The organism is Paenibacillus sp. P32E (genome assembly GCF_001909085.1).
Taxonomy (GTDB): Bacteria; Bacillota; Bacilli; order Paenibacillales; family Paenibacillaceae; genus Paenibacillus_AQ; species Paenibacillus_AQ helianthi.
On record NZ_LVYY01000009.1, the window covers coordinates 1 to 54,738 of the forward strand.

The 54,738-nt window shown below is 45.0% G+C and carries 78 protein-coding genes (1 of these 78 only partly in view); 66 read left to right on the forward strand and 12 right to left on the reverse strand.

Annotation, left to right across the window (positions count from 1 at the left end; translation table 11 throughout):
- On the reverse strand, positions 1-206 hold a 206-nt coding region (locus tag A3848_RS32650; protein ID WP_218618995.1), incomplete at its 3' end, for a hypothetical protein.
- 102 nt (positions 207-308) lie between these two features.
- Between A3848_RS32650 and A3848_RS09610 the strand changes: the two genes are divergently transcribed.
- From A3848_RS09610 to A3848_RS09630, 5 genes are all read left to right on the forward strand, one after another.
- Positions 309-794 carry a hypothetical protein gene (locus A3848_RS09610; protein ID WP_074084744.1) on the forward strand — a complete coding sequence of 162 codons (486 nt, stop codon included), beginning with the start codon at positions 309-311 and terminating at the stop codon, positions 792-794.
- 47 nt (positions 795-841) lie between these two features.
- Positions 842-1,372, forward strand: coding sequence for a hypothetical protein (locus tag A3848_RS09615; RefSeq protein ID WP_074084745.1), 531 nt, complete (start codon positions 842-844; stop codon positions 1,370-1,372).
- Positions 1,373-1,377: 5 nt separating this feature from the next.
- A complete protein-coding gene (locus A3848_RS09620; RefSeq protein ID WP_074084746.1) occupies positions 1,378-1,770 on the forward strand; it encodes a nucleoside triphosphate pyrophosphohydrolase family protein in 393 nt (130 codons plus the stop codon).
- A complete protein-coding gene (locus A3848_RS09625; RefSeq protein ID WP_074084747.1) occupies positions 1,767-2,249 on the forward strand; it encodes a hypothetical protein in 483 nt (160 codons plus the stop codon). Before A3848_RS09620 ends, A3848_RS09625 begins: the two co-directional genes overlap by 4 nt.
- Before the next feature lie 175 nt (positions 2,250-2,424).
- Positions 2,425-2,799 carry a hypothetical protein gene (locus A3848_RS09630; protein WP_074084748.1) on the forward strand — a complete coding sequence of 125 codons (375 nt, stop codon included), beginning with the start codon at positions 2,425-2,427 and terminating at the stop codon, positions 2,797-2,799.
- A gap of 62 nt (positions 2,800-2,861) precedes the next feature.
- On the opposite strand, the gene A3848_RS09635 is transcribed toward A3848_RS09630, so the two are convergent.
- Entirely contained in the window at positions 2,862-3,110 is a 249-nt protein-coding gene (locus A3848_RS09635) for a DUF3951 domain-containing protein (RefSeq protein WP_074084749.1), read from the reverse strand.
- Between the two features lie 173 nt (positions 3,111-3,283).
- Positions 3,284-3,640: a hypothetical protein gene (locus A3848_RS09640; protein WP_074084750.1), complete on the reverse strand. Its 357-nt coding sequence runs from the start codon at positions 3,638-3,640 to the stop codon at positions 3,284-3,286.
- A gap of 179 nt (positions 3,641-3,819) precedes the next feature.
- Between A3848_RS09640 and A3848_RS09645 the strand changes: the two genes are divergently transcribed.
- From A3848_RS09645 to A3848_RS09655, 4 genes are read left to right on the forward strand one after another with little or no spacing between them, the layout of a single operon-like run.
- Positions 3,820-4,005, forward strand: coding sequence for a hypothetical protein (locus tag A3848_RS09645; RefSeq protein ID WP_074084751.1), 186 nt, complete (start codon positions 3,820-3,822; stop codon positions 4,003-4,005).
- Positions 4,002-4,259 carry a hypothetical protein gene (locus tag A3848_RS09650; protein ID WP_074084752.1) on the forward strand — a complete coding sequence of 86 codons (258 nt, stop codon included), beginning with the start codon at positions 4,002-4,004 and terminating at the stop codon, positions 4,257-4,259. Before A3848_RS09645 ends, A3848_RS09650 begins: the two co-directional genes overlap by 4 nt.
- Entirely contained in the window at positions 4,256-4,396 is a 141-nt protein-coding gene (locus A3848_RS32225) for a hypothetical protein (RefSeq protein ID WP_167374770.1), read from the forward strand. Before A3848_RS09650 ends, A3848_RS32225 begins: the two co-directional genes overlap by 4 nt.
- Before the next feature lie 19 nt (positions 4,397-4,415).
- Entirely contained in the window at positions 4,416-4,742 is a 327-nt protein-coding gene (locus tag A3848_RS09655) for a hypothetical protein (RefSeq protein ID WP_074084753.1), read from the forward strand.
- 60 nt (positions 4,743-4,802) lie between these two features.
- Here the strand turns inward: A3848_RS09655 and A3848_RS09660 are convergent, their stop codons facing one another.
- Both A3848_RS09660 and A3848_RS09665 read right to left on the reverse strand, forming a co-directional pair.
- Positions 4,803-5,144 (reverse strand): DUF3139 domain-containing protein, encoded by a 342-nt coding sequence (locus A3848_RS09660; RefSeq protein ID WP_074084754.1) that lies wholly within the window; start codon positions 5,142-5,144, stop codon positions 4,803-4,805.
- Positions 5,145-5,203: 59 nt separating this feature from the next.
- Entirely contained in the window at positions 5,204-5,905 is a 702-nt protein-coding gene (locus A3848_RS09665) for a YiiX/YebB-like N1pC/P60 family cysteine hydrolase (RefSeq protein ID WP_083607089.1), read from the reverse strand.
- 357 nt (positions 5,906-6,262) lie between these two features.
- On the opposite strand from A3848_RS09665, the gene A3848_RS32855 reads away from it, so the two are divergent.
- From A3848_RS32855 to A3848_RS09845, 37 genes are all read left to right on the forward strand, one after another.
- Positions 6,263-6,388, forward strand: coding sequence for a hypothetical protein (locus tag A3848_RS32855; RefSeq protein WP_256702264.1), 126 nt, complete (start codon positions 6,263-6,265; stop codon positions 6,386-6,388).
- 92 nt (positions 6,389-6,480) lie between these two features.
- On the forward strand, positions 6,481-6,660 hold the full coding sequence (locus A3848_RS09670; protein ID WP_074084755.1) for a hypothetical protein: 180 nt from the start codon (positions 6,481-6,483) through the stop codon (positions 6,658-6,660).
- Positions 6,657-6,884, forward strand: coding sequence for a hypothetical protein (locus tag A3848_RS09675; protein ID WP_074084756.1), 228 nt, complete (start codon positions 6,657-6,659; stop codon positions 6,882-6,884). Before A3848_RS09670 ends, A3848_RS09675 begins: the two co-directional genes overlap by 4 nt.
- Positions 6,885-6,937: 53 nt before the next feature.
- Positions 6,938-7,456 carry a sigma factor-like helix-turn-helix DNA-binding protein gene (locus tag A3848_RS09680; RefSeq protein ID WP_083612031.1) on the forward strand — a complete coding sequence of 173 codons (519 nt, stop codon included), beginning with the start codon at positions 6,938-6,940 and terminating at the stop codon, positions 7,454-7,456.
- A 59-nt stretch (positions 7,457-7,515) separates the two neighbouring features.
- Positions 7,516-8,118 (forward strand): hypothetical protein, encoded by a 603-nt coding sequence (locus tag A3848_RS09685; RefSeq protein ID WP_074084757.1) that lies wholly within the window; start codon positions 7,516-7,518, stop codon positions 8,116-8,118.
- Positions 8,119-8,685: 567 nt separating this feature from the next.
- Positions 8,686-9,078, forward strand: coding sequence for a hypothetical protein (locus A3848_RS09690; RefSeq protein ID WP_074084758.1), 393 nt, complete (start codon positions 8,686-8,688; stop codon positions 9,076-9,078).
- A gap of 66 nt (positions 9,079-9,144) precedes the next feature.
- Positions 9,145-10,092 (forward strand): terminase small subunit, encoded by a 948-nt coding sequence (locus A3848_RS09695; protein ID WP_074084759.1) that lies wholly within the window; start codon positions 9,145-9,147, stop codon positions 10,090-10,092.
- On the forward strand, positions 10,082-11,533 hold the full coding sequence (locus A3848_RS09700) for a phage terminase large subunit (RefSeq protein WP_074084760.1): 1,452 nt from the start codon (positions 10,082-10,084) through the stop codon (positions 11,531-11,533). Before A3848_RS09695 ends, A3848_RS09700 begins: the two co-directional genes overlap by 11 nt.
- A complete protein-coding gene (locus tag A3848_RS09705) occupies positions 11,526-13,010 on the forward strand; it encodes a phage portal protein (RefSeq protein ID WP_074084761.1) in 1,485 nt (494 codons plus the stop codon). The genes A3848_RS09700 and A3848_RS09705 overlap by 8 nt, the downstream gene beginning before the upstream one ends.
- A 3-nt stretch (positions 13,011-13,013) precedes the next feature.
- Positions 13,014-14,036: a hypothetical protein gene (locus A3848_RS09710; protein WP_074084762.1), complete on the forward strand. Its 1,023-nt coding sequence runs from the start codon at positions 13,014-13,016 to the stop codon at positions 14,034-14,036.
- Between the two features lie 283 nt (positions 14,037-14,319).
- A complete protein-coding gene (locus tag A3848_RS32230; RefSeq protein WP_178381953.1) occupies positions 14,320-14,493 on the forward strand; it encodes a hypothetical protein in 174 nt (57 codons plus the stop codon).
- Positions 14,494-14,508: 15 nt separating this feature from the next.
- On the forward strand, positions 14,509-14,913 hold the full coding sequence (locus tag A3848_RS09715) for a hypothetical protein (RefSeq protein WP_074084763.1): 405 nt from the start codon (positions 14,509-14,511) through the stop codon (positions 14,911-14,913).
- Positions 14,888-16,066 (forward strand): hypothetical protein, encoded by a 1,179-nt coding sequence (locus tag A3848_RS09720; protein WP_074084764.1) that lies wholly within the window; start codon positions 14,888-14,890, stop codon positions 16,064-16,066. Before A3848_RS09715 ends, A3848_RS09720 begins: the two co-directional genes overlap by 26 nt.
- A 17-nt stretch (positions 16,067-16,083) precedes the next feature.
- On the forward strand, positions 16,084-16,479 hold the full coding sequence (locus tag A3848_RS09725; RefSeq protein WP_074084765.1) for a DUF2190 family protein: 396 nt from the start codon (positions 16,084-16,086) through the stop codon (positions 16,477-16,479).
- A 17-nt stretch (positions 16,480-16,496) separates the two neighbouring features.
- Complete coding sequence (locus tag A3848_RS09730; protein WP_074084766.1) at positions 16,497-17,537, forward strand: hypothetical protein; 1,041 nt, start codon at positions 16,497-16,499, stop codon at positions 17,535-17,537.
- 13 nt (positions 17,538-17,550) lie between these two features.
- Positions 17,551-17,910, forward strand: a complete 360-nt coding sequence (locus A3848_RS09735) for a hypothetical protein (RefSeq protein ID WP_074084767.1) — start codon at positions 17,551-17,553, stop codon at positions 17,908-17,910.
- Positions 17,910-18,293 (forward strand): hypothetical protein, encoded by a 384-nt coding sequence (locus tag A3848_RS09740; protein ID WP_074084768.1) that lies wholly within the window; start codon positions 17,910-17,912, stop codon positions 18,291-18,293. Before A3848_RS09735 ends, A3848_RS09740 begins: the two co-directional genes overlap by 1 nt.
- A 2-nt stretch (positions 18,294-18,295) precedes the next feature.
- On the forward strand, positions 18,296-18,715 hold the full coding sequence (locus tag A3848_RS09745; RefSeq protein ID WP_074084769.1) for a hypothetical protein: 420 nt from the start codon (positions 18,296-18,298) through the stop codon (positions 18,713-18,715).
- Positions 18,712-19,539: a hypothetical protein gene (locus A3848_RS09750; RefSeq protein WP_074084770.1), complete on the forward strand. Its 828-nt coding sequence runs from the start codon at positions 18,712-18,714 to the stop codon at positions 19,537-19,539. Before A3848_RS09745 ends, A3848_RS09750 begins: the two co-directional genes overlap by 4 nt.
- Positions 19,540-19,556: 17 nt before the next feature.
- Positions 19,557-19,757 carry a YqzN/YkzM domain-containing protein gene (locus A3848_RS09755; RefSeq protein WP_083612033.1) on the forward strand — a complete coding sequence of 67 codons (201 nt, stop codon included), beginning with the start codon at positions 19,557-19,559 and terminating at the stop codon, positions 19,755-19,757.
- On the forward strand, positions 19,758-21,227 hold the full coding sequence (locus A3848_RS09760; protein WP_074084772.1) for a phage tail sheath family protein: 1,470 nt from the start codon (positions 19,758-19,760) through the stop codon (positions 21,225-21,227).
- A 20-nt stretch (positions 21,228-21,247) separates the two neighbouring features.
- Positions 21,248-21,682 carry a phage tail tube protein gene (locus tag A3848_RS09765; RefSeq protein WP_218618996.1) on the forward strand — a complete coding sequence of 145 codons (435 nt, stop codon included), beginning with the start codon at positions 21,248-21,250 and terminating at the stop codon, positions 21,680-21,682.
- Positions 21,683-21,703: 21 nt separating this feature from the next.
- The gene (locus tag A3848_RS09770; protein WP_074084774.1) at positions 21,704-22,162 is read left to right on the forward strand and encodes a phage tail assembly chaperone; all 459 of its coding nucleotides are present in this window, start codon (positions 21,704-21,706) and stop codon (positions 22,160-22,162) included.
- 198 nt (positions 22,163-22,360) lie between these two features.
- The gene (locus tag A3848_RS09780; protein ID WP_074084776.1) at positions 22,361-25,414 is read left to right on the forward strand and encodes a phage tail tape measure protein; all 3,054 of its coding nucleotides are present in this window, start codon (positions 22,361-22,363) and stop codon (positions 25,412-25,414) included.
- 293 nt (positions 25,415-25,707) lie between these two features.
- Positions 25,708-26,370: a LysM peptidoglycan-binding domain-containing protein gene (locus tag A3848_RS09790; RefSeq protein WP_074084778.1), complete on the forward strand. Its 663-nt coding sequence runs from the start codon at positions 25,708-25,710 to the stop codon at positions 26,368-26,370.
- Positions 26,367-27,377 (forward strand): XkdQ/YqbQ family protein, encoded by a 1,011-nt coding sequence (locus A3848_RS09795; protein ID WP_074084779.1) that lies wholly within the window; start codon positions 26,367-26,369, stop codon positions 27,375-27,377. Before A3848_RS09790 ends, A3848_RS09795 begins: the two co-directional genes overlap by 4 nt.
- Positions 27,370-27,756, forward strand: a complete 387-nt coding sequence (locus A3848_RS09800; RefSeq protein WP_074084780.1) for a hypothetical protein — start codon at positions 27,370-27,372, stop codon at positions 27,754-27,756. The genes A3848_RS09795 and A3848_RS09800 overlap by 8 nt, the downstream gene beginning before the upstream one ends.
- A complete protein-coding gene (locus A3848_RS09805; RefSeq protein ID WP_074084781.1) occupies positions 27,749-28,201 on the forward strand; it encodes a DUF2634 domain-containing protein in 453 nt (150 codons plus the stop codon). Before A3848_RS09800 ends, A3848_RS09805 begins: the two co-directional genes overlap by 8 nt.
- On the forward strand, positions 28,201-29,340 hold the full coding sequence (locus tag A3848_RS09810) for a baseplate J/gp47 family protein (RefSeq protein ID WP_074084782.1): 1,140 nt from the start codon (positions 28,201-28,203) through the stop codon (positions 29,338-29,340). Before A3848_RS09805 ends, A3848_RS09810 begins: the two co-directional genes overlap by 1 nt.
- The gene (locus A3848_RS09815) at positions 29,333-29,902 is read left to right on the forward strand and encodes a YmfQ family protein (protein WP_074084783.1); all 570 of its coding nucleotides are present in this window, start codon (positions 29,333-29,335) and stop codon (positions 29,900-29,902) included. The genes A3848_RS09810 and A3848_RS09815 overlap by 8 nt, the downstream gene beginning before the upstream one ends.
- Positions 29,903-29,996: 94 nt before the next feature.
- Entirely contained in the window at positions 29,997-32,843 is a 2,847-nt protein-coding gene (locus A3848_RS09820) for a hypothetical protein (RefSeq protein ID WP_178381954.1), read from the forward strand.
- A 16-nt stretch (positions 32,844-32,859) separates the two neighbouring features.
- Entirely contained in the window at positions 32,860-33,330 is a 471-nt protein-coding gene (locus A3848_RS32235) for a hypothetical protein (protein WP_074084785.1), read from the forward strand.
- Between the two features lie 3 nt (positions 33,331-33,333).
- Positions 33,334-33,429 carry a CD1375 family protein gene (locus A3848_RS32655; protein WP_218618997.1) on the forward strand — a complete coding sequence of 32 codons (96 nt, stop codon included), beginning with the start codon at positions 33,334-33,336 and terminating at the stop codon, positions 33,427-33,429.
- 89 nt (positions 33,430-33,518) lie between these two features.
- Positions 33,519-33,797 (forward strand): hypothetical protein, encoded by a 279-nt coding sequence (locus A3848_RS09830; protein WP_074084786.1) that lies wholly within the window; start codon positions 33,519-33,521, stop codon positions 33,795-33,797.
- A 91-nt stretch (positions 33,798-33,888) separates the two neighbouring features.
- On the forward strand, positions 33,889-34,398 hold the full coding sequence (locus A3848_RS09835; protein ID WP_083612035.1) for a phage holin family protein: 510 nt from the start codon (positions 33,889-33,891) through the stop codon (positions 34,396-34,398).
- 11 nt (positions 34,399-34,409) lie between these two features.
- Positions 34,410-35,213 (forward strand): M15 family metallopeptidase, encoded by an 804-nt coding sequence (locus A3848_RS09840; protein WP_143192371.1) that lies wholly within the window; start codon positions 34,410-34,412, stop codon positions 35,211-35,213.
- Between the two features lie 2 nt (positions 35,214-35,215).
- A complete protein-coding gene (locus A3848_RS09845; protein ID WP_074084788.1) occupies positions 35,216-35,431 on the forward strand; it encodes a phage holin in 216 nt (71 codons plus the stop codon).
- 60 nt (positions 35,432-35,491) lie between these two features.
- On the opposite strand, the gene A3848_RS09850 is transcribed toward A3848_RS09845, so the two are convergent.
- A complete protein-coding gene (locus A3848_RS09850; protein WP_074084789.1) occupies positions 35,492-35,803 on the reverse strand; it encodes a hypothetical protein in 312 nt (103 codons plus the stop codon).
- 188 nt (positions 35,804-35,991) lie between these two features.
- On the opposite strand from A3848_RS09850, the gene A3848_RS09855 reads away from it, so the two are divergent.
- Both A3848_RS09855 and A3848_RS09860 read left to right on the forward strand, forming a co-directional pair.
- Positions 35,992-36,885, forward strand: a complete 894-nt coding sequence (locus A3848_RS09855) for an HNH endonuclease (RefSeq protein WP_178381955.1) — start codon at positions 35,992-35,994, stop codon at positions 36,883-36,885.
- A gap of 197 nt (positions 36,886-37,082) precedes the next feature.
- Positions 37,083-38,654, forward strand: coding sequence for an SIR2 family protein (locus A3848_RS09860; RefSeq protein WP_074084791.1), 1,572 nt, complete (start codon positions 37,083-37,085; stop codon positions 38,652-38,654).
- A gap of 168 nt (positions 38,655-38,822) precedes the next feature.
- Here A3848_RS09860 and A3848_RS09865 read toward each other — a convergent pair whose 3' ends face one another.
- The gene (locus A3848_RS09865) at positions 38,823-39,050 is read right to left on the reverse strand and encodes a hypothetical protein (RefSeq protein WP_074084792.1); all 228 of its coding nucleotides are present in this window, start codon (positions 39,048-39,050) and stop codon (positions 38,823-38,825) included.
- Between the two features lie 148 nt (positions 39,051-39,198).
- Here A3848_RS09865 and A3848_RS09870 point away from each other — a divergent pair, with 148 nt between their 5' ends.
- The 3 genes from A3848_RS09870 to A3848_RS09885 all read left to right on the forward strand — a co-directional run bounded on the left by A3848_RS09870 (position 39,199) and on the right by A3848_RS09885 (position 41,956).
- Entirely contained in the window at positions 39,199-39,870 is a 672-nt protein-coding gene (locus A3848_RS09870; RefSeq protein ID WP_074084793.1) for a hypothetical protein, read from the forward strand.
- 391 nt (positions 39,871-40,261) lie between these two features.
- The gene (locus tag A3848_RS09880; protein WP_074084795.1) at positions 40,262-41,137 is read left to right on the forward strand and encodes a discoidin domain-containing protein; all 876 of its coding nucleotides are present in this window, start codon (positions 40,262-40,264) and stop codon (positions 41,135-41,137) included.
- 96 nt (positions 41,138-41,233) lie between these two features.
- The gene (locus tag A3848_RS09885) at positions 41,234-41,956 is read left to right on the forward strand and encodes a hypothetical protein (RefSeq protein WP_074084796.1); all 723 of its coding nucleotides are present in this window, start codon (positions 41,234-41,236) and stop codon (positions 41,954-41,956) included.
- A 256-nt stretch (positions 41,957-42,212) separates the two neighbouring features.
- Here the strand turns inward: A3848_RS09885 and A3848_RS09895 are convergent, their stop codons facing one another.
- Together A3848_RS09895 and A3848_RS09900 are read right to left on the reverse strand one after the other, a co-directional pair.
- Complete coding sequence (locus A3848_RS09895) at positions 42,213-42,542, reverse strand: hypothetical protein (protein ID WP_074084798.1); 330 nt, start codon at positions 42,540-42,542, stop codon at positions 42,213-42,215.
- Between the two features lie 3 nt (positions 42,543-42,545).
- Complete coding sequence (locus A3848_RS09900; protein WP_074084799.1) at positions 42,546-44,315, reverse strand: hypothetical protein; 1,770 nt, start codon at positions 44,313-44,315, stop codon at positions 42,546-42,548.
- A 250-nt stretch (positions 44,316-44,565) separates the two neighbouring features.
- Between A3848_RS09900 and A3848_RS09905 the strand changes: the two genes are divergently transcribed.
- The 3 genes from A3848_RS09905 to A3848_RS09915 are packed head-to-tail and all read left to right on the forward strand — an operon-like array spanning position 44,566 to position 45,538.
- On the forward strand, positions 44,566-44,763 hold the full coding sequence (locus tag A3848_RS09905; protein WP_074084800.1) for a hypothetical protein: 198 nt from the start codon (positions 44,566-44,568) through the stop codon (positions 44,761-44,763).
- Positions 44,756-45,055, forward strand: coding sequence for a hypothetical protein (locus tag A3848_RS09910; protein WP_074084801.1), 300 nt, complete (start codon positions 44,756-44,758; stop codon positions 45,053-45,055). Before A3848_RS09905 ends, A3848_RS09910 begins: the two co-directional genes overlap by 8 nt.
- A gap of 12 nt (positions 45,056-45,067) precedes the next feature.
- On the forward strand, positions 45,068-45,538 hold the full coding sequence (locus A3848_RS09915) for a YhjD family protein (RefSeq protein WP_074084802.1): 471 nt from the start codon (positions 45,068-45,070) through the stop codon (positions 45,536-45,538).
- A gap of 53 nt (positions 45,539-45,591) precedes the next feature.
- Here A3848_RS09915 and A3848_RS09920 read toward each other — a convergent pair whose 3' ends face one another.
- The 3 genes from A3848_RS09920 to A3848_RS09930 all read right to left on the reverse strand — a co-directional run bounded on the left by A3848_RS09920 (position 45,592) and on the right by A3848_RS09930 (position 46,616).
- Positions 45,592-46,017, reverse strand: coding sequence for a type II toxin-antitoxin system HicB family antitoxin (locus A3848_RS09920; RefSeq protein WP_256702267.1), 426 nt, complete (start codon positions 46,015-46,017; stop codon positions 45,592-45,594).
- Between the two features lie 51 nt (positions 46,018-46,068).
- Positions 46,069-46,284 (reverse strand): type II toxin-antitoxin system HicA family toxin, encoded by a 216-nt coding sequence (locus A3848_RS09925; protein ID WP_074084803.1) that lies wholly within the window; start codon positions 46,282-46,284, stop codon positions 46,069-46,071.
- 104 nt (positions 46,285-46,388) lie between these two features.
- Positions 46,389-46,616 (reverse strand): helix-turn-helix domain-containing protein, encoded by a 228-nt coding sequence (locus A3848_RS09930; protein ID WP_074084804.1) that lies wholly within the window; start codon positions 46,614-46,616, stop codon positions 46,389-46,391.
- Between the two features lie 441 nt (positions 46,617-47,057).
- Between A3848_RS09930 and A3848_RS09935 the strand changes: the two genes are divergently transcribed.
- The 12 genes from A3848_RS09935 to A3848_RS09995 all read left to right on the forward strand — a co-directional run.
- A complete protein-coding gene (locus A3848_RS09935; RefSeq protein WP_074084805.1) occupies positions 47,058-47,300 on the forward strand; it encodes a DUF7667 family protein in 243 nt (80 codons plus the stop codon).
- Positions 47,297-47,542, forward strand: a complete 246-nt coding sequence (locus A3848_RS09940; RefSeq protein ID WP_074084806.1) for a hypothetical protein — start codon at positions 47,297-47,299, stop codon at positions 47,540-47,542. The genes A3848_RS09935 and A3848_RS09940 overlap by 4 nt, the downstream gene beginning before the upstream one ends.
- A gap of 119 nt (positions 47,543-47,661) precedes the next feature.
- Positions 47,662-48,288, forward strand: coding sequence for a hypothetical protein (locus A3848_RS09945; RefSeq protein WP_083612039.1), 627 nt, complete (start codon positions 47,662-47,664; stop codon positions 48,286-48,288).
- Positions 48,281-48,796, forward strand: coding sequence for an accessory gene regulator ArgB-like protein (locus A3848_RS09950; protein ID WP_074084807.1), 516 nt, complete (start codon positions 48,281-48,283; stop codon positions 48,794-48,796). Before A3848_RS09945 ends, A3848_RS09950 begins: the two co-directional genes overlap by 8 nt.
- Before the next feature lie 9 nt (positions 48,797-48,805).
- The gene (locus A3848_RS09955; protein WP_074084808.1) at positions 48,806-48,925 is read left to right on the forward strand and encodes a cyclic lactone autoinducer peptide; all 120 of its coding nucleotides are present in this window, start codon (positions 48,806-48,808) and stop codon (positions 48,923-48,925) included.
- Between the two features lie 11 nt (positions 48,926-48,936).
- Positions 48,937-49,296, forward strand: coding sequence for a LytTR family DNA-binding domain-containing protein (locus tag A3848_RS09960; RefSeq protein WP_074084809.1), 360 nt, complete (start codon positions 48,937-48,939; stop codon positions 49,294-49,296).
- Positions 49,297-50,009: 713 nt separating this feature from the next.
- Positions 50,010-50,213, forward strand: a complete 204-nt coding sequence (locus A3848_RS09970) for a helix-turn-helix domain-containing protein (protein WP_074084811.1) — start codon at positions 50,010-50,012, stop codon at positions 50,211-50,213.
- A 314-nt stretch (positions 50,214-50,527) separates the two neighbouring features.
- Positions 50,528-51,400 carry a type II secretion system F family protein gene (locus A3848_RS09975; protein ID WP_074084812.1) on the forward strand — a complete coding sequence of 291 codons (873 nt, stop codon included), beginning with the start codon at positions 50,528-50,530 and terminating at the stop codon, positions 51,398-51,400.
- Positions 51,401-51,415: 15 nt separating this feature from the next.
- Entirely contained in the window at positions 51,416-51,604 is a 189-nt protein-coding gene (locus tag A3848_RS09980; RefSeq protein ID WP_074084813.1) for a Flp1 family type IVb pilin, read from the forward strand.
- Positions 51,601-52,263, forward strand: coding sequence for a TadE/TadG family type IV pilus assembly protein (locus tag A3848_RS09985; RefSeq protein ID WP_074084814.1), 663 nt, complete (start codon positions 51,601-51,603; stop codon positions 52,261-52,263). The genes A3848_RS09980 and A3848_RS09985 overlap by 4 nt, the downstream gene beginning before the upstream one ends.
- A gap of 63 nt (positions 52,264-52,326) precedes the next feature.
- A complete protein-coding gene (locus A3848_RS09990) occupies positions 52,327-54,591 on the forward strand; it encodes a hypothetical protein (RefSeq protein WP_178381956.1) in 2,265 nt (754 codons plus the stop codon).
- A gap of 16 nt (positions 54,592-54,607) precedes the next feature.
- Positions 54,608-54,738, forward strand: partial view of a TadE/TadG family type IV pilus assembly protein gene (locus tag A3848_RS09995; RefSeq protein ID WP_074084815.1) — the start only. Its footprint extends 886 nt past the window's final position; 131 of the gene's 1,017 nt are visible here — the first part of the coding sequence; the start codon lies at positions 54,608-54,610; its stop codon lies off the right edge, out of view.

A 54,738-nucleotide genomic window follows, 5' to 3' on the forward strand; every position in this document is an offset into this window, starting at 1 on the left:
CCTGTAAAGGAGCAAGAAACGGCGTCCACCTCCTGAGAGGCCGAACGAAGGAATGTAAGGGCAAAGACCCCGCGTGACATGGGAGGGTAAGCCGTCAGGAGACAGGTGTGGATATCCAAAGTGCGATCACAGAACGTATCCTTGGGTTGGGGATGAATCCCCCGCTCTCTATTCCCGCCACCGGCTTCACCAGAAAATAATGTCATCCTTACATGACTTCTCCAGCTCTCAATCTGTCTATGGCTGAAAATCTTAGAACCAGTGAGTAAACAAGAGTATTTATTAATTTATAGTGGGAGAGATAAACGATGGAAACAGTCCATATTAGCGATTTGCGACCAGGGCAGTACATCAACAACAACGGCCAGGTAATCACACTGGAACAGGCCAAGAAGCTGCTTGAGGGCGGCGCGGCACCAGTACTGCACACCGTATCGGACGAATATATCGGCAGAGTCCTTGACTCACTTCATGATGCACGCGAGGCAGGCCAAGAGCCGGGGGATTTCTGCGAACCAGATCCGCAAGCCAAACTGATCGAGTACAGAGAGCTTCGCGCCGTCGCCATCGGACCGGACCGGGCTGATATCGTCGCCGGTTATGGCACTAATGAGGAGTTGGCGGCCTGGTATCGGTTAGAAGTCACAATACCAGAAGAGGAATGGCAGGATTACAAAGTTGTCGATTTACCGTTGGACAAAAAAATGGATTGGGAAGAAGACGGGGAAATGACGCTGAAGGAGCTTTTAGAGTGGGAGACGGAGTTTCCTCAAATCGTAGGTTCTAGCGAATAACGGGGAGGGCTCAGGCCCTCTCCCCCTATAAAGGAGCTGATAAGCAGATGCAGATTGATCTTTTTGAAATTTTGAATGAAGAGAAGCTGCAGGCTCAGAAATTACTTGAATCGGAGAGTCTCCAGGAGAGAATCACCGAGAGCAGGAAGGCATTAGGCTGGGATGAATACGAGAAACTCAAATCAGAGCGGGCCCTGAAGATCGAGATTAATAATCTGCCTTGGATGCCATCACATCCAAACGTAACAACCTCTGGTTATGAGCACGTTGACGTAATGGTGATAATCCCGCCAGATGTGCTGAGCCCCGTTGAGTACCATCTGAGATTGGGGCATAGCGAGCGGTCCAGTTATCAAAATGACCCATTGAGAGATGCATGCCGGGAAATCTGGTCCTCGTATAACTTTGCGATCTGGGGATATCAGCCTCACCAAGTTGGTTGGTGCGGAGCAACAAAGCTATTAACAAGGCATCGCGATGCTGGCGATCCGATATGGATGCGACTCTCCAAAATTGGAGAGCGACTGATATATGGTGCAATACCTGATTGCATTGTCGAAATTAAAGGGGAGGCATAACCAGTATGAGCAAATCAATCAATGAATTAGTAAATGATGCCCACACCAACGCCGTCAGCAAAGGCTGGTGGGACGAGGACCGCAGTTTCGGAGAGATCATTGCACTAATCCACAGTGAGGCCTCCGAGGCGCTGGAAGACTATCGCGCTGGCAAGCAGCCTACAGAGGTTTGGTACGAGGTTAAGGCTCCGAGTGGCAAGGTGCTTAACCTCTCTACACCACTTGAATGGGCTCCCGAACCACAAAAACCTTGTGGCATCCCCTCTGAACTGGCTGATATCGTGATTCGTGTATTTGACGCCTGCGGGCGGTACGGCATAGACCTGGAGCAAGCAGTCAAGGAAAAGATGGCTTACAACGCCACACGGCCACAGCGTCATGGGGGCAAGGTGCTATGACACCAGAACGGTTTGAAAAGATCAAGAAGGTATTTGGTCAAGTTGGATTACTTACTGGACCTATGGCCGTAGAGTTGATGGCTGCTCTAGAAGAGGCAGAGAAAAGGAAAGTGGAACTTTGGGAATGTGAGGATTGCGGTTTTAGTTTTAATGCCATCCACACAGATTTTGTAGACGGAAAGGATTCAGGTGATCATAGTTGTCCATTATGTGCTGAAACTCGCTTAGAAAAGGAGTTGGCAGAGGCACAGCGGATTATAGACCGGCACGAGCAGGAAAACGAAAGGAAACAGAAATTTATCGTAGAGCAGGCTGAATATAGCAACGAAATCAAGATTGAACTGCGGGAGGCACAGCAGACCATAGCCCGGAAACGGGAAGCGCTGGAGAAAATTAAATCAACAGGCGCACAGGCAGGAAACAACTCATACTATCACATGGCTAAATTTGGCCTTGGGGAAGGAGCTAAGGAATTATGACAAATGTTCCTAAATGCAAAGATTGCTCGCATTTTAGACAAGAACATGTCCGAAAGTACGACTCATGCCATCATCCAGAAAAAAGAATCGGCGGTTTTTTGGGAACATGGATTAAAAGCACAGAACGCCGCGCGACAAGTCCCAAATGGTGCCCATTACGTAAGGAGGCTCAGCCATGACACAGGTACAGATGATCAAAACCTTCGAGTCGCTGATCCCTGCTGAATTCTTTGGGAAAATTCTGATTGAGACACGGGACGCCGAAACTGCCGGTGCAGCTAAGTACAACTATTTTCTCGAATACAGCGATTGTCTACCAGATGTGACCTTTGGGGATTTCGTTCGGAAGGTGAAATGCAGAACTACAGGAAGCCGACAGGTAGCTCCACCGATGCCTCAACCGGACAATATTCTTCCGGAAGGAAAAACCTGCGGATCATGCCTACATTGGAACCGATGCAGCGCCTTGATAGGCTGTCTGACAGGCGATGAAACTATTTGTGATTTCGCACCAATCCGGTACAGAGAAGCGCCGATCGACCCCAGATAGAGGGCAGAGGCTGCTTATATGGTACTAAGCCAAGTAAGGAAGTAGTAGACGCATATTGCGCATTAGGGAAGAGAAATTCGCTTTGATAACGAAATGATGTTTTTGTCCTTATCATCACCATGGTCAGCATTTTCTTCTATATCTTTTTTCTCGTCGTGAAACTCAACAGGAGATTGGGCCGTGATGTAGTCAAACGGAGTGTAATTATTACTTGGTAATTTTCTTGTGATTAATGCCTTGACGAGGATGAAACCTAATAAGATATTGAAAAAACCGAATGCTCCAAACAACAAGTATTGTACTAAGTTCATTGTTAACACCGCCTTTGTTTGATTTTATATTTGAATGTTAATATTTTCAAGTTGCAAGGTTGCTGAGAGCTATTCATTCGACCGAGATTTGAACAGTACGAGAGTACCGGGCCGTTGACGCATACTGCGAAGAAAGCAGGATACGTTTCTCCTATCGCTTTCAAGTTATTAGACTATAGTTCGTTAATTGCTTGAACAACTAGTTCCAACGCTTTAAGTCTTCTTTCTAAAAGCGTTCTTTGTGGACTACCGATCTTTGACTTAGCATAACTGTTCTCAACTGACGGGGTTAAACCAATAAGAACTTTTCGGGCCTCTACTAAATCTTCATGTGTGTATTGATGAGGTTTTTGATTCCAGATGTTTTCTAGAATAGCTAAGCCGATGTAAACAGCATTGAGTCGTTTCTTTACTAGGGTTGTATTTGCGCCATTTTGAGTCATCTGGGACAAGGCGTTCTCGAGTTTTTTGATTGTAGATTGCAAAGATCTTATTGATTCCAATTTCTCTACATTAGATACATCTTCCATGTATATACTGTCCTTTCTTCGCTTCCAAATTATTATATTGAGCACTGTATTCCAATAGGTCCTACTTTTTATCTTATAAAATTATATACCAGGACGATAGGCCACCGATACGACCGAACAACCTAACGAAGTGGGAGCCGATACCCGGCTCTCCCCTATAACAAGGAGGATATAACCGTATGGACCCATTGCGAGAGGTAGGGAAATTACTTAACAGGGCCGGGCTTTGGGAAACAAGATCAAAACGAGCATCTCTCAAGGGAGATTATGATCGGGCAGGAGAATTAAGAAATAAGGCGTTTCAACTTGCAGCTAAGGCTAGAAGAATCGAAGAAAAATACCGAGAGGAGGTAAACCACCAATGACCCAAACACCCCGGGACCGCACCCTTTACCCAGATACCCCAGCACCCACACCAACGGAAGAATATGAAACTAAGACGAACAGTCGCAAGCCGTCTTTCACAGGATATAAACCGCAATTCATTGGGCCACGCAAAGAGACATCCGCCGCAGATAAGTTGCTGCGATTGGATGCAGAACGAATGGTAAAACAACATGAAGATGCAATGAGAAATCCCAAAGGGGCCCCAGCACCCAAGGAAGGAGATAACCAATGACACCAGAATCCGCAGCCAACGCCCTTAAAGAAATGACTAAGCTGTTCAATTGCTCTTATGAAACGGCATGGATGAATTATATGCACCCTACGATCACGGAGAAATTCACTTATGAGGAAGTCAGAAAGCACATTTAGGTATAAGGGGGAGAAGAGGATGAAGGAAGTAAACGCGGATTTGTACCATCTGCTCAATGAAAATGAAACAGGCCTATATACTCAGGAATTTCATAATAACAAAACGGTATACGCCTATGTTCATTTGGATTTTGCTGATCTGGCCGATTTCGTGGAAGCCGTTGGGATATACCCGTTTGAAGAAGGCGGAATGAAAGTAACTATGTTCGAAAGATCAATCTGTGTTGATCTTAACGACATCATAGAAGGCCACGACTATAAGCTGAGTAGTTACAAAAAATGCTTTGATGAGGACGATTGGGAAAGGTATAAAGAGCAGATTGAAGAGATGGAACGTGACTATTAGGCCGGAGGCCATCAATCGACAAAATAATCCCAGCGCAGCGGGGGCCGACACAGGGTTAAATTAATTGTCGTCAAGATGCTTAGGGGTGGTACTAGTATATCCCTGCTGGTGAATTTCCCCATCGTTACAGACACCATATTCATATGGATATCCGATCTCATCTTTAAATGTAACCTCTGCACCATATCGACAAGTACTACTCTTAGAGACAGAACCTTTAATGTTGTATATTTCATCTTCTGTGTAGTTCTTCTTGGTAATAAGATAAGTTTTAATTTGCTTGGCAGCTTGAGTTTTTTTATAAGGCACCCCATTTATAGAAACATAGCCAACAAGAAAAATAATGATTAAAGATACTAGCGCTGCGATGCTGGATAGGACAACTTTTTTGATAATAAACACACCTTTCGCTTAAGTTAATTAAGAGATAGGAAACATCCTATCTCTTAATTGTAGTAAATTTAGAAATTAGATCCAATAATGGCAACTCTAGTTAATGATGATTGATCTGGTAAACTGTATGGTAAAAATAAAATATTACCTGCACCAGGATTTCCGAAGCTAACACTTGCTCCGTAATAGTAGGCATCCCATACTATTTTAGAACAATATGTCTCAGTGTAATAGTCGAATATATTGTTAATCAAGCCATAATGAACCTGATCTTTATAGAGAGATTGATAATTACTTGCCCATGTTGCAGCTTGTTGAGCTTTGGTAGGGGAAGAAGTATATCGCAGTACTTTTGTATTGGCATACTTTGTATACCAATCAGTAATTGGCTGTCTAATCAAAGGTTTGTTATAACCTTCAATAGACACTATTGTTCCGTTATCAATTAAAATACCCGCATGTCCAGTATACCCAAATCCAGAAGAACCAGTACTGTTTGTCACTAGAATGTCTCCTGCTTGAATAGCAACATTTGTACCTTTATAAGTTTCTCCTGGAATAGAGAAGGGAACTAAATCAGTTAAGGAAGGAGATAATGAATCATTTTCTATAACTGTTGTGCTATTAACGTCCGGGATAGGTGCAGTTATAGTACTTGATGCATTGACTTCAGGTACAGGTGTTGCACTATCAGCACTAGCCATTCCTAGTGAAAAAGCAGATAGAATTACTGTAAGTGAGAATGATAGGAGAAATTTACCTTTTTTCAAATAAAACACCCCAGAAGCATATTTCGTCTCACGGCCGGATTCGATAGATTAATACTAGTTTAGAAAAATATGGATGTCAAAGAAAAAGATTCAACAAATATTGCAGCAAATTAGTATAATAGTCGATAATTATCATAAAATAGCATAAATTGTGGAAAAGTAGAAGTAGATATATAAATATAATAGATATAATGTTAACAATTAGGGAATAATGACATAAATAATAATTATATGATTTTATGACGATTTATAAAATAAATACAATTAAGTGGAATTAATCGAGTAAGAACATTTTTATTTTGAATTTTGCTTCTAAAGGAATTATTTTGTGAGAAATATAGGAGAATTCTGAAGGAATTGAGAGCTACGTACGACGAAGACCGGCGCTTGTACATCGAAGGTGAGTTGTACATCCTAAATTACTATATCGAGAACCTGGAATCTCACACCTTATACCCTACTCCGGTAATCAAAGATGAGTAACAGCCTGCTGCTATTTATAGCCGGGCTTGCAACAGGGCAGTTTTCATTCCTGGGAGCACAGATTTTATTCCATCGAGAAGAGGCTGATCTTAATGAGTGACTGGTACGCAGGAATCAAGAACAAAGCAAATGAGGTAGCTGGCGGCGGGCAGGTAACAATTAAGTCTTCGCAGCTAACACCACAAGAGAGGGTTGAGCTGGATCTGAAGTATCCAGCGCCTACAGGTAAAGCAGCTGAGAAACCTTTTGTGATAAGAGGTACAGTCGAATGACTATGAAAGCCTATGAAGCAAGTAAAGCACTTGATGCCGGCCATCGTAAATTTGTTCTGGTCCACTCCCCAGAAGTCGTTGAGGTATTGGATTATGGTCCTACCTGGGTCAGATACACGGCATCATATATCAAACTTTTCATAAGCACGAATATGCGACTGTTTGCGGCGATGGTGGATCATGTACACATAGAAAAAAGACCTGACTCAGCATCAGGGCAATAAGCAGCAACTTTTATCCTCACACACAATTATATCACACACAAAGGGGAATGAGGATGAACGTGGTAGAGAGTAAGTTTGTCGGAAGATATATGGACTTGGGACCGGCCACCGCAGGCAACTATCATAATTCCCGTAACATTGCCGAGCGAGCCTATAGAAAGGCTGATGCAGACGACAAAAAGGTAATATCTGGAATGGTGAGCGATTGTGAATATGTAGAGGAGTGGCTGACTACCGGCAGGCGCCCGGGTAATAAGCGCGGGATCGAGCGGCGGGCTGGATATGAGAGAGAAGTGCTACTGGACCCGGTCCGTATGCAGGCTTTTGCTTCAGACTCCAAAGCCGGCAGCCCGGCAAATCTTACTGATGATCAAAGATTTCAATTACAATATGCCCTGGACCAATTAAGCGAGCGGGAGCGTGAATGTTATGTGTTGGCCCACGGTGAGTGCTTTTCTCACTCAACCATTGCCAGTATGCTCGAGATTGCTCCTGGCAGCGTGAGTGAGTATATACAACGAGCTCACAAGAAAGTCAGTAATGCTGTTGAGAATAGCCTGTTTTTCTTCTAGACTATGTTGTAGACTAAAGGCATCTTGTGAATGATAGCTTGTAATTAGGGAGTGGGAAAATGAGTTTTATATCTGTGGTAGCAACCGAGAAATTTGTGACGATTATGGCAGATGGCAGAGTGGTTAACATGGATTCAGGGGAAATAATTGAAGAAAATTTCATCAAATATTTACAAGTAAATGAGAAAGCTTTTATAGCATTCACGGGCACAAAAGACACTGGAGAAGCAATGGCTGAAACGATTGCTAGAAGGATTATTGAAGGTGAAGATTTCGCAAAGATTCATCAAATTTTGATAGGTACTATTGAATCACTAAAAGAAATTATTACTGATAGCAGACCAGTCTCCATTGCCTTTGGTGGATTTAATAAAGAGGGAGAGGCAGAATTGCGATCTTACGCCTCGAAGTCAAAGCAAACCTTACAATTTAAGCCAAAAGGCCATGAATTTGCAACAACACTTATGACAGGAGCGAATTCTTCATTGGATGAAAAGGATCTTCATGTAGTTTTTGAAGGATTTATGAGGGAAGCAATGCACGGTAATATAGATCCTAGTCCATCACAAATTATACAAGCTCAAAAATTAATGAATAAATATGTCTCGGAACGTGATTATACTGTAAATAATATCACTTCACGATTAGTTCTGAAGAAATAGAATGTTGATATTTGTCTAGGAGATGCCCATTATTTATAGGAGGAACCTATAAACGGTTTGACTCTTATAGTGAATGGTGTGTAAAACTGACCATGACTCTTACGAATAACAAGCATAGCGCTCAAGCATCAGGTAAAGATGAGTTACACGCCAGCCGCATGAGCTCACGGTTAATTGAGCTCAACAATTCCTTATCCTTATCTCAATAAATATAGTAATATATGTATATGAGGAGGCGAGGCCTTGAGGAAACGGGACGCATTTGAATATATATGTTTGCTTGGCTGTACATTGGGGCTATACGTACTTATCTTTACAGCGGTTGTACACGTACCAGCAGTCACACAAGCAATAATGTCATACAGTGCTTTAGCAGTTGCAATTGTAATAGGGATACGCAAATACAGGTTAGCTTCTAAAGGTCGCCAATAGGCGGCTTTTTCTATTTACACATAAACCCATAATCTAAACCTGAAAAGCTGCAGAGGTGACGGCGAAGTAAGGTACATGGGTAAAGAGGGAATTACTTCCTTTACGTCGAAATATGATGTCGAAGGAGGTGAGATGATGGGATATAGCGGTCATGTGAATTCACTTATTGGCGTGGGGAGCTATTTGGATATGATGGTGGATATTAAAAATACCATCGGGAAGAAGATTGAAATTGGATTCGAACCAGACATTCCTAAGGACGAAAAGATATACACTCTTAAAGATGCTCATGTAGGTCATGAATATGCGGGTGCATATATTCACTTTTATTTATTGTCCGACAATGATGAGAATGTAGAATTCATAATTAAGGGGATAAAAAACTTTGAATATGAAGTACATCCTAGTACGAAAAAGTACTGGGTTGGAGTGTCTGATGAGCCCTTAACTCAATATCCGAAAGGTTTTTCCGAGAGTATGTCACACCAACATGGTAACCATAACTACCGATTCTTATTATTCAACTAATTCACAGTAAAGAGAGCACCTCCGGGTGCTTTTTTCATGCCTTAAATACGGGGGTGGTGACATGTAGTGGCAAAGAAAAGAGACCCGAAGAGGGCAGAAGCGGAACAGATGTGGATCGACAGCGGTGGTAAGAGGGATATCGTAGAAATTGCCGCGAGTCTTGATCTACCGGCTGGAACGGTCCGAGGTTGGAAGAGCAAAGACAACTGGGAATCCACCCTGAACGGCGAGAAGGAATCGAAGCTGCCGGATAAATCCAAGAAAAAGAAACGGAACGTTCCAGACATGAATACGGAACGTTCCAATCAAAAACGGAACGTTCCGATTCGGGAGCAGCCGCCACCGCGGATTGATGAAGCGGATACGGGTGAACCAGACGAAGACGGACTGACCCCGAAGCAGCGGATTTTTATTCTCGAATACCTGCGAACCTTCAACGCTACAGGAGCGGCAATAGCTGCTGGGTACTCCAAGAAGTCCGCTTACACCATTGGCTGGGAGAACTTGAGGAAACCAGAAATTCAAGCGGCTATCAAGCAGGCCAAGGAGCAGTACACCGAGGAGCTGGGTTTGGACATCAAGCGGATCATTGCCGAGTGGATGAAAATCGCCTTTGCGGACACCGGTGATTACGTTAATTTTGGCAGCCGGGAATTTCCACTTCACACCAAGAAGGGCGATCCTATTCTAGATGAAGACGGCAAGCAGTTGACTGGAACTCAGAACTTTGTGAACCTTGTGAATTCCGATGTAATAGATACCAGCATCATTTCTGAGGTAAAGGAAGGCAAAGACGGCTTCAGTGTGAAGCTCTATAACAAGATTGAAGCGCTGAAGCAGTTGGAGAAGTATACCGACTACATGGATGAAGAAACCCGCTTGAAAATCCGCAAGGCGCAGCTCGAAGTTGAGAAGCTGGAGGGCAGTGGTAACGGTGAGGTTAATAGCTGGGTGAATGCATTGATGGACGTTGCTGAGAAGCGAAAGGCGAAGGTGATGAGCGATGAGCGCTAAGCCTTACAATGTGATTTCATCAATGGCAGCCCTAATTGACCTATATTGGGATGAGCCGGCTGCATTTGCAGAGGATATGCTTGATTTTGATGCAGACGAATGGCAATTGGCAGTAATGTACGATGTGGCTCACTCGCGATTTGTAACGGTCCGCTCCGGTCAAGGTGTGGGAAAGACCGCTCTGGAGGCCGCATTGGTTATTTGGTTCTTATGTTGCCGGCCCAATTCCCGAGTAGTGTGTACCGCTCCTACCCGCCAGCAGCTCCATGATGTACTGTGGTCCGAGGTGGCTAAGTGGTTGGAACGTTCAAAGGTAAAAAACCTTTTGAAGTGGACCAAGACCAAAATTTATATGATCGGTCAGGAAAAGCGCTGGTTTGCTACAGCTAGAACGGCGACCAAGCCAGAGAACATGCAGGGCTTTCATGAGGACCACATGTTGTTCATCGTAGATGAAGCATCTGGGGTCAAAGATGATATCATGGAGGCCATATTCGGGACTCTTACCGGTGATGATAATAAAATGCTTATGTGTGGCAACCCCACGCGAACAAGCGGATTCTTTTATGACAGTCACCATAAGGATAGGGGGACGTATAAGGCGCATCGAGTATCAAGCCGTGACAGCAAGCGGACCAATAAGAAAAATATCGAGATGCTTGAAAATAAATACGGTAAAGATAGCGATGTGGTCCGTGTCCGGGCAGACGGAGAGTTTCCGAGATCCGAACCGGATACTTTCATTCCTTTGGAACTTGCCGAGACGGCAGCAGCGAGAGAGGTATACGTCCGGATTCTTGATGAAGACACCGGGACATGGGAGTCAAACATTCCAGATACAGCTGAATTGGAAATCGGGGTAGACGTTGCCCGCTTCGGAGATGATGAAACGACAATTGTTCCTCGGATCGGCGCTATGGTCCCTTATATCCGTCATTATTCCAAAAATGATACGATGGTAACTGCTGGATGGGTTTTGATTACTGCCAAGGAATGCATGGAACAATTCGGACGGCCCAGATGCACCGTGAAGATAGACGATGACGGTGTGGGTGGTGGGGTAACAGACCGTATTCGTGAAGTGGTGCGTGAGGAAGGGTTGAACATCACTGTGGTGGATTGCCACAACGGCGGCAAAGCATTTGATCCAGAGCATTACGAGAATTGGGGTACAGAAGCCTGGGCAAATGTTCGTGATCTGCTGCAGGCAGAAGATATTCAAATTCCAAATGACGAGGATCTGATAGGCCAGCTTTCAACCCGGAAATATTCAGTCACTAGTAAAGGGAAAATCATTCTTGAATCGAAGAAGGAAATGAAAAAGCGTGGTCTCCGGTCTCCTGACCGAGCGGATGCGCTTATTTTGGCGTTTGCAAAAACAGGAGCTGTAATGGATCAGGCTGCTGCATCACTGCTGGGAGGAGGTAGGGTATATGGCTAGATGGCGTTTGGTAGATCGAGCGGTTGGCGAAATGTCGAAACTGCGGCAGGGTATGGCAGGCCTATGGGGAGTTATTACCGGCACGCTGGGCGGTACATACAGGCTTGACTCCAGCCGCGTAGACTATGCCAAAGCCCGGGCGCTCTACGATAACACGGAAGAGAATTATAAGCTGGGAGCTGGCTTTGCAAAGAAAGTGGTTAATGCCACTGTCGGATTTATCGGATTGCCTGAGTTCAAGTCAATAGACGAGGATGCCCAGAAAACTGTTAATGATTTTCTGAAGAAGAACGAATCCAAAGCGCAGCGGACCCACTTAAATGCTATCAAAGAAGGTGATTGCTTCGTATGGCTTACTCGGGAGAAAAACGTCTCCAAACTACATCCAGAGAAGGAGTCGCGCTTGGTCTACAACATTATTCCACCAGAACAGGTCAAACGAATTGACAGAGACCCGCTCACTGGAGAGCCGATGCAGTATGTGCTTGAGGCGGAACATACCTGGTATGACGAATCCGGGACTAAAAAACAATGTAAAATCAAGCAGAAGATCAGCGCGGAACAACGCCTCATTGAAGTTGAAGGTGACCGGCCCCCTAATTTGCAAGTGGGGGAACATGATAATCCGTGGGGCTTTATTCCGATTGTTCATTTTAAGAATGATGGCGATGAGACCAATGAATACGGCAAGAGTGATCTTGAGTCTATAGAGCCATTTCTGAAGGTTTATCATGATGTATTCCTTGCAGCGATTCAAGGCTCCAAAATGCACAGCACGCCGCGGTTAAAGCTTAAGCTAAAAGACGTTCCAGGCTTCTTGCTTAATAATTTCGGAGTGAGCGATCCGAAAAAATTTGCTGCTGAAGGCGGGAAGATCAATTTAAACGGTAAGGAACTCCTGATCTTCCAGGGGGAGGAGGACGCTTCTTTTATAGAAGCGAAATCAGCCACCGGAGATGCTACAGCACTGCTTGAATTCGTGTTTTACTGCATCGTGTCCGCTTCGGAGACTCCGGAGTTTATCTTTGGCGTGCATACGCCGTCCAGCTTATCCAGTGTGAAGGAGCAAATGCCTATCTTCATCCAGAAGGTAGAGCGGAAGCGGAAGTCGTTCACGGACTCCTGGCAGCTGTTGGCCCGGATGGTGCTGTCTATGACCTCACAATCGGAGGTGACCACATTCGATACCTACGAAACAACGTTAGTATGGGAAACAGTGGATCAGAGGGATTCGAAGGATGTAGCGGAAGAGTTGAAGATCATCGTTGAAGCACTGGATAAGGCGCTTGCCGGTGGACTCATCAGTGAGCAAGCAGCAGTAGAGTACCTCTCATATTGGGTAGATACCATGCATCCTTATAACGGGACTGATGAAGGTGTTGAGTACGAAAAAGACCGTATTCTGAAGACGAAGGTGCTTTTGAGGCGTTTGGAGGATGGCGAACTTTTTGATGCAGAAGGAAAGGTGGCTGTGTAGATCATGGCCGATTATGCAACAGAGTCCGCAAGAAAGCTGCTGCAGGAGCTCAAGATGACTGCCGGAAAATATGCGATATTTGCGCTGTCTGCCCGGAAAAAGTACACCTCTCTGATGCTGAATCAAGAGCCGGAAGTTCGCAGGATATTCATGAAGGCCGGGGACCAGGTTTCCAAGGAGATCCGCAGCCTGCGGAATCGTGGATATGGGAGTAGATTGAACGACCGTTACCTCGAACCATTAATGAAGACGCTGCGGGAAACAAACATTCCGCAGTCACTCCGCGAGAGGATGAATCAATACATCATCAAAGGAGTAGACGCCGGGACAAGCTATTCCTTTGATATTACAAGGCTCCATATCAGCAGCGCTAAAATCCCGGTGGAGCCGCTGGAGCGGATGATATTCCGAACCAACAAGCAAGCGGTGGATGCCATGTGGGCCCGCAGCGAAAATGGACTGATGTTATCAGATCGAATATGGCAGAAGGGGATAAAAGCCCGGCACAGCATGACTGAGATTATTCAAGATGGCATCAAAAACGGAGAAGACCCGGTAAAAACCGCTCGCTTCATCGAGCAATATGTGCGGCGCGGCAAGAAGACGCTATCCGGGGATTACCCCGAAATGATGGAGAGGATGGGCAACCGGATTCCGAGCGATTTGTCCTATGAAGCTCTGCGGCTGGTCCGTACGGAGACGGCAGCGGCTTTCGGAGAAGGGACTATTGCTGCTGCTCGGGTGAGTCCCAGCTATACCGGAATGAAGTGGGTACTATCTGGCGCACATCCGAAGCCGGATATCTGCGATGAGCTGGCTGGAGCTGATCACGGCATGGGTCGAGGCGTTTGGCCGGTGGGAGAGGAACCACATATGCCAGCACATCCAAATTGCCTGTGTGTTTTGATATCAGTACATGAGGATCTTGATCTATTTATGGGTCGGCTTAACCAGTGGACTAAGAATCCTTCCAGTCAACCGGACCTGGAAGATTGGTACGAAAATGTGTATTCCAAGGTGGCGTAAACAGGCCGATTAGACATTTGGTTAATATATATATTTTGTGAGCATGTCTGTATATTGTGTTGCTTAGTAATTTATTGAACAATATATTGTGTATTATGAATATATATGCAATTCAATTGAATATTCACATGATTTTATGCGGAATATCGGTTAAAGAGCATGAATAGTATGCAGGAATTAAGCTGATTTTTAGGATTTTTGGTCTTATTGAGTCGTTTTCCGAATGGGTTATCAACTTCGGATAAACGGCTATTTTTGTTGCCTCCAGAAAGGGGGGAATTTTATGGAACAGGTAAGATGGACATCTGCAATTGATAATGCCCGCTTCATGTTGGAGGAATATAAGAAAATCCCTGTCGGCATATTCGGCGCAATGAACATTGCAAATGTGATTGCACGGTACGACCGCGGGGAGCGAACGCAGGATTTGCTCGAAGAGCTAGAAGCCATCGAATGAAAGGATGTGACCGACTTGGAAGCAGTTATTTTCACAGAGGAGCAACTGAAAACTAAATGCGTTGAATGGCAAAAGGTGCTGCGACTGCAAGACTGGGATGTTAAGACCAGCATTAAGCGGGCAAGGGATATGAATCTGGATGCAAATGGGGTAATCACCGTTCACCTGGAGCACAGGTTAGCATCTATCCGTATTCTTGATCCTTTGGATTATTCGCCTGAAGAACTCCATCCGCAAGATATGGAAAAAATACTGGTGCATGAATTATTGCACATTCACCTGTTCCCTATGACGAAGGATTATGAGGGACATTTAGCAACGGCTGAAGAACAAGCGATCAATATGATTACATCCAGCCTAATTGAACTTTCACGGAGAGGAGGTGAGACGAAAAATGAAAAAGGTTCTGATTTGCGGTGAAATGGCTGCTGGAGCAGCGACACTATTCCAACTCTTTGCGGGCATCTCTGGTGAAATGCAGGTCGATGATGTGCCGCTGGCCTCCGGCGTCAACGTGGACGAGCTCAAGAAGGGTGACACCGATCCTTTGGAAGTTGTCGTTGAAATCCCCGCTTCCAAATCTAAGCGCGGCTGGAATTATACCGGCGAGTCGCTGCGGAACATCGTTGATGCCGTCATGAGCAAGACTCTGAATGGATTCTTAGGACATCAGAAAGCTGAGGACGTTAGTAACCAGTTCCTCCCGCCAGTGACACATTGGATCGGCGCCAAGATGGTAGGCGAGACGGCTTACTTCCGTGGCTTGGTTGATGCTTCTGCAAGTGATCTGAAACGGTGGATTCGTGGTAAGCGGATTACACAGGTATCAATTTTCGGCATGCCGAAGCTGGAGAAGGCCAACGGTGAAACAAATGTTGTTGGTTATGATCCATTGTCTATTGACTGGACACCGCTTGACCGTGCCGGAATGAACACGCGGATTGTAGCCACGTCCGGGGAAATGTGGGATTTAGAAGGGGGAGGCCCCGAACATTCGAAAGGAGATGATGAGCAAGTGGAATGGGCTCAAGTAATTGCAGAAGTTAAGAAGAAACACGGTCTGAAGGGTGTAACAATTGGGACGCTGGCCGGGGAAATGGGGCTGACTGATCAGCAAGTCGTGCAGGAACTGACACCGGATTTTGCCAAAGAAGTACAGCGGGCACTTGAGATCAGCGGCAAAGCGGCTGAAATCCTCGGCGTGACTGGTGAGATGAATGTAGAGGACCTTTTCAAATCTCTTAAAGCAGCTGCTGAAAAGGATGCTGGAGCTGGCCGGGATCGAATTGTCGGTGAAATGATCACTGAGAAAGTGACATCCGAAGCGGTCCGCAAAGATATTAAGGATCCCGCGACAGCAATCGGTAAGCTTTGGTCATATCATTCCGCTTCCATCTCTGCTACCGCGACAAAAGACCAAATCGCCGGTGAAATGGATGCGTTCCTTACCGATCCGGCCGTAAAGGCCATCGTAAGCAATTATCATACTGATCAAGCTGCAGGAACTGGGAATAGATCCAATAACAATAATAATGCCGGGTCGAGCGTTAAAACTCGCAGCACCAGCATCTAAAACGAGGAGGAATAGATATGTCCTATAATGGTCAACCGGTCCCTACAACGTATGTTCCTGTTGCGCGGGCGAAAGTATCTGATGGAAAGAGTGTCCGAGTTACAGTACCGGCCAGCACAACAATTATTGCTGAAACTTTTGTCTTGCTCTCTGGCTTCTTTGGAGTAGCAAAGCAAAATGTGACTACTGCCGCAGGACAAACAGCAGACGTAATTATTGATATCGAGCAAGCGGAGTACGAGACCAATCAGATTGTAACCACGCAGGCTTTTACGGTTAGTACACTGGTTTACTGGGATGATACGGCGAAAAAGATTACTGAGACAGCTACCGGTAATCGGCTTGTCGGTCGAGTCACTGCCGCAAAAGATGCAAACAACGTTATCTGGCTGCTTCTTGGGCCGCAAATTTAAGGGGGTATTAAGCGAATATGACAAAAATCATCAGTATTGAAAGTTTGCGCGAAGAACGCCAAAAAGGGACATTCCAAGAGAATGTTCCTTTTATCGTTAATGGGGAGCAGTTAGTCGTTGTAAAAAAAATCGTTAATGGAGAAATGGAAACCCTCGAATTCACAAGACCAGTCGGTGAAATGCTTACGAGTGGCAGCTTGGATCAGTTTAAGGATCTGATGCGTAAAACCGTCCTTGATGTAGAAATTGGCCGGGAACAAGTTCCAATCCTGTACAAGCCGATTTATGAGAACATCACAGACCCATCTTTCCCACAGTTGATTGATGCAAAATGGGCTCTGTATGGAACGGTAGTTTTCTCCGACCACATGGAAGGTGAAGAAGTAAAGTTCGGTGCCTTGAACGTGGAATCAGGCCCAGCAGCACGTATCCTTACACAAACTGCAGGATTTGAAATTTCCAAAGAGGTCAAGGAGTTCAACTCCTACTACATTGTTGAAATATACAATAAGGCAATGGGGGAAGCTCACAACGCCAAGTTGAATGATATGCACTTGGGACCGATTATTAACTTTGCTTACCCTAAAGCTGGGAACAAGACTGTATATCAAGGTGAAACAACGGATGCAAAATGGGTCCGCTTCTATTTGACGCTTAACCAAGCATTGGCCGATACGCAGGGTGCCAAACGTGCGGGCTCTATCCTCCTGGCATCCAGCTTGGATAAATCGAACATTGAAATGGCGCTTAAAGGCGGATACACCATCAACGGTACGACTTATCCCGCTGTCGACGGTATCAGCACAGTCATTTATTACGATGGCTGGACCACTACTGTCGGTAAGAAAACGTACACATATCCAGGAGTAGCGCAAGGCGATGCTTATTTGATTCGCCCAAGAAGAGGGTTCAAGGAACTAGTAAAAAAAGACCTGCAGATTGAGTCCACTGTTGGTGACCTTTCCAGACTTGTAGATGCTCAGATCGTTGGTTATTCATTCCGTGGTGTTTATGCCGCCGTCGAAGAAAATGTTCAGAAAATCACCTTGAAACCATAAGGAGTGGATGGGGATGGAAGCAACCGCCCAGCTCCGTATCCGCCTTAGGAAATTACTCAATGAGCGGATTCCCGAAGGCGGAACGGAAGATAATACGAATTTCACCGACTTTGATCTGGATACGCTACTGACCGAATCGGATAGTTTAGATTCGGCAGTGGCGAAGGGGTGGACAGAGAAAGCGGGACTTCTGCAGGCGGACATTGAGAGCTACAGTATCGGGTCAGAAAAATATGATCTTACATCCCTCAAGGATCGTCTGGCCCACGCCTTGGCGATGGCGAAGCAGTATGCAGCCGTTGCAGATACCGAGAAGGCAAAGGTGAATTACGGCAGTTATATCTTCGGCGTTCAGCCTCCTGAGGTGCTGTGATGGACTTTGTAGAGCTGCGGCGTAAGCATATCGCTTGGAACATCAGCCAAAACCCTTCTTCAATCTCCATCCATCGAAAGGGTAAGCGAAGAAAAGGCGGCGGATATGAGGAATTCCAAGAAGATCTGCCGCCTGTTACTGTCCGGATTTTTGTCGGAGGCAACGCCCAATCCCCAAAGATGGATTCAGGTACAATTGGCACGGTAAAGACCGATGAGGCCTACAACCTGCTTGCGGATGAATTTGCCAATCTCCAAGCAGGCACCGAAGTAACGGATACTTTTATCCACATTGGGGATACATTCAAGATCCTACAGGTCATGCCGTATGTAGTAAAGGGGGTTATTGTGGGGTATAGGGCGGATTTGGAAAGGATGAAGTGATTATGCCGAAGTTGGGAGATAAAGCCCGTGCTCACATGAAACGGAAGCGGGCTGGGTCATTCGCCATTATCCAAAACCTTGCCCAAACGGCAGAAGGGGAAATGAAAAGTAAAGCGACCTGGACGGACCGGACCGCAACCGCCCGGCGATCCCTTCACAGTGGAGTTCGCCCGTTAGGCAAGGACAAAATATTGATGTATTTGGCACATGGTGTTAAATATGGCCTATACCTGGAAGATGGTACGAAGCCGCATGTGATCCGGCCCAAGAACAAGAAGGCCCTTTACTGGCGAGGAACAGCGCATCCAGTGAAAAAGGTAAATCATCCCGGTACAAAGGCGCGGCCGATTGTTTTGCCGACCGCCAAGAAATACAAAGGTAAGATCAAGCAAGCGCTGGCGAAATGGTGGGGTATGCAATGAGAAATGCAATTCGCAACCGTTTAATCGAAGCTGTTCCCGCTTTGTCAGATGTGTTTGAACCGCATGCAGCTAATAAAGACAGCGTGAAGCCATACGCTGTTGTCCTCCAGGGAGACGATGACAACGAATCTCCCTGGGCGGGCTTCAGGCGGATCATTGAAGTATGGCCGTATGTCTCAAGGACCAGCTTTGAGGCAGTAGACGAACTGGAACAAGAGATTGCCGCTGCACTGGTGGCCCAGCCCCTCGTAACGGAAGCGGGAGAGGTGTTCACCTGTTCATACCTCGGTTCCTCCCAGGACACCGTAGATGAGGAATGGGACGCTATTACGCGCGGCATGCAGTTTGCTGTTATGGCTCTGCAGCCTATCGGTGCCGGTGTTCCGGTGACTTTAGATCCTTGGCTTAATGCTTTGGCCTCTTGGACGCATACATTATTCGGTAATGAGTGGAGTGTCTATAAGGGAGTTTGGCCTGTTGGATATGTCCGCCCGTCAATCATGTGGCGGATCAGCGGGATGGAAGCGAAGCCGCTCGGCATTGGTTTATTCCAACTCACGAAGCGGTTTACGGCGCATGTACTTGGCCCTGATGGCAATCAAGAGCATTTTAGCGTGCTGAGGCTCATAGAGGCGATTGGTAGTGTTCCTAAAATCCCGCTGGATGTGTTGGACCGAAGATACATGACCGTAACCGACACAAAGGCAAATACCGAAGCGGACGCCATAAAAGAGGGACAGGTTACCATCAGCTTAAGCCGTAAGGTCCAGAAGTTGACGGACGAAGGACCGCTTATGACGGAAGTGAACTATAAACGAATATAAAGGGTGAGGTGGTAAGCGTGGCAGAGAAAGAACAACCTGCAGCTCAACCGGTTAAACCTTCCGTACCTATTCAAGAGCTTTTGGCGAATGCCGGAGCTCTTTTTTCGTGCGGTCCGGAAGTACTGGAGGGCGCTTTGTATGGCAGCAACAAAACAGAATTGACCGTTGATGAGGCTCAGACGCTCATTGATGGATTCTTGAGAAAGAAGGTGCAATAAATGGCTGGAGGAAATTGGAGTCCTACAGATATGCCGGTACTGCCAGGCTTGTATATGAATTTCCAAGCGGCAGCTCTGGCGGCGATTGAACCGGGAGCCCGCGGCACTGTCGTATTGCCAGTTAAAGCTCACTGGGGCCCGGTGAATGAATTTGTGGAAGTTGGTAGTGAAGCAGCGATCACATCTCTATTTACAGATGATGAGACGGGCGGGGCAACGGCGCTTACCACTTTGCGACTGGCCTTACTGGCACAACCTAAAAAAGTGCTTGCTTATCGGATTGTTGACTCATCTGCAGCCATTGCGACTAAAACGCTGCAGGACACAACGGCAACCCCCGTAAATGCCCTGAAGATCGATGCTATGTATAAGGGTGCCCGCGGGAACAACTTCCGCATAACCGTTGCAACAAACTTGGTGGACAGTACCAAGAAGGATATCAAGCTCTATGACGGTACAACCCTGCTGCGAACCTTCACCTTTACAAGCGGAACCATCGCGGCAGCGGCAGCAGCTATCAATGAGGATGCCGGGAATGTGTGGATTACAGCTTCTGTTTTGCTTCCTGGCAATGGGATTCTGGCTGATGTTTCAAACACTCCTCTGACAGGAGGGAATTCCGGGATATCCGGCATCACCAATGCTGATTATATTGCTGCTCTCGGTGCGTTTGAAACTCAGGACTTTCATGTACTCGCCTTGGATGGTATATCCGATGCGGCCCTGAGAACGAGTGTAGTGTCCTGGGTGAAGCGACTTCGGTCAGAGGGGAAAGGTATTGAGGTTGCTATCGGTGGTTCCGCAGCTGAGGATACAGGGGCTACAGCGGTGAGTACTGCTGTTACTCGCAGCGCGACAATTGATTTCGAAGGCATTATTAATGTCGGAGTGGGCGGCGCGCTGAATGGAGTTGCCTACAGCTCTGCACAGGTAGCCGCTTGGGTAGCCGGGTTGGTTGCAGGTACTCCTCTGAGTGGATCAACGACTTATGCCGGTTCACCTTTCGAGGATGTGACCCGCCGTTGGACCCGCTCCGAGCAAGAAGCAGCTGTAAAAGGTGGCGTATTTCTTCTGATTCATGACGGCCGCCGAGTAAAAGTCTTGAAGGGAATCAATAGCTTGGTGTCACTGCGGGCAGGCCAGAATAAAGGCTGGAAGAAGATCCGGAAGATTCGGGTGATGGACCAGATCACCTACGATCTGATGCAAACTGCTGAAGATAACTATATCGGCAAGGTCAACAACACAGAAGAAGGCCGACTTGCTCTGATAGGAGCGGGCAAAGACTACCTCCGTACATTGGCAGCCGAAGGCGTAATTGAATCCTCAGGGTATAACGTCACCCTTGATCCACGATATTACGGTAGCGCCCCGGCAATCAGACCGGAGGATGATCAAGTCTTCCTCACTTGGACGGCAGACGACACAGATGTTATGGAACAAATATTCGGCACGTTTAACGTGCAATAAAGGAGTGATTGATAATGGCAATGGACCCGAGTCGGGCGATATTAGGGACATATGGATCAGTCTATATTGATGGTATTTGGCAAACCAATATTAATCACTTGGAAGCTAAGATCGATGTGGATAAGCGGGAGCTTAATTTGGTCGGTTATAACTGGAAGCAATACAAAATCGGTGCCAAGAACGGTACGGGCACCATCAGCGGGTATAAGGTCAGTTCCGCGATGCTACAACGCGGATTTTCGAAGTTTGAGATCATCACCAAGCTGGACGATCCTGAAGCTTACGGCTTTGAGCGCATTCGCTTGAGTCGCTGCATGCCGGATAGTTTGCAGATTGCCAACTGGACGGCCGGTGAAGAAGTAACGGAGGAGACACCATTCACCTTCGAAGGATATGAACTACTTGATCCAATTACCGACCCTACTGCAACTCCAACGACACCTACTACACCATAATAAAAACGGGGGCTACACACGATGAGTGAACAAACATTGAACGAACAACAAATCCTGGACGAACTATTTGAAACAGCCGCTACAGCACCGGAAGAGTCGGTATTCATCAAGCGACTGGGGCTGCGGGTCACGCTGAATGGCCTGACCTCCAGCCGGGTAGACAGTATCCGGGAGCGTTGCACCGTTAAGAAGAACGTTAAAGGGGTCCAGACTGAGAAGTTGGATAGCGAGCAATTCAACTCCACACTGATTTTGGAAGCCACCTGCGGCATCGCTATTATTAAGAATTACGGGGAGAAGAATGAACAGAAACTCTCTCTTTCCGGATGGGGAGACGAGCGGATCACCAGCCGTTTGAAGCTATCTGGCGGTGATCAAGCCGTCCGCCGCCTCCTGCTGGCCGGAGAACTGGACGCAGTAGGTGATAAGGTGCTGGAGCTCTCCGGCTTCGGCGTCGATATTGAAGAAATAAAAAACTAACCCGCTCCGGGGGAACGACCACGCTTTTGTTCCATTTATGGACAAAGCATGATCTACGCCCCGGGGCGTTTTGGTCTTTGCCCAAAGGTGAGCAGATGCTGCTGCGGGCGTTCACGGAGCGGGAGCTTGATATTATTTCAAAGTCTCCCCCGTTAATGCCTGGGATGCCGAGCGGACGCCGGGGGAGGCGGATAATGAATGGCTAGTGAGTTTTATCAGTTAGACCTTGTGATCGGCACAAGCGGTGTGGAGCGGACAGAACAGCAACTCCGCGCCATTGAACGCATGATGGAACAGGCACAGCGGCGAGCGGCGGCATTAGGACGAAGCCGGATTAATCCGACAGTTCAGCTCAATGACCGCTTAACTTCGCCAGCAGGCCGGATAACCTCGTCCTTAAACCGGTTGGACCGTATAAACGCCAGGCCGGAAGTAAGGCTCGTAGATCGGGCGACAGCAGGGCTAGGGAAAGTATCCTCTATGCTGGGTAGACTCACAAGGAAAGCGTTCCGTGTCACGGTGAACACAGCTTTTACTGGAGCGGCAATGCTTACCGCAGGAGCGGCTTACACCGCAGTTAAGTCAACACAAAAGGCTATGGCTTTCCAACATCAAATGAAGTCCATACAAGCGCTGACGCAAATTGATGATAAGCAATTAGGTCAAATGCAGGCGTTAGCGTTGGCTGAGGGGATGCGGACGAAATATAACGCGCTGCAAGTCGCTGAAGGCATTGAAACCCTGTTCAAAGCAGGCTTATCCATGCAGAAGATTCAGGAAGGTGCATTAGGGGCGGGGCTTAACCTGGCGACTGCCGGCGGCATGCAAATGTCTGAAGCTGCCGAACTCATGTCTACTTCGCTAAATGCATACAAAAAGGATGCTCTCACTGCAGCAGAGGCTTCTAACATATTAGCAGGAACGGCGAATGCCTCTGCAATTGATCTGAATGACCTTAGATATTCCTTATCGATGGTTGGAGCGGTAGCGGATGGGGTAGGTTCATCTTTCCTGGACACTAACCTTGCACTCGGGGTATTTGGTAACAACGGCCTAAAAGGCAGTGATGCAGGTACATCGTTAAAAACATTCTTGATCAATCTGGTACCGGAGACAGCCAAAGCCTATAACGTGTTCAAGCAGTTTGATTTATTGACTGTCGATGTGACCGAGAGCATGAAAAAATTGACTAAAGCAGGCATTAAGCCAGCCTCGACATCCGTGAAAGACATTACTTCAGCGTTAGAAAAGTATGTTACGGCTAATACGGGTATTAAATCAGGGACAGCAAAAGCAGCAAAAATGACTAAGGATTACATGATGTCAAATGCTTTGCTGCATTCCGCATTTTATGACCAAAAAGGGAATATCAAGGATATGGCCTCCATCGCGGATCTGCTCCAGAATAGGCTGAAGAAGCTGACGAATGAGCAGCGTCAGTACTATCTGAAGCAAATGTTTGGTACGGATGCCATACGAGCTGCGAATATTTTGTATAAGGAAGGCGCCAAAGGGATAAAAGCATTCCAACGCGAAATGTCCAATGTTACAGCCTTGAAGGTCGCCCAGGACAAGATGAATTCAGCGACTGGTGCCGTTGAAATGTTCAAAGGGGCTATGGAAACCCTGCAAATCTCTGCGCTGATTCCGACATTGCCCATTATTCAGAAGGTAGCCACGAAGCTGGCCCAGGTTGTTTCCAAATACACACCGGAAATAACCGCGGCTATGGAAGATATGACTTCGAAAGCTGAAGCATATGTAAAAACTCATTTTCTGAATGATCCAAAATTCCAAAAGCTAAGCATTAAGGGTAAGATCGGATTTGTTTTTGACGATCTGCAAGCAGAGTTTGACAAATGGTATGGAAGTACAGGCCGAGGCGTTGTGGTGAATATGGCTGGGAAGATCGGAGCGGGGCTTGGTGGTGCGCTGAAGGGTGTATTCATGGGGGCGTTAGGACTCCTGGATGATGGAGATGATTCTCCTTATCAGACAGCAGGTGAATCAGCGGGAACTGCATTCTTTAAAGCTTTTATTGGTGCGTTCGATGCAGGAGCAATAGCAAAAAAAGCTGCTGATTCCTTTGCAAATTCAACCATGAATTCAATACAAAATCCATCAGCCGGCAATTTACTTGATACTGGTTTGCGAATCGGAGCCGGCGCTTACTTATACAAAAAGTTTTTGAAACCGTTGTTGAATGATGGTAAAGGTGTATTTAAAAAAAGTAAAAATTTCATTAATACCATTACAGGGAAAGGCACAGCTGGAACTGCAGCAACCGAAGGGACAATAATAGCTGGAGAATCCGCTGCAAGAGGTGCTGCAACGGGAGCCGGTTCTATTGCTGAAGGAGCGGCTTCCGCTGCAAGCAGAACTGTTAGAAATCCAACTGGGCCACCAGTTAACCGTCCGATCATCGACCAATTTGATCCGCGTTTTCGACCTGGGAACAAAGTTACCGTTAAAGCACTCGAAATGCCTGGAGTGAAAATTGCTGCCAAAGCGGCTATACCGTTAATGGTCGCTGCTGACACATACTCAATAGCGACTGCAAAACCTGGTAGAGATAGAGCTGAGAAGATTGGTTCTTCTGCCGGGGGGTGGGCTGGTGCATGGGGCGGAGCAACTGCCGGTGCTGCTATAGGTTCGGTATTTCCCGGGCCTGGTACAGCCATCGGTGCGCTTATAGGTGGTATTGGTGGTGGGATAGCCGGTGCCTGGGGAGGCAAAAAAGCTAGTGATAAAATTATGGACGTTACTTATGGAAAGGAGAAAGCAGCGCCTCCTGTTGCGGTTCCTGCAGTGGATGCGTGGATGGGAGACAATTCTCCTGGCGTGGATGCTGTACTCAATCGCAAGCCTATTAGTTTTACGCCCTTAACTCCTGAGTCAACGATTAAAGCTTCTCTTCCGCTTGTTTCTGATGTTATTAGTAAAAGCTTTGATACCTTTGCAGCTAAACTGAATCTCAAGAACTCGTCACAAATCCCAACTGGCGCGCCTTTTGCAGCTAATGCTTCCAATGAAAAGCAGACTGTTTATATATCACCTGAACAAATCAGTACAATGGAAAATGGTATCCGAAATATTAAGGCTGAAACTACCAATCAAATCAATGTCAGCCTTCCTTACGGTGCCATACAAGTAAATGTTAAGAGTGACGATATCGATTATGATGCTATTGGGCAGCAGGTGGGCAGCCGGATTGCTGATGCAATGCGTCGAAAAACACAAAATCTTAAGTAATAAAAAGGAAATCCCTCTCATATGGAGAATAGAATCATGTGAGGGGGGAGATTATGGACGCGATTGTAAATTTTCTAAAAAGTCCCGTGTGGTTCTTTGGTTTGTCAGGTGTTGGAGCAAGCGTCGTTATAGTTTGTGCAGTGTTTTTTATCATGTCCGTTAAAGATGCAATTTGGGCATATAAGGAGAGTAACAAAAAAGCCTTTTCGAGGTATTTTTCATTTTCATTCATATGTGCAGTAGTGATTGTATGGAATATCTTTTCACCTTAAATAAACAATCGAGGTGTCTCTATGGAACTACACCTTATAGACGGAGCAGGTAAAAACTTCGTCTTCCCGGTTAATCCGGAAGAAATCAAAATAAACCGTGGAAAAGGCTTCGAAACGGTCAACATAGTAAGATTCGGAGAGTTTGATTATCCGAGTGGGGAGAAGGTGAAAGAAATCGCCTTCTCTTCTTTTTTTCCCTTGGAGCCGGATTCTTATTGCGTCACACAAAATATACCAAAGCCTCAGGAGGCAATGAACCTCTTGACTACCTATATGGTCAGTAAGCAGCCCGTACGCTTTATCATCACGGACACATTTGTAAATAACCTAGTGATTCTTTCTGCGCACGACACCACTTTTAGGGGCGGCGAGCCGGGTGATGTTTACTTTGACCTAACGCTGCGCACATGGCGGGAACCAATCGTTCATACAAAGGTAGGCGCAACAAAAGCGACCGCGACCTCAAAGAGTGGGTCAACTGGAAGTGCCAATGTAAGCCGACCGGACACCAAGAAGACACAGAAGACCTACACGGTAAAGGCTGGGGACTCTTTGTCTAAGATTGCAAAGCTGGAGCTGGGCAGCAGTGCCAAGTGGGAAGCCATCTACGCCTTGAATAAAAGCGCCATCGGACCGGACGCCAATAAGATCAAGCCCGGTCAAAAGCTGGTGATGCCTACATGAGTTATGAGGTAGTACACCTGGATAAGTATTATCTCCGGGAGCTGATCGAGAGCATTTCTTTGAAAGACTCTCTTGACCAGATATCGTATACGGCCAGCGTGAAGATTACGGTTCCCGCTTCCATGCAGGCAATCAATCCCGCGGATCTTATCCGCGTCAGTGGAGTGCCGTATGGAGAAAGTACCTGGAAGCCGCTGCTTGATCCAGGGGTAGTGTGGGAGGTGAACAGCGGTACAGATAGTATCAAAACGCTGGATCTTACAATTTACGATCGGACTATTTATATATCCAAGTCGGAAGACGAATATTTGTTCCCGGCAGGGCAGACGGCCAGCCAGCGGCTCCGGAAGTATGCAGCAGACTGGGGGATTAAGATTTCAACTATCCCGGACACCAAAACAAAGCTGAAAAAGGCCGTATACCGATCTCAGGCTATCTACAGCATGATTACCGCTGACTTGCAGGAGACGGTTAAAGCGGGAGGAGACATGTATATCCCCCGCATGACAACCTCCGGACTGGAGCTCTTTAAAGTTGGCAGCAACTCGACGGTGTGGGTCTTGGAGGCGACTGAAAGTGTATCTCGCCGCCGTACATTAGAGGGAGCCATAACAAAAGTAAAAGTAATTGGTACTGAGGACCGCAAGAAGACAACACGCACCAAAAAATCCGGCAGTAACGAAGAAGCTCCTTCGCCAATCCTTGCGATTGCCACTGGTGAAACCGAGAAATACGGTACGTTGCAGCGGATGGTGCAAGATGATGACGTAAAGACAGCGGCAGCCGGCAAGAAGTTGGCAGAATCTATGCTTACCGGGATACAGGAGACAATCTCTTATACCGGATTGGACATCAATACGCTACGCGCCGGTGATGCTGTTAAACTGAACGGCACTGAGCAGATTGTAACGTCCATTACTCATCAACTGGGAGACCCCGGACACATGAATCTTGACTTGGCGAGCGCCGATTACGTCAAAAGGAGGTATTTTCTAAAATATGGGTGATGCATATGATGCTTTGCACGAAGCTTTTCATGAAGCATTCGGTAAGAAGATAGGCGAGTCCTTGGCAGGCGTTCCGGCGGAAATGGGGACAATCACAGTTTCTGGTCTCAAGCTGGACAGCTTCAAACATGAAATTCAGGATTACTTGGTCGCTGGATGGTCGGTGAGGCTCAGCATGCCGGCATATACCTTATCAGGGACGATTAACTCCAGCAGTGGGAGCGGGGCCGCTACCTTTAATGTACCCGCGAAGGAAATAGAGGATGTACAAGTAGATATGGCGGCCGGGCTGCAGCCGGGGGATAGAGTACTAACGATACCTGTTAATGGCGGCAATGATGTTGTAGTGATATGCAGGGTGGTGGATAACGGTGGCTAACCTATTTCCGGATGATATAGGCTGGAGTGGAGCAGATGAAGACAGCACTACTGATGCTGAGGTCACTTTCGGCAGGAGCTGGCGGTTTGATTTCGAAGCAGGGGATTTTATTATGACCCCGACCCGAAAAGTAGCTGCTGCTGGGGAAAAAGAAGCCTGGGTGCAGTGGTGCAAAAAGGCGCTGCTTACTCCCCGGTACCGGCATGTAATCTATTCCCGCAATCACGGACAAGATTTTGATGATCTTATCGGCCGGGGGTACAGCAAGGCGGTCCAGGAGAGTGAGATACAGCGGATCGTAACGGAAACGCTTATGGTGGACCCGCGTACAGCAGCTGTGAGCAATTTTGCTTTTACTTGGGCTGACGATGCCTGCAATTTTTCCTGCATCATCACTAATGTACGAGAAGAATCAGAGACCATAGACGGGAGGGCCGATGCCTAATGTCTGATTTACCTCTTTACCTGCAGGATCAAACTGAAGACGAAATCATGCAGCGCATGCTGAACCGAGTGCCCGAGGACATTGATAAGTCCGAGGGCTCTTTTATTTGGGATGCACAGGAGCCGGTAGCCTTCGCGCTTGCGGAAGCGGCAGTTTGGGCTCGCGAGATATTACGCCGCGGTTTCGCCAGCACGGCAGCCAGCACGGATCCAGCGTATCGTTCCGAAGAGTTGACGTTGCGCGCGGCAGAGCACGGCGTCACGCGCCGTGCTGCTGTGGCTGCAGAGGGTCAAGTTACCTTTACGGGTACTCCCGGAAAAGTTATCCCAGCCGGAACGATTGTTGCCACACCGGCGGATGAAGTCTCCAGCGAGTCAAGCATAGAGTATGAAACCACTGCGGATATAACCATTCCAACCGGCGGTACCGGGACTGCACCGATCCGTGCATTGGTACCCGGAACCGCTGGAATTGTACCCACTGGCGTAATTGAAATTATGAGCACCCCAATCAGTGGGGTAACAGCTGTAACGAATCAGGCTGCTATTACTGGCGGCGTAGATGTTGAATCGGATGCCTCCTTACTCGAGCGCTATTACCTCCGAGTGCGGAATCCCGGGACAAGCGGAAACAAAGCGCATTACTTGTTATGGGCCAGTGAGGTTCCTGGCGTGGGAGCCGTCCAGGTTAAACCCTTATGGCAAGGAGCGGGCACGGTAGGTATTTACCTCTTGGATACGGACAAGCGGGCAGCGAATGCCAGCATTGTGAATGCGGTTCAGAAGTATATCGACCCTACCCAGGACGGGCAGGGGGAGGGGGCTGCGCCTGGCGGACCCATCGTAACGGTGATGCCAGCATTAGAAGTGCCTATTAATATTTCTGTCCAGCTCACACTTGCGTCTGGGACTACCCTTTCAGCGGTCAAAAGTTTGATAGAAAACGGAGTCGCCGCTTATTTGAAGCAGCTTGCTTTTGTTGACCCACTTGTAAGGTATACAAGAATATCAGCTGTACTGCTGGATATCCCACCGATTATTGATTTTACGAATCTGACAGTTAATGGACTATCGGATACCAATATTCAAATCAACCCGGGTCAGGTCTCTGTGCTGGGAACGGTAAATGCTCATGAATGAATTTACTATCACCAGCCCGAGCGGGCAGCGGATGTTTGCCAATCTCCCAGCTTATTATGAAAGATCAAGGGTAATGAAAGCTGACATGAATGCCAAAGGCGTTGAACTGGACTATTTTACACAGGCTCTTAATGAAGTGTTGGATCAGTTCTTTGTCAGCACGGCCACCTGGGGAATTGAGATCTGGGAAAATGAGCTCAATCTTACTGTAGACGCCTCAAAGCCTATTGAACAGCGGCGTTCCGTGGTTGAATCAAAGCTTAGAGGAGCGGGGAAGTTCTCCGGGAAGTTGGTCAAAAATGTAGCGGAGGCCTACGACGGTGGGACTGTGGATGTTGTGTTCCGGCCTGCGGAATATGCTTTTACGGTCCGCTTCATTGACACACTCGGTATCCCTCCGAACCTTGACGATTTGAAGGCTGCTATTGAAGAAATCAAGCCGGCTCACATGACTGTTGATTATAAATACCGTTATCTCCTTGTACGAGAGATCAATAACACCATGACGCTAAACCAGCTTCAACAGCGTAAGCTAACGGACTTTGCGCCGTTCCTGGATTGAAAGGAGGAAACACATGCCAAGTAATACACCAAACTTAAATTTATACAAAAAGAACCCGGCGACCGATGGAAACGACACCTTTAACATCGAGGAAATGATTAATGAGAACCTGGATAAAGTAGATGCTGAATTTGGAGCAACAACAGGTCATGGACATACTGGAGTCGCCGGGGATGGTCCGAAAATCACGGCGTCCGGGCTGGCTGGAGGAGCTGGAACGGATTCGGTAATCGGTAACCGCACAGCCGACCCAGCGACTACTACCGCCTATGGCCTAGTGGGTACACTTACTCAGTGGCTCTCTTGGATTGCCAAGTACTTCAAAACAATCACTGGCACCGCAAACCCTTTCGACACGCCTGCCATTACTTTAGCCGATACCAAAATACACGTAAACGACAGCACGAGACATATTACAAGTGCAGAGCGAGCGACTTGGAATGGTAAACTGACCGCAACATCTTATACTGCCTCTGATGTACTAGCGAAGCTATTGACGGTAGACGGAACGGGCAGCGGATTAGACGCCGGGTTAGTAAACGGCATGCCTGTAGATTCCGTAAGCAACGCACCTAATACGATTATGGCAAGAAACGGCGACGGGTATGCAGCTTTGTCCGGTCTTATTATTAATAGGCCCGTACCTGAGATCATGTTTATAGAGAGTGATAACAGTAATAAAACATGGTACCAGCTTATGGACGGTGGTGTGCTATCCTTCCGGGAAGATAATTATTCTACGGAGAGAATGCAAATAAATGCTGGCGGCATACAGCTTAAAGGTAGCGTTACTACCGTCGGCTCTAACGTGGTGCGTTCAAAACGTGCAGGTTACAAGGACGTCCTTCAGCACATGCCCGCAGCGAACCAGTTCATATTAGCATTTTCTAATTCAGTGGACGGTGTGGGGGATGATTGGAATTGGAATAACGCGTTCACTTTTGACGATATTGGCGGCTTTACTTCGGACCATCTTACAGCACAGAAACTTACCCTTAACGGGGGTCCCGAGTCATTAAAGCTTAAGCCTGGGACAGAAGATCATGCGTACATGGGGTTTTATGCCCGGTCGGCCAACGCGGCACAGAGATCCGGTTACTTTGGGTACGGCGGAGCGGGTTCAAATACCATGGACGTATCCAATGAGATACCCGGTGGCAATCTCCAATTAGTCACTAAAGCGGGGCAGGTCGTCGCTAATAGCTCTATAGTCGTGACTAAAGGGGAAACGAACGCCTACGCGCTTAAGTTAACTTCTGCTTCTGCTGGATGGGGTTCGGGGATGTACTTCGAAAACACCGCTGTAGGGGGAAATACCTACGGAGTGTACTCTGGATCAGATGGGATGCTTCATATGGGGTTAACCAACCAGGACCATATCCTGCTTAACCCGAACCGTTCTGTGTCGTTTATGGGACCCCAGCAGCGAAAGTTTTCGGGAAGCCAACTAGACTCCAAAGTGTATAGGGACCTTGCATACATGAGCAGCACGGACCCCGCACTTACAGGAACTATTAAGATAACGATGCCTAGAACTTGGACTTTTACCATGTTAACAATGAAAATCAAGGGATACAACTACAGCGGGACCACGGGGGCTTGGGAGCTTCTGTTAGGCGGGTATACTTACGGGGACGGACAAATGTGGGTGAATACATCCGCTACTCTTACGGGAGCAGCACCGTTCACTACTGTACGATTCGCACATGATGGTACACATTGCTGCATTTTATTGGGGGGGCTTACCACCACATGGGGGTACGCCAAAATTGTTGTTGATAATTTTATTGCCCACCAGTCCTACGTTGACGACTGGGAAACAGGCTGGTCAGTAGCCGCTATAACCACAGAGGCAGGAATAACAGTTTCCAGCGCACCCGTAATAAACGCTGGCACTAATTCAGACAAGCTGGACGGGTTTCATGCTTCTACCAGTAATACAGCAAACACCGCCGCAGTCCGTGATGTTGACGGGGATTTACACGGAAGAAGATTTGTGGCTTATGCAACAACCGGAGTTGCCCCATTCGTTGTCGCATCTACAACAGAGGTTCCAAATCTCAACCCCCAATTGCATGGTGGAAAAACCTTGGCCGAGGTGGTACAAGGTTCTTTGGTGTTCGCCGTCACGACTGGCACAGCGGCGGCGCTGGCTGCTTCAATCAATCCGGCACCAGCGGTGCTATCCGCTGGGTTGAGGTTGTCCATTAAAACCCATGTTGCAACAACGGGTCCGGTCACACTCAACCTTAACGGGCTGGGAGCTAAGTCTATCAAAAAGCCAAACGGCAATAATCCGCCTTTGGCTCTTGGTGGTGTCTATACGTTGGTGTATGATGGCTCGGCTTTTATCTTACAGGGTGAAGGGGGTGAATATGGAACAGCAGGCGCCGCACAGGTATTAGCAGGCTATACAGTAGGAACAGAGTCAGGTATTGTACCGGGCGCAGTGCCAAATAGATCGGCAGAGAACAGCCACATGCCTGCCTTGCAATACACGACTTGGGTGGGTGACCGAGTCTTTTTGGCTCCGCCCGCTGGTTATTATGACGGCTCTTCGTGGGTCACAGCTCCCGCAACGGATATTCGACCGGAAAATATTAGATTAGGAAAAAGCGTACTTGGCATTTCCGGTACGTTGATAGAAGGCAGTCGTACAACTTCTGGAAACAGTGCTGCAAGAACTATTTCAAGCACTGCGAACTGGTTGTATGTGGATGGAATACCTGGAACTTCGAGGGTAATTACCTTCTGCTCGGATTCAAATCCAGCCACGGTTTTCGGTTATTACAACTCTGTTCTCGGCGTGGAACTAATAAGAGGTTATTCAGGTGCCCTGGTTACATCATCTGCCTTTGCTGCAACTCCCGGGTCTTTTTCTGTTATTGTAGATAATACGATTATGCCTTTAGGGAATTACAGATGGTGGGTAAGCGAATAAAAAAGGAGGAAAATCAATGAATATCGGTATGAAAATTTACTATGACAAGTCAACGGGTAATGTGATCCTGAACACCGGAGAGAATGTTGGGCGGGGCTACGTGGAGAGTACAGAGGATCAGGACTTTGCAAGCTATAAGGAGTTGTCCCAGCGGGTACGGGAGACGGTTGGTGTGGTCAAGCTCCAGTACGGTCAATACTCCCGCGAATTTGCCCAATGTGATAGTTACCGGGTCAATCCGAAAAGCGGCACATTGGAGTTTACTTATCCTGGTCCACAAGTAGACCCAATGAAGGAACGGGTAGAAGTCCTGGAAGTAAAAAACGCAAAGCTTACGGCAGAATTGCAAGATACGCAGCTTGCCCTAACTCAGAATTATGAGGAGCTGCAGGCAGCCAAGAAGGATGCAGCGGATGCACAGCTGGCGCTCACTGAGCTGTACGAGCTGGTACTAAAGGGTCAGCAGTCCACCGGGGAGGTGAAGTAGACAATGGCTAAAGTATATGCAAGCTTGATCCTCAAGGGTCTGAAGACATTGGAGCAGGTACCGGAGATCATCCGTAAAGATGTCGCAGCGTTGCTGTAAGAATAGATAAAGCTGGCGCCCGTAGAGGCGTTTTTATTTTGCTTTCGTCCATGATATAGTTGGTCTATTAAGTAATGAGGAGTGATAAGATGCCACATTCAGATGTTATTGAGGCGATTGATCAGTTTTTGAATGAGCTACCAGAGCAACAAAGGTCGCATATTGAAAAACTGGCCGAAGCTAGGCGGTGGCGTAATATCGTCTGGACCGATAATACAGGGCACCATCACTTTGACAAAGAACCCAGCGGTCATAATCACTATGATACAAAGGTAGACTTAATAACCATCGCAGTACGGCGCGGTATAGACTATATTCTGGCACACGATAAGGCAGACGACATCATTCATGATGACAAATACTATTAAACTTAAACGCCCATAAAGGCGTTTTTATTTTGCCCTCGGGGTTGTTCCCGGGGGCTATCTTTTTACCAATAGATAGAGGGGAGCAGGGGGAATGCTCAATCACATTAAAAATATCGTTACTACGGTCTACACGGCTGCCGTAGGTTCAGGTACCCGGGAGATTGTCACAGGTGCAACCAGTGCGGGAGCCGGGCTGCTTGCCATGGCTGTCGGCTGGCTTGGGGGGTATGACAAACCTCTAGAGCTGCTTGTTGTGCTCATGCTTGCCGACTATGTAAGCGGGGTGGCCGGAGCGTTTAAGACCAAGACGGTCAGCAGTGACATTATGTTTTGGGGAGGAATCCGAAAGGTGACCGTCCTTTTTGTTGTCGGCCTGGCTGCTTTGGTGGACGATTGGGTGCAGCCAGGAGCGCCAGTTTTCCGGATGGCGGCAATCCTGTTTTACGCTGGCCGAGAAGGATTGAGCGTTGTTGAGAATTTCGGCGTTATCGGAGTTCCGATGCCACAGCAAATAAAAGATTTCTTATTACAGCTCAGTGAGGACAAGAGTAAGAACAACCCGGCCAAGCCGGAACATCCAGACAATGACCAATCAGCATAGGAGGGATACAGGTGTCATTAACATTAGATCAAGTAAAGCTAAAATCTCAGGCCCGGATTGTCGGGCTGCATCCGGTACTTGTGGCGGCTACGGTGGCGCTGATCGAGCGCAGTTATGCCCGAGGAGTCAATATAGTAATAACCCAAGGGCTACGGACAATTGCTGAGCAGGACGCGCTCTACGCCCAAGGACGGACCAATCCCGGCCAGATCGTAACCAATGCCAAGGGCGGGACCAGTTACCATAATTACGGCCTGGCTATAGATTACGCGCTGTTGCTTAATGACGGCAAGCAAGTGTCTTGGGACACTCAATTGGATGTGGATAAAGACGGAGTTACGGAGTGGATGGAAGTCGTTGAGGAAGCTGAGAAACTGGGTTTCGAATGGGGCGGGGACTGGACGAGTTTTAAGGACCTGCCACACCTACAGATATCCTTTGGGTTAAGTACCTCGCAACTGCGGGCAGGCAAGCAGCCGGCAGCAGAAAAGATAGCAGCGGCGTATGCAGTTATTGATAAATTACAAGGAGAGGCGGAAGAGGACATGAACAAAATTGCGGAGCTGGAGGGTATTATTTCAAAGCAGGATGGACGTCTAGCAGCCCTGGAGAAGCGTTTGAATATATCGGGCCAGGAAACATATTCCAAGGACTACGAGAAGGTAATACAAGCCGCCAAGGACGCCGGGATCATTACTACCTCGGCTGATAAATCCAAAATTGAACTGAACGTAATCACTATGCTGGTTAATTCCGGCTTAGCGAACAAGGCTCTCATTTCTTTCTTCAAGAACTTCAAAGCTGAGGTGAAATAATCATGAATAGCAAATGGCGTAACTATGGCTTGTGGGTATCTTTGATGGCTGCGGTGTTGCTGGGTGTACAAACCATTGGGGCAATCTTTGGTGTGCAATTCGCCCCGGAGAAATTCGACGAGGTTACAGCGGCGGTTAATGCGTTCCTGAGTGTGCTGGTGGTCCTGGGGATCGTGAGCAACCCAGAAGCGGGTAAGGGGTATACGGATAAAGAGTAACATCCAAATACTTATTAAAAAGCCCACCTTATCTTTATAGATGGAGTGGGCCCTTTTGGCTTAATCAAGTTGAACTAAAACTTCAGTTGCGTTAATATCATGTTGAGGTTGGTTTTGTTTATAGATCTCGTTTTCAATATTATGTACTCTTTGATTTATGGATTCTAAATTACTTAGGATAGCAGCAAACGCAAGAATGAAAATACAGACGATTAACCCACCTATCCAAAAGCCCAACATTATTCCCCAAGCAAAATTATTGAATGTTAATGGAAAATCCGTGTATTTACCAACTATACTCCCTGCAAAAACACCGTAGGCATAAGCCACCACAAATACGGTGCACGCAATTATCTTTAATGCCCTTACCAAATGTATCCCTCCCATCAGCTCTATAGGATTAAGACTACCATAATGTGGGCTTGCAGTTAATTACTTTTAGTAAATTTAAAAGCGTTTGGGATTATGCCCGCTGGCTTTGACTGGTGGGCTTTTTTCTTTACTTCAAGAGAGTATATGAGGGGATTGAACTTTAGGTTATAATAGAAGCATCAAAACTAGTGAAAAAGAACACATGTGGAGGATTTGGTACGATGCGATCTGTAAAGCATGAGGTATTCCCATATAATGAATCTGTATATTTAGCTAGTCTGGTAATATCTGAATTTTATAGTAATTATCCTTATATGGATAATGGTTTCACCATGTTTCTAGAATGTGAAAAAGACCGGATTCCTATGAAACTTGCTGTATCTTCTAAAGTGACAGTATTGCATTTATTTATAGAATGGAACTATGGTAACGTCCGAAGCATCTATGATACTTTACGAGACACAGATTATGATGAAAGTTATTTAGAAGCAGAAGAAAAAAACATTTCTCTTTTTGCTACAATTTCTCTTCCTCGACCTGGATTAGAACATGGTGATGATGAGGAATGTACAGGTTATGGAAATTGTGAAATATGCACTGGTATTCGTGAATACACAAATCATCTTGAAAGTCTAAAAAGAAAAGCAGTTCCTTATATTATTCATTCTGCATTTCATATTATTATGTTAAACAAAGCTTTTCTAGTTGATTTTCATACTAGGTTAGGTCAATGGGTTTTAGAAAATCATGATTTTCTTAATCAAACCATTCCTTCGTTCATTACAAAGGCAGGTAAGATAAAAAGAATGTCAAACTGGCCGGCATGGCTTAAAAAAGGGATTTTCTTTCGCGACAAAGGGGTATGTACCATTTGTAGAAACCCTTTAAGTGGTGATTTATTTCTTGGCATTGATCCTGATATGGATCATATAGTTCCATTATCTCTTTATGGAACTAATGACCCCTCAAACATTCAAATTCTTTGTAACGTATGCAATAATTCTAAACGTGATTATTCAAGTGCTACGTCATTTTTTGATATACCATATTGGAATCTTGAGGATGACAACGAATTAATATAGGACTTTAATATAAATCTTTACTAGAATTTTTAAATGAGTCCCCCTCAATATCATTACTATAGTTGATATAAGAGTATAGATATTGCCCATGGCTTCGGCTGGTGGGCATTTTTTGATATTCCTATCTCTTTCTACTAAAAATATTGGAACATTATGCCTATGATGTTATATTGTCTATATAGTGGAGGAGGGACTTTATGACTAGCAATGAAGTATTGAGGGATTTGTTTAATGATATCAGAGGTAATAATAGACTTCCCGTTATGTTTATAGGATCTGGTTTAGCGAAAAGATATACCACTAATCAATATGATTGGAAGGGCTTGTTAATAAAATGTATTGAAGCTTATGACGAAAATCCATCTATGAAATACAAATGGTACATAGAACGCATCAGATCAGATCGGAATATTGAAGAAGAGAGTCATATGATGTACAAACTTCTTGGAGCACAGATTCAAACCGATTTTAACATGCTTTATTATGAAGGCAAATTCGTTCTTCAGGGTATTAGTGACAATGAAAAACCATTGAAATTCTATATAAAAAGCATTCTCCAGGACTATGAGATTCTTGAAGAAATGAAACCTGAGTTGGAAATGCTTAAAAAATTGAAAGATAAAATGTTGACAGTAATAACAACTAATTATGATACTTTTTTAGAAGATCATGTTTTTATTAACCATGAAAAAATAATAAAACAGAAGATATTTACAGGTTCCGAACTGGGGACACTTATGAAAATTCATGGATGTATTACGGATCCGAATTCAATGGTTCTTACAGAATTTGATTATGATACTTACTACAAAAAAAGTAAGGTGTTGGCGGCTAAAGTTATTAATTTATTTGCGGAGAATCCTGTATTTTTCTTCGGATATTCTATAACTGATGAAAATATCAGAGATTTTCTTCAAGATGTTTATTCCTGCCTGGACACTCCGGAGGAGTTCTCTGCATTTGAAAAAAGATTAGTTATTATTGACTTCAATCCGTTAAGATTAATTCCTGCCATTGGGCCGCACACGCTGGATATTAATAATGTTAGGATTAATATGACCAAAATAAGCCTTTCTGATTTCACACCTCTTTACGAGGAAATGTCTAATTTAAAGAATTTTACTCAATTAAAAGAGATTCAAAGGTTGAAAAGTTTAGTATACGAAATTGTGCATGATTATGATGGGGAAAAGAAAAGAGTAATTAATTTGATGGAAGATGATGATAACGGGGATGAAGTAGTAGTGGTTATCGGAAAAGCTTCACATTTAATGGATGCTACAGGTATTACAGGAATTAAATCAGAACAACTATTTCATGATTTAGTATATGATGATTTGATATCAAGAGTGTCAGTGAATGTACTTGTTGAAATGGGGCTTCCAAACCTATTGAAAGGGACTGTGATGCTCCCTATTCATAAATATTTAAGCATGGTAGACAGAAGTAAGGTCACATTAGATAATAGGGTTATTACCGCAGAACAGAGAGGCATCGAAAATCTGCTTACCAAGAGTATACTTAAAGATGAAGATTCTTACGCAGGATCAAATTATAAAACCCTTGAAGACATTTATCTTTCTAAGTTACCTACTACTAAAAAACTCCATTTTCTAATATTTCAGGCTATGTTTGACTCATCTGTCGAAGAGTTGGAAAGGTTTTTAGAATTACGATATGAAGAGATACAGAGTTATTGGACTGGTAATATCTTGAGGAAATTAGTATGTATTCTAGATATAAAAAAATACAAACAGAGCGCCCAATAAGGTTGACATTAGTCCGACTAATGCGCCTTACCAAACGCTCTTTAATAATAGTATGATAACATCATAAAGATGGTGCGTCAATAATTGATCGGATATATAAAACCTCTTACTTTAGCTACTTTTTTAAATTCTGAATAAGGATTCCCCGCCAGTAATGGTGGGGTATTTTCATTCATTCGTTTCACCTTCGACCCGTAGTCTAATCACTCTCGAAATACTCTCCACATCATTAATTGGTACCCACACCGGGCCCTCGATCGTATTAATCTTTACTCGTTCCGGATCTGCCGATACCTCTGCGATACCCTTTATCTTATCCCCATTTAATAGCCATACAACAATCATTTCACTTCTCACGGCAGCAACCTTCAGACTTTGCTTAAGCTTTTTATCCATGACGTTACCTCCGGGCTTTTCTAATTATTATACACCCCGCCAGATATCCGAAGGAAAATTTTCCTTACCCACATATACATAATGTTCCAAATGAATTATATTTGATCTATTGCCAATTAATAAAATATAAGGTGGTTGGAAGGAATTAATGACACATTTAACCCAGCAAATGCTTGTTGAAGAGATAGAACGCATAAGAGGAACGTACTTAACCTCGAATTCTGAACTTCCATCTTCGCTTACTAAAAGATGCAAAAAACTTGAAAAAAGACTGATTTTAAAGGAACCGAGCCTTTCACAACTTGTAGATATAAAATACGATTTAATAGAATTAGAAAAGAACTTGGTAAACCGCCCCGGAAAAAATGAAGATAAAACATTACAACGAGGAATATGGGCGATTGTAGTTCTAGGGGTATTTTCAATCTTAATAGCTAACTTGACTGAGGATTTATCTAAGTTAAATCAACCTTTTTTGTACGGTGTTTATCAGTATCTTTATTTTGCGTTCATCGCATTGTTTGGTACTTTTTCTTATATGTTCTCGAAAGTGTTGGCTTTGAAAAATGATTATGAGAGTTTTAACATTCGTTTTTTATTGGTTTTTTTATTCCCCATTGTTTTTATTAGTCTCGTTAAAATTGAAGGTGATACAATAGTAGGGTTTTCAAAAATCAATTCAATAATATTTGCGGCAGGATACAGTTCCGAGTTCATATTTGCATTTTTTACAAAAATTGTTGACACGTCGAAGAAGGTCATTAATGCAGAAGAAAAGGTGAGCGTAGAAAAAAGTGAAGAAAAGATTCAGGCGGAGTGATATTTTGAACATTACATACAAAGTTTTACGGAGTGACAATGATTTCCTCGTTGCTGCTCTGGCCCAGTCTAAAGTGTCCGTCTGGTACCGGGAAGATCCTGACCCAATCGGTCACCTTATGGATTATGGGGGTATCGTGGAGGGATATACACTGGAATCAATTAAGATAGCAGGCGCTCGGTTTGTCCGTGAGCAATTTGAATTCAGAGCATATATAAAGTAGTCCGTCTACCTTAATCGGTCGGCGGGCTCTTTTTCAATTAAAAGATTAAATCCACATATTTCCTCAATAACCCTTAAGTGTATTGTAAATTTCTGTCGAATAACAGACTGTTTGTTCGCCTTTATTTAGTGTAGGCTTGATGCATACATATTAAAGGAGATGGATTGATTGAAGAAGATTGTTACACCCATACTATTGTCCCTACTATTAATTTTTGTTTTTGTTTCTAGTACAAAAGCAGATACAGCAACTGAAAAGAGTGCAATTCCAATAATGACTTCTGATACTGTTCCATCTGGCAAAGCTTCATCAAGCTCATCGTATTCCGGTACCCCAGCCTGGAAGGCGTTTGATGGATTTAAATATTATGCGGACGATTCTGGTTGGAAAGCATGGGGGACGAATTCGACAAGCGGTTGGCTATCCTATGAATTTACTCAAAAGATTATTATCAATAAGTACACAATTTATTATAGCGACTCTAAGGGGAATGTTCTTGATGGTTTAGAAACATTTACACCAAAAGCATGGACCTTTGAAGGTTCAAATAATGGAACTAATTGGGTAATTCTTGATTCTCGAACAGACGTTACTAATTGGTCTGGGGGAGTGGAAAAGGAATTCGATTTTAATAATGATACAGCATATAAGACATATCGATTAAATATATCGGCTAATAACGGTTCGACAAAAAATACTGTAAATCTTACAATCCATGAGCTTAGTATGTTCGAGAAATCAGCGGCCACGCCAACACCTACGGCCACACCTTCACCAATAGTAACTCCGTCACCAACGCCAGAACAGCCTACAGGAGACCGTGCAATCCTGGTTGTAACGATGAATACTGGTCTTGAAAAGGAATTCGATCTTCCTATGTCTGAAGTCAATGCATTTCTTAACTGGTACGATACTGCTTCAGGAACTACACGTTATGGGATTAACAAGCATGACAATAATAAGGGACCGTTCAGTAGCCGTAAAGAATATGTGATCTTCGATAAGATACTTACATTCAGCGTGGACGAATATTCTGCAAAGTAGCATTTACACATTGTTCCAGTAGCGATAAGATAGTTCTAAGAGAGTATACCCTGCCAAGCACTGGTGGGGTATTTTGGAATTTTTTAGCTATTTCAAATGAATGAGAAGGTGATTGTGATAGACAAGCGGATAATAAATAAATTACAAGGAATTATTTCTGAGATTGAGGGATTTAGATTTTGTGGTCCAAGTGATGATCCGGATGAACAAACCGCAGTGGTTTATGGATTTAGTCATTTGTTAACAAAATTCAAATATTATGGTGTGAGACTAGACAGTGGATTTTTAAAAAAACAAGTCGAAATGCTTAATATAGATTTAAATAATATTTATGATGTTTATGATGCTAAAGCTGAGATTTCTCCTATTATGGAAGAAATAAAAGATTATTTGACCAATCCTAGTTACGAACATAGTTTTATAAATGACGATTACATATCGAAAGAGTTAATTGAGGATTTAGGTAAGTTAAACAATAAGGAATTTGGTATGAAAAAACTTGTACAATTATGTAATGAGATAAACTGGAATTATCGATTGGAGAATTATATATCAGTGGCGTTATTAATAAGAGTGCTCATAAATTATGTTCCTCCAATTTTTGGGCAGGCCACCTTTGTTCAAGTGGTTAGTAATAGCAAAAGAAGTGTTCAAGAATTATTATCGCCACTTGAGAATAATCTCAGGAAAGTTGCAGATCTTCATACACACAATATGATAGGGAGAAAAGATCAACTTCCAACAAAAAATCAACTGGAGCCATTCAGAGCTAATACTGAAATATTGTTACAAGAAATTCTCAGTAGGCTAAAAGTATGAGTACTACATACAAAGTCTTGGAGAGTGACACAGACTTCCTGGTCGCAGCCCTGACGCAGTCTAAGGTATCTGTATGGTTTAGGCCAGAAGATGATCCGGAAGGACATATCATAGATTATGGAGGGATAGTAGAGGGATATTCCCTAGAGAGTATCAAGATAGCCGATGGCCGTTTTATTCGGGAACGGTTTGAATTTAGAGTATACATAAAATAACCCGCCGGGCTTATGCCTGACGGGTCTTTTGTTTTAACTAATTATCCAATAAAGACAGTGGTATCTTTACGTTGAAATGCAGTGGGTAATTCTTCCACAAGCGGATCGAAGTTTTCGAAGAAATATTCTTTGTCAGTATCCTTTAAATTAATGTATGCCCATTTTTTTAATTGATTTAATTCATCAAGAATGATGGGCAAATCTTCTTCGCTTACGTTAACGCCTGACTCAAAAAGTTCAACCCATTTCAAACCTAGTTCGTTAATGCCAGGTATCCAGCATCTTCTGAAAAAAGATAAATACGCAATTTGAATGTAAAACTTTTTTTCAAATTCATTTTGTGGGTTGTTTATAATCACACTAATTGCCATTTCTCAATCCACCTCTCCAAATGTGGCACTAAATTTATAGTCAGGAAACGTCTGTCTGAGATCGTATAGAGCATTCTCAGTGGCATCTCTTAATTCTACCGTGTCTGCATTCATTCTGAAAATAAATTCACGGAAGGTCCTGAAAGATTCAATATCCGGTACTATCTTTGATCCTTCAGGGGTTGGCTTTGTAGCCACACCATCCTTAAGAGCGCTATTTATTCGTACTGAAGTCTTATCCCGTATTTGATGATCGGCCCATTCTTGAGGGGTTTGGTTAGGCTTATCTTTTCCAGGTGGAATAATATAAAGCCCTTTAGCAGACTTATCCTCATAAAATATTTTATTTTCCATATCAATTTCATCTATCTCACCTAGTTTTTTTCCTCCAGCATTTACAATATCAACACCAAAATATTTGGTATAAGTAATTTCCCGAGTTTTTGTATTAAATTTTAAGACTGTTCCTGTTTTTGGGTCCTTGTATTCCTTTATAAGCGGCGGGGTGACATCCTCCCAACCTTTTGCTAGTGCTTCTTCCGGAGTTGCAGGTGAATCAATAACTGGATGATCAATGTCATCTTCATCATCCTCATCGTATTCGTCATCCGGAGGTGTTGTAGGATTAGGATCTCCTCCATCTATTACCGGGGGAGTAGTTGGCTGTAGACTAGGTACCGGAGATGGTGTAGGATCTATAGAAGGTTTAGGCGTTGCTGATGGAGCCGGGTCGTCAGTTGGTTCTGGAGTAGTACTGGGATCAACAGTAGGTTGCGGCGTTGGCTGTGCTGTAGGTATTGCTGTAGGTGATGGCTCTGGCATTGTCTCCGGTATCGGATTAGTAATGATTTTTGGATTAGCAATAACCGTTGCAGTCGTATCCGGAAAAAAATCCGGATCAGGAAATAGTATTTCAACCGCCTCTGACTCACCCGGCCAAGCATCTTGCATATCCGAGGGCATTGGTAATGTTTGCGGCATTGGATAATCATAGTTGTAACTTATGCCTGATGTATAATCATTAACGTAATACTGATTACCATCCCCTGCCCATGCCTGTGGATAAGGGACATAGGTGGTTTTTGTGTATCTGCCATTATAAAAAAGTGTTACATCGGCTGCCAATAATGGCGCACGATCGTAAAACGATGCTGACACCTTAGATTCTTCGCCCGGATTAACAGTAAATATATCCGATCCCCAATTTGTAAGAATCGAAAATGAGTATCTATATTTAGTTGAATACATAACAGGCCAACTTTGAGTTATATCATTAACAAAGGGTATAAAGCTCAATGTCAGACCGTTGTATCCTTGCACAATACTATTAGGGTCTGAATAAGCAAGTGTAGCATCTGGTGTGTAAAACGGTACGCTGATTAGATTACTTGTAGCATCGTATATATCCGACATCAAATCCGCACCCGTTAAAAACATCCCTGCTCCCACAACTGTTTTTAACCAGCCTGGAGTACTTGCAGGTACAGCCCGTTCCACCGCTTTTTCCAATCCTGCAACCTCTTCTGCCGTAAGACGCTGAAACCAACGTTCATTTGCTTTTTCTAGTGCTTTTTTTTCAGTTGTGCGAACTCCTTCTTTTACGATCGTCGACTCTACCATTGATTTAGTCTTTTTTTTCAAAGCTTCTTTTATAGTCCATTTTGTGGCTTCCTTGAGTACCGGCATGGCATGTACTGTCTTAGGATAATTCACAACTGTAGAACCAAATGCAAAGCTGAGTATCAGAATGATTGTAAGTATTTTACGTGCCAAACAAATCGTCTCCTTATGTACTTTTTATTCGGCTGATCACGTTAAAGATGGATCAACAGTGAATATTTAATAAAAATACAAAAAATATCCTGATTTGTCTAAACAAAAAATCCTATATATACAATAAAGTGAGTGAACACGATAAAATTCTTTTTTATCCCAATCAAAGAATATCTTACTCATTGTATAAAGAACGTATGTTTGGTTATAATACAAACAAACGTTCTTATTTTATTGGAGGCGATCAATCATGAGGATGAGCATCGGCCAAACCATCGAAATTATATACCTGGACAAAGCGGGCAAGATTACGCAGCGGAAGATCGAAGTGAACGGCATCCGTGACGGACGTATCCGGGCCACTTGTCTGACCACCGGCGCGCCGCGCGTATTCTTAACTGCCAGTATACTTTCCTGGAGGCTGGTAGTAGAGAAGCAGCATGCTTGACGATACTCCCCGTAAGCTGCTGCGGATCATATCTCAGTTCCGTTATCATTTCAGACGGATGCCCAACATTAAGGAGCTGGGACGATTGAGCGGGCGACGGCCTGTGGAGATCACAAAGGCGTTTAAAGTCCTGGCCGCCGAAAATTACATACAATGGAGCGTATCCAAGCCTATCCAGACAGCATCCATCCTCGAGGGCTGGGAACGTAACGTGCCGTATGATACCTCACAAGAGCGGGGCGTGCAGAGCCGAATAGAGGGGAATAACATTGATTACTGGCTGTATCATTAAGGAGGGGTTACAGTGTCTAAATTGGAGGGGAATGAGCGGTGGAAAACCAAAATGATTATGACGGAGCATGTTGAGCAGTACGAGGAGCAGCAGCACGAACCTATAGATAAATTGATAACGATTGAAGAGCGGACAATGGTACGCGACCTCATTTTGCTTCCTTACATAGATACAATGGTTGGCAAGAGCCTTAAGGAGATCGAGCACTCCAGTAACATCCTGACACGCGCCTATTTGATGGCAGGTCAAGCCATCCAGCGAAGAATCATGCAAGATACCTATCAGTTGCAAAAAGAGCTGAAGCAGAGGAACATCAAGGTACTGGCTGATGAGCAAGAGGAATTCTTGGTTTATCATAAAATCTTATGTCGTGGATATCAGGAGCGGTTTGGGATGACCCGGGATGTAATGCGGACGGAGATAAGCTTGAGGTTGACCAAGTATACAGCCGAGCTGGGAACGATATTGAAAGAGCACCTTTAATAAATAATGCCCTGTCAGTGATTATACTGGCGGGGCATTTTGTTAAATAAGCATCAAGATTTACGTTGATCTAAACCTAAGGCTTCTTTCAGCCCATTCTGCAGAATCTGTGAAAAATTCAAGCCGGCTTCATCTGCTGCTTCTCGGAGCCACTTTGGCATAGTACAGTTTTTTGATACTGATTTATTCGCGGCTTCATCTCGGAATGGTGGCATATAGACATCAATAAATACAATCTTATCGCTCGGATCTTCAAGCTGAATTTGATCAGGAGTGGAAGGAGGGGGTGCGTTTTCCCCTTTGTCCTCAATGTCCAGTAGGAGGTTAATCAGCATGTCCTTAGCGTCTCTGATTGCAGTATGAATATCTGGCGCCATAACAGCAGTGCCTGGGAAGTCCGGGAAGTACAAGCCAAACCCGCCATCCTCACCTTGTTCAGCAACTACAGGATAAATATAGCGGGGCACTAGAATTGCCAATTTGCTCACGCTCCTTTATTTTGTGAAGGGAGATAAGGGAAAACTCCGGGGCTAAAACTCAACCCCGGAAGTTCGTTCTATGCTCTTGAGCGTTCCTTTCGGAATCACTTGGCCTTGAGCGTGGATGCTCACATCAGCGTATCGCGTTGGGTCTTTATGGTGTATGTATCGTTGATGGCTTCCGCGTCCGCCGTGATTAGGGGATGGAATGAATCCGGCATCCTTCAAGGCTTTAAGCATTTCCCTTACTGTGACTTGTTTTCCCACTGCCTCCCTCCCTTCTGATACTATTATAACACGCATAATAATGCGCGTCAATATAATAATGCGCATTATTATGCGCGTTCAATAAAGGGGGACCCGTCAGTATATTATACTGGCGGGTTTTCTTCATTATCTTCATAAACAAGTAATTGACTTATATCGCATTCAAAATATGCACATAGCTTGTCTAAGAGATCCCGAGGGAAGTGTTTTGATTCATCGTTATACATCTGCCGGACGGTTTCGAACCTGTAGTCTATATCCTTTGCAACTTGCCTAATTGACTTGCCCTTATCGTTGGCGAGTTTTTTTAGGTTCGATCTGACTTTCTTCATAATAACCACCTCAGGACAAGCATACAATGACTCGAAAAGTGTGTCAATTAGTTATTGACACTAAAATAGAGTCGTGATATATTGAATGCATCAAACGACACTAATTAAGTGTCAGACAATACCGGCGGGTATACGCGGGAGGGATGAAGGATGGTGAAGATACCACCCCACACAGAGCAGCAATTTCAGGATGAGGAGTTTGGAAAGAGAGAATATAGATTCGCTAACTGGATGGAAGATGGATTGAGCGAGGACGATTGCTGGGATCATTACTACGAACTGTGGGCTGATTGGGCAGTACGCACTGGTAAGGTTTGAATATCCGTCTGACGATGGCTCCAGGGATAGGAGCCGAAACAGTACCGCAGGGAATGCGTGGCTGTCGCGGAATCCGCCATAAGAGGGCAGCGCGCGTCCTCACATGTATAGGAGTGATTAAGTATGTTACCTGCACATCAGAGAATGGCCGAAATCTTTCTGGAGAATCTGAAAGGTAGATTAACAGATGAACTGGGTATCGAACTGCAGCATTGTCTGAAAGTGAATGCCGATTACTGCTTGGACATGAATTTCCTGAATACCCAATTGATCCAGGCCAGAATCACAAAAGATGTGAAGTGGGAAGCGCATATTACCGCACAGATGGATTGGTTGCGTCGTACTGGGAAGGTGGCCATACTATGAGATTCGAAAAATTAATAGAAGGTCTGCCGGTCCGTATCGCTGATGGACACAAGAGCGGGTATGGAGGATCCGAGGGCATAGTTGTAGGTGTAGGGGAGGCTTTTACATTAGATAAGACAATGGTGATCAAAGGGGCAAGTGTAGAGATTGGAGGGGTATTCCTGGTATTGGTAGAGGCCGAATATCTTGAGCCGAAGCAAGAAGAAAAGTTGCCGACTGGGTGGGCTGAATTTGATGTGTGAATATTCGTAAAACTTGCCGCCTGGCAAGAGGATATAACGTTAATTCCACTATACTCATATAGGACCAGAGATATATAATTAATCTATTGAATGAAAATTATGTCAGGCGGTGTTATGCGTTGTCATGGGAACCGGTAGGATTTATGTTTTTTTCAACAATTGAAGGAATTGGTTTGCTGGCTCTCATGCTTTCCGTTTTTAGATTGAAGATTACTCAATTTATGTGGCCTGCATTATTTACGATCTTGATAATGAATTTTCAGAGTTACATGCTTCGAAATGAACTATCACTGTCTTATTTAGTCCCAGTTATAAATATCTTCTTATTTATAACTTTTATTACAATTTTCGTCAAAGAATCAATTTTGGGTTCAGCAATTATCACGGTGACCGGATATTTAGTATTCAGTATCCTCCAAGCATCGCTTTTAGTCCTTATTTTTGGCTCTATTGGCACTGTCGAAAGTTCAACTATAAACGGCTATATACTCCAAACTCTTTCGTTTATGTTGGATACAGTTTTAGCGTGGTTTCTTTACAGGCACGGAAAAGGATTTAGTTTTGATTTCGAAAAGTTGAAGATTAAAAAAGAAATATTTATTGTAGTTGGTTGTATTGCAGCAACAATTATTTTGTTTGCAGTGCTCATGTATCAAGAAAATATCAGTAAGTTGAGTGCGTTCTTCATACTATCACTATTTTACTTTTTGTATTATTCAATTAAAAAGGAGAGGGCAGATGATTAATGTTTTGGCTCTGAAGATTGCTAGCAAGATCAAAGAAGCAGCTCCGACTCATCCTGCATCAATTGCTGTATTAAGTTTTTCGCTCGCCTTGTTGATTAATGCATTTGCGATCGTCTCACTTACAGTCATTATCGCATTGTTCACTAATAAAGTGGGGGCGGCGATAACTGCGCTTCTGTCCTTCGCGGTGTTGAGACAATTATCAGGAGGGATCCATCTAAAGTCAGGAATGGGTTGTATAGCTTTAACTACTGGAATAATGACTTTCATATCATTTACAAATCCTAATCAAACATCCATCTTTTTGCTCAATATAACAAGCGTGGCTCTCGTTTTGATTTTTGCTCCATCGCGCATTGAAAGGCAGTCCCGAATACCTGAAAAATATTATCCTCATTTAAAGATCGTTTCCGCCTTATTAGTCAGTATGAATTTTTTAATTTCTTCCCCTATCGTTTCAGTAAGCTTTTTTATTCAGTCAATTACTTTAATTAAGCCAAGGAGGTGAACAGACATCATGATGACACTGGCATATGCAGCAGCAACATTTCTTTCTACAATTGCTGAAGGAGTTGTATCTACAGCGAGTTTCTTATTCGTCTACCAAGCAGATACTCCTGAAGAACTATTAAAATAGGAGAGTACCTTATGGATAAAATATCGGTAACAAAGAATAGCAATGGCGAAGGACTCGCTCTTTTGGGTGTAGACAGAATATTATATTTGGAGTATTACAGGGCAATAAATAGAATCTTAGTTCATACAAAAGATGAAGTGTTTTATACTGTCGGAACTTTAGTTTATTGGCTTGAATTATTAAACCGTAATGGACATAGATTCGTTCGTGCTGATCGCAATGGGATAGCAAACCTTAGTAAAATAAAAGTTATGGACAAAGCATTATATCGAGGGTATTTCGAGGATGATGCCAGTGGTAAATATTGCCCCTTTGCTGAATCAAGATTTAAAGCTGTATCTAAAAAAGTAAGTTATTCTTATCAATCCTAATAGTCGCCGCGAGGCGGCTTTTTTTATTAAATAATCATTATAACATGTATATGCCAAAAATGTTGTCGAAACTAAATTTTGCATTAGATAATTTGAGCGTGCGAGAAAGAATATGAATATGCACAAATATGGTATAAAGTGTAATTATAAAAGCTGGAGATAAAAAATATTGACAATATATTATATTTCAGTATTGTTGACACATTGCTTTGGGGAGTAGTTAAAACTACTCTGTCCCGTTGCTATAATTTCCAGTTATACAATTGAGACTCTTTGCACTTCAAAGTGATGCACATTGCTCTCATTTGAAGGGGGGACATGGGACGTTTGCTGGTTTCAAATAAAGAGATCATTGCAGCTGACATTTTTATCCCGGTCTTCTTGTAAACTTTTTCGGATAATTGATCCTGAGTTAACTTTTTATTTATCCGAATGGAACGCAACAGGCACTCCCCTCGGGTTAGTGCCATGATAACCTCCTATTAAAATTTCACATAAAGAGGTGATGATGTTCGAACGAATTATAACACTTAGTATAAAAAAGACCAAGGGTCTGCCCTGGATGGCAAACCCTTGTGTGAGAATTTAATTAATTTTTCATTTTTAATGTAACACATTTCGAACTATTTGGTAACAGGGTTCAAATTCTAAATCCCTATTGACAAGTAAAATTAGTATTCATTGTAAATGATACATAGAGAGAGGTATTAACAATGGGAGAACCACATAAAAATTTAGGCTTAAGGGCTGCACGGATTAGAGCAGGCAAGACACTAGAAGAAGTATCTATTTTAACTAAACTCCCCAGAGAGAATATAATTGGGTATGAAATGGCGCCTGGTGAAGTTCCTGCAAGCGAAGCGCTTATTTTAGCGAAAATATATCACACAACGGTTGATCAAATATGCTTTGAATAAAAAAGAAGAGAACCCATGGTAACTCCATAGGTTCTCTTCTTTTTTTACCCATAAAATACCCACAAAGTTGACGTTTCTTATAGTTTTCCGCTTACTTCCGAATGGCTTTGAATTCCCTCTTATATGTTGTAGCATCATGCATTCATGGTCTTGCTTTCTCTCTGAGTAACATGGATTCCCTCAATAAATGATATGGAGCCTATGTATACAGGTGCAGGTATAGCGATATCTACACTTGCTCTCGGGTTGCTGTTTCTGTGTTATCTGTGGACTTCCAGAATCATGAATATTCCACTGTAAAGGAGGTGAAATAAATGATTTGGCTAAGCGGCACCATCACGTTGGTGTTGACACATGGTTGGGGTTTGCTCCTCCTGAAATGCGGCTCTCGCTACTCCGGGCTACGCTCACTCCCAATGGAAGGGCTGCGCCTGCGGCGGCTGGGTGAACCCTTCCTTTGGCTGATCGACACCTGGAAGCTTGGAAGCCACATTCCAGCTGTCATGTTCCGGATTCAGCGCTCACTTCAGCGGACCTACGGCAACCGTTACAGCGCAGAGCGGACACTGCTTTTCATGGGAGAAATGATCACCTACAGTTGGCTCTTCCTGACAGCTGGATGTGCGTACGCGCTATTTAGCGGGGAGAAAGCCGGGATTGCACTTGGAGGGATGCTGGCGGTAATATTGCCGTTTGCCCTGGTCAGTGACCTGCATAAGAAGGTGCGTCTGCGGGAGCAGAATATCATGCTTGAGCTGCCGGAACTGCTGAACAGCATCGTGCTCCTGGTAGGTGCAGGTGAGACGGTGCAGAGAGCAATCATCCGTTGTGTGGAAAGCCGCAAAGGGGACATGGCACATCCGCTTTACAAGGAGTTGCACAAAATGACTGCCGAGTGGGACAGCGGCTATTCGTTTCAGCAAGCTTTTGAGAATTTCAGCAAACGCTGTGCGGTACAGGAGGTTTCTTTGTTCACTACCACTGTTCTGCTTAATTACCGTAGGGGTGGAGCGGATTTTGTCTTGTCGCTGCGTGACCTCTCGCGGATACTCTGGGAGAAGCGGAAGTCTGTCAGCCGGACGCGCGGGGAACAGGCTTCCTCGAAGCTGGTTTTTCCGATGGTGGTCATCTTTTTAATTGTTATTGTGCTGGTGGGAGCACCGGCGCTCATGATGCTCAAAATGTAGAGGAGGAAGCTGTGTATGAGTTCAATGATGGTGGAAGCTGTAAAGCGCTTTTGGAAGGATGAGGAAGGACTAGGTACATTGGAGATGATTATGATCATCGCTGTGTTGATTGCAGTAGTATTAATATTCCGTACGGAAATTGTGAAGGTCGTAAAAGATCTGATTGCTACAGCGGGTGAAAAGAGCCAGGAAGTTTTTGAGTGAGCACACTCCGGAAAGACGAGGGCAGCTTTACTATTGAAGCCTCTCTATTGTTGCCGATCATTATGTGCATCACTATGCTGCTGCTGTTCTTCTGCTTGTACAGCTACCAGAAGTCGATGCTTCTGCAGGTAGCTTCAGCCGCTACGGAACGCGCTGCTTACAATTGGGATAACAGCCACAAAGAAACGAAGGGTTCTTACGCCATTGGCGAATATGATTCTCTCTATTGGCGTATTGGCGACGACGATCTGCTCTCCTCTTTGTTCGGTATCGGTGCGCCAGAGGGCGGAGCAGCTATTACGCTGCCTGCTGCCGGGGATGGAGGCACTCTGCCTGTGGTCAAGCTTACGCATGCATCCGCTATGGTTCCGGCAAATATGCCAGGAGAGATGAACTATGCGTATAGCCTTACGGGACGTAAAGTAAGCGCAGAGCTGAAGCGGGTACTGAATTTGCCTGTGCTGGACGAAATTCTGTCCGACAAGGCAGTGCCGGTGGTGCAGGCCCGGTCCGTAATTGCTGAACCTGTTGAATTCATCCGCACCGTTGATCTAATGCGTTATTATGGAGCCAAATTCAAGGGTAATGCGGATAGCGCCAAGTCAGGGACAGGCATGGACAAGAAAAATGCTGCCGTCATGATGAGCAAGCTGCATTAAACAAGTTGAATTAGCTTAATTCCTAATGAATATGGGACAGCAACTGAGGGGCGAAAGGAGGATATGACACGCTTGAAGGCAGAGAAAGGGCATACTTTTGAAAGAGTGGTAAGATACATGGTCAACGGGTATACCCGATCCGAAGGTTCAGTCTCTATCTTTTTAATTATGGTGCTGGCATTTGTCTTTCTATTTACCGCAGTGCTGATTGACTATGCACGCATTGCGGCTGTAAACGTCCAGGAAGAGCGTTTGGCCAGAGCTGCAGTCCGCTCAGTAATGTCTTCATATGATATCGAACTGAAAGATAAATACGGACTGTTCGCCTATGGCGGCAATGACGGTGATCAGCTTTTGGCCGGTGTGCTGAATGATAATCTGTATGAGAGCGGGCGCGGTGATTCGTTTAATCTTCTGCCCTTGGGTCTGGATTCCTCCTCCTTAAGCTGGAGCCGCCCGCTTGGAAGCTATGACATTTTCCGGCGGCAGATTGTGGAAGAGATGAAGTACAAGGCGCCGATTGATTTCGCCCTAGAGCTGGCTGGCAAATTCAAGCCGCTGTCTGCGGCCATGGGTGAGGCTTCACGGACAACCAAGGTGCTCGGCAAGCTTCAGCCTTTGTATGATGAGCGTGAGGAAGCGCTGGATCAGATGCTGAAGTCGCGGAAGCAGGCAGGGGAGAGTGGACAAGCACTGCAGGAGCTGATCATGAATCCACCTGGTGGTAGAATGATACCCGCTACATTAGGCACCATTGGCACTGCTGCGGATATTGCGGCTATGTACGGCGACTATGTGGGCAAATATTATGCTGATTTGTATCGTGATGAGAAAAGGTCTGCACAGTACCAGGGGCTTTTGGCGGCTTATATACAGCAATCCGGTGAACTGCTTGCCCGGTTTCCTGATGCACAGGCTTCTTATCAAGAGAAACAATCGCGTTATTTGGAGGAGGCGGCAGCCGCGCTGGAGCGGGCGAAAACTTTGAATGCCCAAATGAAAAGCCTGCTTGAGCAGTCACGAAACAGCGGGCCGGACGATGCGCAGAATTCAGCCCGAGACTGGGATATCCCGGACACTTCAGCTGAGTTAAGTGCAGATCCCATTAAAAAGCTGCGCGAGCAGGAAGATTCGCTTATCCTCACAGCAAACGAGGTCAGCACGATGGAAAATAGCTTGTCAGCACAGCTGACAGCTTCACAGGCCGTGGTACCGAAGGTGGTTCTTTTGCCAGGAAGCTTGAGCCCGGCTTCGGGACTTAATGCCGACGTTTCCAGCATGAATGCCAGTATTCTCAACGCTTCGGAAGCGGTGAATAATTATTTGCGCAATTATGGAAACGCGGGGACGCTGATTGCTTCCGAAAGTGCTCAAATTGAAGCACATCGCACATATGATAACCAGCGTAAGCAAGTGGAGCAGGAAGCTAAAGGCAAGCTTAGCGAGGCCATGAAGCTGCTGGATCAGATTCGCGGTCTTGGCGCGAGCGCCGGGGAAGCTATGAAACGTTATCAGACTCTGCATAAGTATTACAACGACAATATCGCTTTCAACACGGGAGTGGATCAGCCAACTGAGCCAGGGACTGCTGATCAGAATCCCTATACTGCCGGGAGCGCCTCTATGGTTAAAGTGGACAGTCTCTATGCTGCAATGGGCAATGTGCTGGAGGGGGCCAGGGACAGGCTATTTCAGACAGAGTATTCGGCGCTGTATTTTCCTCCCTTTGATATTTCACAGCTGGCCGGTCTGGCCTCAGGCTCTGTAAATGAAGGAGCAGGAAGGCTGGCGGATCAGCTTGATCCTAATGCCCAGGAGCTGGAGTATATTCTGTATGGATTTTATAACCCTGCCGGGAATATAGCGGCAGCTTACGGGGAGATTTTTGCAGTGCGGCTGGCTATACGTACCATGGAGGGATTTACAGAACGTGCGGGGCTTGCCAATCCGCTGCTGATATTGGCAGCAGCACTTCTGTACGGAGTTGAGCAGGCAGTACAGGATATGCTGCTGTTATGTAAAAATGGTGAAATTCCACTGTCCAAATACATACCTGTCAAGCTGAGCTACCGGGACTATCTGCGGCTGTTTCTGGTGTTGCATGGAGGGGGCGACGTTCAATTGTCGCGTATGCTGGCCTTAATCCGGCTGAATACAGGAAGCAACTTGGATGAGAAATATACATACACAGCAGCGGATATCAAGATGGCTATGCCATTATGGTTTTTGCCGGGAGTGGTGAAGCTGCTGGATTATGGTACAGGTCTTTCCGGTGAAGTGAAGGGCAAATTATATTACCGGACTGTGCAGGCTGATTTTTCTTACTAGCGGGAGGTGGAACCAGGTGGGGTATGGGAATCGGAAGCAAAAAAATCCGGGATCTGAAGGCAGTATGGTAGTAGAAGCCGCAATGGTCCTTCCTATGTTTCTGCTCTTTGTCCTGTTCCTGATCTTCATCGTGCAAATGACCTTATA

Coding starts and splice junctions, on each gene's coding strand:
- A3848_RS09930 (WP_074084804.1), bottom strand. CDS start 46,616: ATGAAGAAAGTCAGATCGAACCTAAAAAAACTCGCCAACGATAAGGGC.
- A3848_RS09910 (WP_074084801.1), top strand. CDS start 44,756: ATGCTTGACGATACTCCCCGTAAGCTGCTGCGGATCATATCTCAGTTC.
- A3848_RS09940 (WP_074084806.1), top strand. CDS start 47,297: ATGAGATTCGAAAAATTAATAGAAGGTCTGCCGGTCCGTATCGCTGAT.
- A3848_RS09700 (WP_074084760.1), top strand. CDS start 10,082: ATGAGCGCTAAGCCTTACAATGTGATTTCATCAATGGCAGCCCTAATT.
- A3848_RS09975 (WP_074084812.1), top strand. CDS start 50,528: ATGATTTGGCTAAGCGGCACCATCACGTTGGTGTTGACACATGGTTGG.
- A3848_RS09730 (WP_074084766.1), top strand. CDS start 16,497: ATGACAAAAATCATCAGTATTGAAAGTTTGCGCGAAGAACGCCAAAAA.
- A3848_RS09955 (WP_074084808.1), top strand. CDS start 48,806: ATGATGACACTGGCATATGCAGCAGCAACATTTCTTTCTACAATTGCT.
- A3848_RS09710 (WP_074084762.1), top strand. CDS start 13,014: ATGGCCGATTATGCAACAGAGTCCGCAAGAAAGCTGCTGCAGGAGCTC.
- A3848_RS09770 (WP_074084774.1), top strand. CDS start 21,704: ATGAGTGAACAAACATTGAACGAACAACAAATCCTGGACGAACTATTT.
- A3848_RS09800 (WP_074084780.1), top strand. CDS start 27,370: ATGGGTGATGCATATGATGCTTTGCACGAAGCTTTTCATGAAGCATTC.
- A3848_RS09810 (WP_074084782.1), top strand. CDS start 28,201: ATGTCTGATTTACCTCTTTACCTGCAGGATCAAACTGAAGACGAAATC.
- A3848_RS09750 (WP_074084770.1), top strand. CDS start 18,712: ATGAGAAATGCAATTCGCAACCGTTTAATCGAAGCTGTTCCCGCTTTG.
- A3848_RS32655 (WP_218618997.1), top strand. CDS start 33,334: ATGGCTAAAGTATATGCAAGCTTGATCCTCAAGGGTCTGAAGACATTG.
- A3848_RS09675 (WP_074084756.1), top strand. CDS start 6,657: ATGACTATGAAAGCCTATGAAGCAAGTAAAGCACTTGATGCCGGCCAT.
- A3848_RS09830 (WP_074084786.1), top strand. CDS start 33,519: ATGCCACATTCAGATGTTATTGAGGCGATTGATCAGTTTTTGAATGAG.
- A3848_RS09845 (WP_074084788.1), top strand. CDS start 35,216: ATGAATAGCAAATGGCGTAACTATGGCTTGTGGGTATCTTTGATGGCT.
- A3848_RS09870 (WP_074084793.1), top strand. CDS start 39,199: ATGACACATTTAACCCAGCAAATGCTTGTTGAAGAGATAGAACGCATA.
- A3848_RS09725 (WP_074084765.1), top strand. CDS start 16,084: ATGTCCTATAATGGTCAACCGGTCCCTACAACGTATGTTCCTGTTGCG.
- A3848_RS09765 (WP_218618996.1), top strand. CDS start 21,248: ATGGACCCGAGTCGGGCGATATTAGGGACATATGGATCAGTCTATATT.
- A3848_RS09745 (WP_074084769.1), top strand. CDS start 18,296: ATGCCGAAGTTGGGAGATAAAGCCCGTGCTCACATGAAACGGAAGCGG.
- A3848_RS09835 (WP_083612035.1), top strand. CDS start 33,889: ATGCTCAATCACATTAAAAATATCGTTACTACGGTCTACACGGCTGCC.
- A3848_RS09645 (WP_074084751.1), top strand. CDS start 3,820: ATGGACCCATTGCGAGAGGTAGGGAAATTACTTAACAGGGCCGGGCTT.
- A3848_RS09615 (WP_074084745.1), top strand. CDS start 842: ATGCAGATTGATCTTTTTGAAATTTTGAATGAAGAGAAGCTGCAGGCT.
- A3848_RS09610 (WP_074084744.1), top strand. CDS start 309: ATGGAAACAGTCCATATTAGCGATTTGCGACCAGGGCAGTACATCAAC.
- A3848_RS09620 (WP_074084746.1), top strand. CDS start 1,378: ATGAGCAAATCAATCAATGAATTAGTAAATGATGCCCACACCAACGCC.
- A3848_RS09635 (WP_074084749.1), bottom strand. CDS start 3,110: ATGAACTTAGTACAATACTTGTTGTTTGGAGCATTCGGTTTTTTCAAT.
- A3848_RS09640 (WP_074084750.1), bottom strand. CDS start 3,640: ATGGAAGATGTATCTAATGTAGAGAAATTGGAATCAATAAGATCTTTG.
- A3848_RS09735 (WP_074084767.1), top strand. CDS start 17,551: ATGGAAGCAACCGCCCAGCTCCGTATCCGCCTTAGGAAATTACTCAAT.
- A3848_RS09865 (WP_074084792.1), bottom strand. CDS start 39,050: ATGGATAAAAAGCTTAAGCAAAGTCTGAAGGTTGCTGCCGTGAGAAGT.
- A3848_RS09820 (WP_178381954.1), top strand. CDS start 29,997: ATGATTAATGAGAACCTGGATAAAGTAGATGCTGAATTTGGAGCAACA.
- A3848_RS09705 (WP_074084761.1), top strand. CDS start 11,526: ATGGCTAGATGGCGTTTGGTAGATCGAGCGGTTGGCGAAATGTCGAAA.
- A3848_RS09885 (WP_074084796.1), top strand. CDS start 41,234: ATGAATGAGAAGGTGATTGTGATAGACAAGCGGATAATAAATAAATTA.
- A3848_RS09720 (WP_074084764.1), top strand. CDS start 14,888: ATGAAAAAGGTTCTGATTTGCGGTGAAATGGCTGCTGGAGCAGCGACA.
- A3848_RS09670 (WP_074084755.1), top strand. CDS start 6,481: ATGAGTGACTGGTACGCAGGAATCAAGAACAAAGCAAATGAGGTAGCT.
- A3848_RS09630 (WP_074084748.1), top strand. CDS start 2,425: ATGACACAGGTACAGATGATCAAAACCTTCGAGTCGCTGATCCCTGCT.
- A3848_RS09650 (WP_074084752.1), top strand. CDS start 4,002: ATGACCCAAACACCCCGGGACCGCACCCTTTACCCAGATACCCCAGCA.
- A3848_RS09935 (WP_074084805.1), top strand. CDS start 47,058: ATGTTACCTGCACATCAGAGAATGGCCGAAATCTTTCTGGAGAATCTG.
- A3848_RS09655 (WP_074084753.1), top strand. CDS start 4,416: ATGAAGGAAGTAAACGCGGATTTGTACCATCTGCTCAATGAAAATGAA.
- A3848_RS09990 (WP_178381956.1), top strand. CDS start 52,327: ATGACACGCTTGAAGGCAGAGAAAGGGCATACTTTTGAAAGAGTGGTA.
- A3848_RS09980 (WP_074084813.1), top strand. CDS start 51,416: ATGAGTTCAATGATGGTGGAAGCTGTAAAGCGCTTTTGGAAGGATGAG.
- A3848_RS32235 (WP_074084785.1), top strand. CDS start 32,860: ATGAATATCGGTATGAAAATTTACTATGACAAGTCAACGGGTAATGTG.
- A3848_RS09690 (WP_074084758.1), top strand. CDS start 8,686: ATGGGATATAGCGGTCATGTGAATTCACTTATTGGCGTGGGGAGCTAT.
- A3848_RS09815 (WP_074084783.1), top strand. CDS start 29,333: ATGAATGAATTTACTATCACCAGCCCGAGCGGGCAGCGGATGTTTGCC.
- A3848_RS09685 (WP_074084757.1), top strand. CDS start 7,516: ATGAGTTTTATATCTGTGGTAGCAACCGAGAAATTTGTGACGATTATG.
- A3848_RS09860 (WP_074084791.1), top strand. CDS start 37,083: ATGACTAGCAATGAAGTATTGAGGGATTTGTTTAATGATATCAGAGGT.
- A3848_RS09795 (WP_074084779.1), top strand. CDS start 26,367: ATGAGTTATGAGGTAGTACACCTGGATAAGTATTATCTCCGGGAGCTG.
- A3848_RS09780 (WP_074084776.1), top strand. CDS start 22,361: ATGGCTAGTGAGTTTTATCAGTTAGACCTTGTGATCGGCACAAGCGGT.
- A3848_RS09790 (WP_074084778.1), top strand. CDS start 25,708: ATGGAACTACACCTTATAGACGGAGCAGGTAAAAACTTCGTCTTCCCG.
- A3848_RS09960 (WP_074084809.1), top strand. CDS start 48,937: ATGGATAAAATATCGGTAACAAAGAATAGCAATGGCGAAGGACTCGCT.
- A3848_RS09905 (WP_074084800.1), top strand. CDS start 44,566: ATGAGGATGAGCATCGGCCAAACCATCGAAATTATATACCTGGACAAA.
- A3848_RS09740 (WP_074084768.1), top strand. CDS start 17,910: ATGGACTTTGTAGAGCTGCGGCGTAAGCATATCGCTTGGAACATCAGC.
- A3848_RS09895 (WP_074084798.1), bottom strand. CDS start 42,542: ATGGCAATTAGTGTGATTATAAACAACCCACAAAATGAATTTGAAAAA.
- A3848_RS09970 (WP_074084811.1), top strand. CDS start 50,010: ATGGGAGAACCACATAAAAATTTAGGCTTAAGGGCTGCACGGATTAGA.
- A3848_RS09680 (WP_083612031.1), top strand. CDS start 6,938: ATGAACGTGGTAGAGAGTAAGTTTGTCGGAAGATATATGGACTTGGGA.
- A3848_RS32225 (WP_167374770.1), top strand. CDS start 4,256: ATGACACCAGAATCCGCAGCCAACGCCCTTAAAGAAATGACTAAGCTG.
- A3848_RS09760 (WP_074084772.1), top strand. CDS start 19,758: ATGGCTGGAGGAAATTGGAGTCCTACAGATATGCCGGTACTGCCAGGC.
- A3848_RS09950 (WP_074084807.1), top strand. CDS start 48,281: ATGATTAATGTTTTGGCTCTGAAGATTGCTAGCAAGATCAAAGAAGCA.
- A3848_RS09625 (WP_074084747.1), top strand. CDS start 1,767: ATGACACCAGAACGGTTTGAAAAGATCAAGAAGGTATTTGGTCAAGTT.
- A3848_RS32230 (WP_178381953.1), top strand. CDS start 14,320: ATGGAACAGGTAAGATGGACATCTGCAATTGATAATGCCCGCTTCATG.